The organism is Gemmiger formicilis, from assembly GCF_024462815.1.
Lineage (GTDB): Bacteria > Bacillota > Clostridia > Oscillospirales > Ruminococcaceae > Gemmiger.
In genome coordinates this window covers 55745-110699 of the sequence record NZ_JANGCG010000008.1, presented here as the reverse complement: position 1 = coordinate 110699, position 54955 = coordinate 55745, and the positions used below count along the sequence as shown (strand labels likewise).

The window sequence follows — 54955 nt, the reverse complement described above, 5'->3', positions numbered from 1 at the left end:
TGTGAGCAGCTGATTCTGGCGGTCGGCCACAGTGCGCGGGATACCTTCGGGATGCTGCACACGCTGGGCCTGCCGCTGGAATGTAAGCCGTTCTCGGTCGGCTTCCGGGCTGAGCATCTGCAGACCGAGATTGACAAGAGCCTTTACCACGCCGCCGCAGGCCACCCGGCACTGCCGCGGGGCGAATATCAGCTCAGCCAGCACGTGGACGGCGGGCGGTGTGTTTACACCTTCTGTATGTGCCCGGGCGGCACGGTCTGCGCCGCCGCCAGTGAAGAAGGCGGCGTGGTCACCAACGGTATGAGCCTGCACGCCCGCAACGGCAAAAACGCCAATGCGGCGGTGGTTGTCAGCGTGGATGGCCGCGACTTTGACAATGACCCGGCCCGGGCGGTGGCCTTCCAGCGGCAGCTGGAGCAGGCGGCCTACCGCGCAGGCGGCGGGGGATACCTTGCCCCGGCCGAGACGGTCGGCAGCTTTCTGGCAGGGCGCGGCGCACTGGAGCTGGGCACCGTACAGCCCAGCTACCCGCGCGGGGTGACGCCCTGTGACTTGGGCAGCCTGCTGCCCGCGGAGCTGGGCGGTGCACTGCGGCAGGGCTTGACGGCCTTTGGCCGCAAGCTGGCTGCCTACCGCGCCCCGGATGCCGTGCTTACCGGTCTGGAAACCCGCACCAGCAGCCCGGTGCGCCTACTGCGTGATAAGGAAAGCCTGCAGTGCACCGGACTTTCCGGCTTGTACCCCTGCGGTGAGGGGGCGGGCTATGCGGGCGGCATTATGACCGCCGCCGTGGACGGTGTGCGTTGCGCCGCCGAGCTGATGAAAGCCTGGGCGCCCGCCGAATAATCTGCAAAACGATTGGAACTACAATGTCTGACAATAAGAATCCAAAGCACAAGCATGATTACCAATACAGCTATAACTATCAATACAAATATAACTACAACCTTGGCGATATGATTGACAACGCGGTCGAGGCGGGCAGCAAATTCGGCTCCTCGGTGCTGGGCAGTATTGCCGAGGCGCTGGAGCAGGCCGGGGATGCCCTGGGCGCAAAGCAGCCCGATACCTTCCAGTCCTGGAAGCGCCGCCTGGAACGCAAATGGAAAAACGAGGGACAGTCGGCAGGCGTGGTGCTGACAGCGGTGGGCTGGACGTTCACCGGCTGCTTTGGCATTACGGCGCTGGTGATGGGCATTTTGACAGCTGTCGGGGCCGAGACGCTGGGTATGCCGCCCAATGATTTCATTGCACTGCCGATTCTGACCGCCGTGTTCACCCCGGCGACGCTGGGCTTTCTGGCTATGGCGATTGTGGGCATGAGAAAGCTCAGCTATTTCTCCCGCCTGCGTAAGCTGTTACGCGCAGCTAATGGCTGGGTCTGCGATTTGCCCGGTCTTGCCCGCAGGGCACAAATCAAGCAGGAGCAGGCCTATGAAACCGCCGCTAAGGCTGTGGCCAACGGCGATTTGCCCAATGCCGCCATCAGTGACGATTTCAGCACGCTGTATCTGGACGATTCGCTCATGCCGACTGCCGCAAAGCCTGCCGAAAAGCCACAGGCACCGGACGCCGCGCCCCTGGCCGAGGAACAGCAGCTCCGCCGCGAGGGCGTGGACTTCCTGAATTACCTGAAGGTCTGCCGCGGCAAGCTGGGTCCACAGGCGGATGAGGAGCTGGCCCGGATGCAAAAGACCTGTGCCTCCATCATGGGCTTTGTGCACAACCACCCGGAGCAGCAGAACCGCGTGCGGCGCTTCCGTGAATACTACCTGCCCACCACCCGCAAGTTGCTGGACACGGCGCAGGGGCTGGGCGATACGGACGCGGCCAGCGCTGCCGCTATCCGCCGCGATATTACCGGCATCCTGCACACGCTGAACGAAGCCTATGAGACGCTGTACAACACCCTTCTGCAGGATGTCAGCATGGACGTTTCCACCGAGATTGACACGCTGGAAGCGATGCTGCGGCAGGATGGCCTGACCCATAATTTTGAATCGGATTTTAACACAAGGAGCTAAACTGTATGAATTATCCTGCGTGGCAACTGAAAAAGGGCGACCCCGCTGCGGAAACCGCACTGGCTGGGGCCGGGTGCGGCGTACTGCTGCGCCGGGTTCTGGCCGCACGCGGCTGCACCGACCCCGCCGCCGCACAGGAGCTGCTGGGCCAGGGCGAGCCGCTGAGTGACCCGTTCCTGCTCAAGGATATGGACAAGGCCGTGGCCCGCATTGAGCAGGCCATCGAGAACGAGGAACTGACCGTCATCTACGGTGATTATGACGTGGACGGCATTTCGGCCACCGCCATTTTGTACGAATGTCTCACCAGTCAGGGCGCGCACGTGCGCTGCAAGCTGCCTACCCGCGGCTCCGGCTACGGTCTGACCCGGTCGGCGCTGGAATCGTTGGCAAGCAAGGGCTTCAAGCTCGTGATTACCGTGGACAACGGCATCTCGGCCGTGGAGGAGGCCCGCTGCGCCAAGGAACTGGGCCTTGACCTTATTATTACCGACCACCATCTGCCGGGCGACACTCTGCCGGAGGCCATCGCCGTTGTGGACCCCAAGCGTGCGGACGATGAAAGCCCTTTCAAGGATTTGTGCGGCGCGGGGGTTGCCTTCAAGCTCTGCGCGGCGCTGGAGGGCTGTGACCCCGCCGAGCTGCTGGAAATGTACGGCGAACTGGCGGCGCTGGGCACGGTTGCGGACGTGATGCCGCTGGTGGGGGAGAACCGCACCATTGTGCGGGAGGGATTGGCCCTGCTACAGGACACCATGCGCCCCGGTCTGCACGCTCTTTTGGAGAGCGCAGGCTGCAGCGGCAAGCCGGTGACCGCCGATACCGTCAGCTACAGTCTGGCCCCGCGCTTGAACGCGGCGGGCCGGATGGACAACGCCGCCGTGGCCTTGAAGCTGCTGCTTTGCGGGGACGAGGACCAGGCTACCGGCATTGCCGAGCGTCTGGCCGAAATCAACACCGAGCGCCAGCAGACGGAACAGCAGGTGTTTGCTGCGGCGCTGCAGACGCTGGAGGCAGACCCCGCCCGCATCCGTGACCGGGTGCTGGTTGTCTGCGGCGAGGACTGGCACCCCGGCGTCATCGGCATTGTGGCTGCGCGGCTGATGGAGCGCTTCAGCCGCCCTGCCATCGTTATCTCGATGCACGAGGGCGAAGGACGCGGCAGCGGCCGTGCCCCGGATTCGTTTGATTTACACAGCGCGCTGGCCGGCTGCGCACAGTACCTGACGCGGTTCGGCGGGCACGCCGCCGCCGCGGGTGTGGAGATTGAGGAAGAAAACCTGGCCGCGTTCCGACAGGCCATCAACGCATGGGCGGCAGAGCACGCCGCCCGGCCGGAAGCCGTCAGCCTGCAGCTGGATGCCGCCGTCACACTGGCCGAGCTGAATCTGGACAACGTGCAGGAGCTGGCCCGGCTGGCACCCTTCGGACGTGAAAACCCGATGCCGGTGCTGCTGGTACGCCACGCCTTTGTGGACGGTCTGTGGCCGATGGGCGCAGAGGGACGCCACACCCGCGTGCGGCTGCGGCAGGGCAATGACACGGTGTTTGCATCGGTTTTTGGCGTGGCACCGCAGGCGTTTGCCTATCCGGTCGGCAGCGAGGTCGAGGCCGCGCTGGAGGTATCCATCTTCAACGGCCGCAGCGGGCCGATGGTCTCCGCCCATCTGCACGCCATCCGCCCGGCTGAGCTGGGCAACACGCCCAGTGAACAGGCTGCGTGGTTTGAGGCGTTCCGCACCGGCGCGGCCCTGCCCGCCGACCGCGCCGCCGCATTGCTGCCGGAGCGCGCCGACACGGTGGCGCTCTACCGCCGCATCCGCACAGGGCAGGTGGCCTCGGCGGATTTGCAGCCGGTCTTTGCCGCAGGCGGTGCGCAGAACACCGGCAAGATACTTGCCAGCCTGACGGCGCTGCAGGAGCTTGGTCTGGTGGAGGACCGCGACGGCCACTGGCTGCCGGTTGCCGTGACGGATAAGCGGGACCTGGCCAGCGCCCCGGTGCTGCAGCGGCTGGCGGAGCTGACCCGGCAGAGCTGAGCGCCGGGCGGTGGAAACCGCCCGTGAGGGATAGAATACGGAGGGGAAACGGACTATGGAAAACACGAACGTGCAGGAAGCAACGCAGGAAGTAAAAATGCCCATCACTTATGATGACCTGAAGCAGAGCCTCATCGACAGCGGCCGTCCCTATGATTTTGATATGATAGACCGCGCCTACGCGCTGGCGGAAAAGGCCCACGGCACACAGCGCCGCCGCAGCGGCGAGCCGTACATCTGCCATCCGCTTTCCGTAGCGCAGATTCTGGTGGAGCTGGGCATGGACAGCGAGAGCATCGCCGCCGCTCTTATGCACGATGTGGCCGAGGATACGCCGGTCACGGTGGCGGAAATCAAGCAGAAATTCGGTCCCGAGGTTGCCCTGCTGGTGGACGGCGTCACCAAGCTGACCCAGATTAAATTTTCCAACGTGGAGGATCGTCAGGCCGAGAACCTGCGCAAAATGCTGCTGGCCATGAGCCAGGATGTCCGCGTTATGATTATCAAATTGTGCGACCGGCTGCACAATATGCGCACCGGGGACGCATGGCCCGAGCAGAAGCGCCGCGACAAGGCGTTGGAAACGATGGAGGTCTACGCGCCCATCGCGCACCGTCTGGGTATCTCCAACATCAAGGAGGAGCTGGAGGACCGCAGCCTGCACTATCTGGACCCGGTTGGCTATGAGACCATTCGCGACCTGCTCAATAAGCATGGGGACGAGTTCCTGCATCAGGTCTGCCACACTATCGCCAAGCATCTGGCCGAGAACGGCATCCAGAAGGCCACCATCCGCCACCGCGTCAAGAGCATCTACGGTATCTACCGCAAGATGTATATACAGAATAAGGATTTTGAGGAAATCTACGACATCTACGCTGTGCGCATCATTCTGGACAATGTGGCCGAGTGCTACACGGCGCTGGGCCTGATTCACGATATGTACCATCCGCTGCCCAACCGCTTCAAGGACTACATCTCCACCCCCAAGCCCAACGGCTACCAGTCCCTGCACACCACGGTCATCGGGCGCGAGGCCATTCCGTTTGAGGTGCAGATTCGCACCTGGGATATGGACCGTATGGCGGAGTACGGCATTGCCGCGCACTGGAAGTACAAGGCCGGCATCACCGGCAGCAGTGATAAGCTGGACGAGCGTCTGGCGTGGGTGCGCCAGCTGCTGGAAAGCCAGCGCTCCAGCGCTGATGCCACTGACCTGCTCAGCGACATCAAGAGCGATTTGCTGCCGGAGGAGGTCTTTGCTTTCACGCCCCGCGGCGATGTGATTAATCTGCCCGCCGGGGCCACGGCCATCGACTTTGCCTATGCCATCCATTCGGCGGTCGGCAACCGTATGATTGGTGCCAAGGTCAACAACCGCATTGTGCCCATCGACCATAAGGTGCAGACCGGCGAGATTATCGAAATTATCACCGGCCCCGAGAACCGCGGCCCCAGCCGCGACTGGCTCAACATTGTCAAGACCAGCGAGGCCAAGAATAAAATCCGCAACTGGTTCAAAAAAGAACGCAGAGAAGAGAATATTCAGGAGGGCCGCGACGCGCTGGAGCGTGAGCTGCGCCGCAACCTCATGACCCTGACCGAGGAGCAGCATGACCTCTTTATGGAGGCGCTGGCCCGCCGCAACCGCTGCAACAGCGTGGAGGAAATGTACGCGGCCATCGGCTACGGCGGGTTGCAGATTTCCCGGATGCTGCCCAAGCTGAAGCAAGCTGAAGGAAGAGTACACCAAGCTGCAGGCCGTGGAGTCGAAGCCGGTCACGGTGCAGCTGAAGCGGATGCACTCGTCGGACGGCGTTGTGGTGGAGGGGATTGACAACTGCCCCATCAAGTTTGCCAAATGCTGCTCGCCGCTTCCCGGTGATGAGATTGTCGGCTTTGTCACCCGCGGCTTTGGCGTGTCCATCCACAAGCGGGACTGCGCCAACGCCCGCGAGAGTATGCGCCACCCCGAAAACGCCGACCGCTGGGTACGCGCCTACTGGGACGATGAAGCCCGCGAAAACTACAAGGCTACGCTGGATATTGTCTGTATGGACCGCCCGAACCTCGTCTCTGATGTGGCACTGGCGCTGGGCGATATGCGCGTGCCCATCTACTCGCTGACGGCCCGCGCCGCAGAGCAGGGCCGCGCCCGCATGAGTGTGACCGTGGGCATTACCAACACCGAGCATCTGAACAGCGTTGTGGCAAGATTGAAAAAAGTCAAAGACGTTGTCAGCGTGACCAGAAACTAAAAATAAGGAGCGATTCCCATGCGTGCCATCATCCAGCGCGTAACCCGCGCAAGCGTTACTGTCAATGGGGGTGAGCCCCGCGCCATCGGGCCCGGCCTTGTCATTCTGCTGGGCGTGCGGGACACGGACGATATTGCCATTGTGCCCAAGCTGGCCGAAAAATGCGCTCATCTGCGCATTTTTGAGGATGAAAACGGCAAGCTGAACCGCAGCGCGGTCGAGCTGGGCTATTCCGCGCTGGTTGTGTCCAACTTTACCCTGTATGGTGATACGGCCAAGGGCAAACGCCCCAGCTTTATCCACGCCGCCAAGGGCGAGTTGGCTGTGCCGTGCTATGACAAATTTCTTGAGGAAATGAGCCATCAGGGCCTTAAAGCGTTGCAGCACGGCGAGTTTGGCGCCGATATGCAGATTGACCTTGTCAATGACGGCCCTGTGACCATTGTGATTGACACCGACGAATGGAAAAAATAAGGAGGCAGCGATGAATTTACAGCATATCCACGGTGTACCGCCGCTGTATACCAACACGTTCCTTATCATTACAAATGAAAAGCACGGCATCCTCATTGATGCCGCCGCCGAGCCGGGCATCTATCTGAAGGCGCTGGAGGAAGCAGGGGCGGAGCTGACCCATATCCTGCTCACCCACGGCCACTATGACCATGTGGGCGCGGTGGCAGCGCTGAAAAAGGCGACCGGCTGCAAGGTGTATATGGACCCCGCCGATGCGCAGGGCAGCCAGCTTCTGCCGCTGACGCCTGATGTGCTGACCGACAGCTGGCCCGCTAACAACGAGCTGAAAATTGACGAGCTGACGTTTACCATTTACCATACGCCGGGCCACACCAAGGGCGGCGTCTGCCTGTCCTGCTATGGGCTGCTTTTCAGTGGCGACACGCTGTTTGCGGGCTCCTGCGGACGCACGGATTTCCCCGGCGGCAGTGCGCGGGAAATGCAGCAGAGCCTGTCCCTGCTGGCAGAGCTGCCGCTGCCCGATGCAACAAAAGTCCTGCCCGGGCACGAGGGCTTCTCCACACTGGGGCAGGAGCGCAGCACCAATCCTTATATGAATGGGGCATGGTATTAAATGCAGATTATTTTACGCGGCCCGGCAGCGGGCTATGAGGCCGAGCACACGGCGCGGCTGTTCTTTCCGGGGGCGGAGAAAGCAGAAATTCTGCCGCTGGAGGGGGATTTTGTGCTGGCGCAGAGCCACCTTTGCACCGACTCTATCCTCCTGCGCCTGAATGGAAAATTACAGTGGCGCACCAAGCTGCGCCCGGCGGGCACCGATGCAGAGTATGCGCTGTGCTGCCTGCTGTACGGCTTTCTGTGCCAGGCCACCGGCATCACACCGCCGTGGGGCATGATGACCGGCGTGCGCCCGGTGCGCATCATTCACGACATGAGAGCTGCCGGGGCAACGGAGGCGGAAATCCGGGAGCGCTTCCTTGGCCATTTTGCCTGCACGCCGGAAAAATTTGCGCTGGCGCTGGGCATTGCCGACTTGCAGAAGCCGGTGCTGGACGCCGCTGACCCGATGGACTGCAGCGTCTATGCGGGCATCCCGTTCTGCCCGACGCGGTGCAGCTATTGCAGCTTTGTGTCCCGCACGGTGGGGGACAAGGCGACCCGCGCACTGGTGCAGCCCTATGTGGATAAGCTCTGCGAGGAGCTGACCGCCATCCGCAAAACGGCCGACCGCTGTGGGCTGCGTATCCGCACCTTTTATATCGGCGGCGGCACGCCCACAAGCCTGAGCGCACCGCAGCTGGAGCAGCTGATGGCCCATATCGCAAAGACGTTTGATTTAGCGAAATTGGACGAGTACACGGTGGAGGCCGGCCGCCCGGACTGCACGGACGCGGAGAAGCTGCAAATTCTAAAAAGGTACGGCGCTACGCGCATTTCTATCAATCCGCAGACCTTCTCGGACACGGTGCTGCAAAACATCGGCCGCCGCCACACGGCGCAGGACATCATTGACTGCTTTGCCGCCGCCCGCGCCGCCGGGCATACCAACATCAATATGGACCTGATTGCGGGTCTGCCGGGGGACACGGTCGAGGGCTTTGAGGCCAGTCTGCGTCAGGCAATCGCCCTTGCCCCGGAGAATATCACGGTGCACACGCTGACGCTGAAGCGTGCATCCAACATTGTGGTGGAGCACCGCGCCGCCGACTACGCCGATGTGGCCGCCATGCTGGACAAGTGCGGCCTTCTGGCCGAGGCCGGGTACCGGCCGTATTATATGTACCGCCAGAAGGGCACACTGCAGAATCTGGAAAATATCGGCTGGGCCAAGCCCGGTTTTGAATGCCTGTATAATATCTATATTATGGAGGAGGTTCACACTATCCTGTCGGCCGGTGCGGGCGGCTCTACCAAGCTCGTCATTCCGGGGCAGCGCCGCGGCAAGATTGAGCGCGTCTTTAACTTCAAATATCCTACGGAATATATCGACCGCTTTGCGGAAATCCTGGACCGCAAAGCCGCCGTGGAGGATTTCTATGCACGTTACACATCGCAAACGCTTCGTCAGCCGTGACCTTGTCGCGCTGGCGGCCCGCCACCCGCAGGAGCTTGCGGCACTGAGCGAGGCGCACTATCATGACCAGATTGAGAGCATTGCCGATGAGGTTCTGGCTGCCGGGCACCGCATTGTCATGCTGACAGGCCCCTCGGCGGCGGGCAAGACCACCTCGGCGCACAAGATTGCCAGGGTGGTTGCCGCACGCGGCCACAACAGCCGGGTGCTGAGCCTTGATGATTTCTATATCGGCGAGGGAAAATACCCCAAAAACCCGGATGGCAGTGACGATTATGAGAGCCTGGAGGCGCTGAACCTTGCAGAGCTGCACAGCTGCCTGAAGGACCTGTACACCACCGGCGTGTGTGACGCCCCTGTGTTTGATTTTACCAAGCAGCGGCCCAGCGGCACCCAGCATATTGACGCCCGGGACGGTGTGGTAATTATCGAGGGCCTGCACGCCCTGAACCCGGCCTTGACCGAGGAACTGCCCGACGATGCCGCGCTCTGCCTGTATGCGGGCCTGCGGGAAGAGTACGCCGATGCCCACGATAGCCGCTGCCTGGCCACGCGGGATATCCGCCTTGCGCGGCGCATTGTGCGGGACTACCTGTTCCGCGGGCACGGCGCGGCGTTCACGCTGGGGCTATGGGGCCATGTCTGCGCGGGCGAAGACCGCTTCATCAAGCCCTACAAACCGCGTGCCAACCTGCTGCTGGACACCACCCACACCTATGAGGTCTGCCTGTGGCGCACGGTGCTGGATGCCATGCCCGCCGACCCGGCGCTGACCGCCACGCAGGCCCGCCAGCTGGAAGTGCTGCGCCGCAGGTTTGCGGAATTTCCGGCGCTGGGTACCGAGCTTGTGCCCGAAAACAGCCTTTTGCGGGAATTTATCGGCAAATAATGCCGGATATTGCCGTACAATTCACGGAAAATATACATTTGCGCGTTGCAAACCGCGCCGCAATGGGCTATAATAGACCTAAATCACCCGGCGGAGCAGCCGGGGCATAGACTAGAGAAAGAGGTGTACCCTTATGTTTGAACTGGATATTGAGATGCTGAAAGAGCAGGGCCTGCAGCTGATGGACTCTGCCAAAAAGACTGCACAGGACCTGGCCGATAAGGGCAAGAACAAGCTGGATCTGCTGAACCAGCAGGCGCGCCTGTCCAAGGCACAGCGCCAGCTGGGCGCGCTGGTCTACAGCCTGCATAAGGCCGGCGAGGAGAATCCTGCTCTGGTTGAGAAGTATATCGACGCTGTTGCCGAGGTCGAGAAGGCCATTGAGGACATCAAGGCCAATATGACCGAAGATGAGCGCGCCGAGGTCGAGGCACAGGAGGCCGCTGAGGCTGCTGCCGAGGAGCCCGCTGTGGACAAGACCGCCGACGAGGAAATCGAGGAAGAGCCCATCCAGCTGCGCGGTGAGACCAAGATCTGCCCGGTCTGCAAGTCTGAGGTGGACGGCGACGCACTGTTCTGCAACCACTGCGGCGCACAGCTGTAAGCTGCCAACACTTGACAAATCCCGCAATTTGTGTAAAATTAACCGTATTGCTTTTGCGGGCGAAAGAGGCCTATGAACGCATACCCCGAAAAGAACCAGTACACGGCAGAGGATTTGGCTGCCATTATCGCCATCCTGCGTGACCCGGAAAACGGCTGCCCCTGGGACAAGGTGCAGACCCACACATCCATACGGATGAATTTTCTGGAGGAAGCCTATGAGGCCGTGGATGCCATCGACCTGAATGACCCCGAGCTGCTCTGTGAGGAGCTCGGCGATGTGATGATGCAGGTGGCCTTTCACGCGCAGATAGAACAGGAGGCCGGGCACTTTACCTTTGACGAGGTCTGTGACGGCGTATGCCGCAAGCTGATTGCGCGCCATCCGCATATTTTTGGCGGGGATGACAGCATAAAAGACTGGGATTCGCTCAAGAATAAGGAAAAGGGCCGCCTGACCCTTGCAGATGATTTGGAGAGCGTGCCCAAGGCACTGCCTGCGCTGATGCGTGCGGCCAAGCTGCAAAAGCGCGCTGCCCGCTATGGCGTTGCCGTGCGGGATACAGCCGCAGAAATCACCGCCGCCGCTGCTGTGGTGGAGGCTGCACCGGATAAGCCCGCCGCTGAGCAGGCGATGGGGCAGCTGCTGTTTGCCGCGGCCGCGCTGGCCAGAAGCGTCGGCATAGACCCTGAGCAGGCCCTGCAGCAATACAATGCTGCGTTCACCGCAAATCACAAGAATAGCTAAGAAGTGCGCCAGGCGGACGGAAATTTCCGCAGCCGCTTTTTGCTGATATAACATTGGAGGTACAATACCATGACGAAAGTTGAACTGATTGCCGCTGTTGCAAACGAAGCAAACCTGACCAAGAAGGATGCAGAGGCCGCTGTCAACGGTGCTCTGAACGCCATCACCAACGCCCTGAAGGAGGGCGACAAGGTCACGCTGGTCGGCTTTGGCACCTTCGAGGTTCGTGAGCGCCCTGCACGCAAGGGCCGCAACCCCCAGACCGGTGAGGAAATCACCATTGAGGCTTCCAAGCTGCCTGCTTTCAAGGCCGGCAAGGCTCTGAAGGACTCTGTCCAGTAATCTGAACGAACTGGCCCGCCCCACCGCGTCCTTTGCGGCGGGGCGGTTTTGTGTCATCAAGAAAGGAACTACCTACCATGCGTCTGGATAAATACCTGAAAGTCAGCCGTGTCATCAAGCGCCGCACTCTGGCCAACGAGGTTGCGGACGCGGGCCGCGTGCTGGTCAACGGCAAGCCCGCCAAGGCAAGCTATACCGTCAAGGTCGGTGACATCATCGAGGTCACCTTCGGCAACCGCCCGGTGAAAATCCGTGTTCTGTCTGATGTGGAGCAGAAGGGCAAGGACGTTGCCCGGGAAATGTTTGAAATTATAGAAGATTGAGCGTGTGTTCTAAAACCGCCTTGCCCCGCATACAGTATCACTGTAACCAATCGTGGGGAGGAAACCGCCAATGCCGGAAACAAAAATGGAACCGCGCACGCCCCGCACCGCTGACCCTGTGCCAATCAAGGGCCACGGTCTGGCGCTGAAGGATCGGCGCAATCTGGCCGTTACCGGCGTGAGCCGGGTTATCAGCTGTGACGAAAACGCGGCTGTGCTGGAAACGCCGCTGGGCAATCTGACCGTCGGCGGGCAGGAGCTGCAGATTGGCGAGCTCTCCACCCAAAGCGGGCAGGTGCAGATATCCGGCAAAATTGAGTATCTGCAATATGCAGAAAACAGGGAATCCGGCGGCGGCCTGCTGGCACGCCTGTTTCGCTGATGGCCCCGGCCCCCGCGGCATGGGCCGTGCTGAGCGATGCACTGTGGTGCCTGGGGCTTGGCTGCCTGCTGGCGGCGGGGCGGGACACCGTGCGCCTTGCACTGGGGGAAGGCCCGGTGCGGTGCTTTTTCTGTGACGTGGCGGCCTTTGCCGCCGCGGCGGTGCTGGTCTGCGGCTTTGCGGCCGGGGCCAGCGCCGGGGGACTGGCCCGCTGGTATATGAGCGCCGCAATGCTGCTGGGGGCACTTTGCTGGCGCAGGGCCGTGCAGCCCACCGTGCACAGGGCGGCCTTCCGGCTGACGCAGCTGCTACTGGCACCGCTGCGCTTTGTGCATAAAAAGGCGGTGCAGCCGGTCAGAACCCGCCTGACAGCCGCCCGAAACTGCCGCCGTGCCCGGCATATAGCAAAAAAGTCCCGAAAAAGCAAAAAATCCGCTGAAAAACGGTTGCAAAAGCCGTCGAAAGTATTATATAATTAGCTACAAGTAGTAATCTGTGTTTTGGAGAAAGAGGGCACGCGCATGAAACGCAATAAGGGAATGGCCCGCCGTGGGCTTCTGCCGTGGTGGATTACCGTGCCGGTGTTCCTGATTATTTGCGGGTCGCTGTTTATAAACCTTGTGCAGTATCAGGTTTCCATTGCCTCCAAGCAGCAGGAGCTGCAGTCGGTGCAGAACCAGCTCAGCGCACAGCTTACCGAAAACGCCGAGCTGTCCGGCACGCTGGAGCAGGGCGAAAGCGCCATCATTGAGCGCTACGCCCGCGAGCAGGGCTATGCCAAGCCCAACGAGCGCGTGTTTGTGGACATCAGCGGCAAATAACTTCGTTTTCAGCGGGGACGCTTTGCGGCAGCCCCCTGTAATAAAAAATCAAAATTAAAGGGGTATCTTAGTTTGGCATTACAAGTTGGGGATATTGTCGAGGGCAAGGTCACTGGTATCAAGCCGTTCGGCGCATTCGTTTCTCTGCCGGAGGGCAAGACCGGTCTTGTCCACATCTCCGAGGTTTCTTACGAGTTTGTACAGGACCTTACCACGGTGCTCAGCGATGGGCAGACGGTCTCTGTCAAGGTGATTTCCATTGCACCGGACGGCAAGATTGCACTGTCCATCAAGCGCACCCAGCCCGCGCCGGAGCGTCCTGCACGCCCGCAGCATGGGGAGCGCAGCGCCAACGGTGACCGCCGCCCGGCCCAGCGCCCCAAGCGTGAGGAAAAGCCCCGCGTTTGGCAGCCCAAGCCCGCCGCACCGCAGGGCGAGATGAGCTTTGAGGATATGATGGCCCGCTACAAGACCCGCAGCGAGGAAAAGATTGCGGATTTGAAGCGCGTGACGGAGAACCACCGTGGTGGCTACTCCCGCCGCCGCGGCTAAAGTTCCAGAACGAACGGCCCTATCCTGACGGCTGTCAGCCGCCGGGCTGGGGTCTTTTTGCAATTTTCAAGGCAACACTGCTCAAGCTGTCAGGCGGGAATTGTGCAGTGTTGCCTCCAAAGAAAGGACACCTATGTCTACACTGTATACGATGGTCGCGCCCTGCTTTTTCGGCACGGAATCGACGCTAAACTTCGAGGTCAAGCGTCTGGGCGCACAAAACATTCAGGTCACGGATGGCCGCGTGGCGTTTCAGGGCGGGGCGGATATTATCGCTGCCGCCAACCTGAACCTGCGCACGGCCGAGCGCGTGCTGCTGCTGCTGGCCACCTATAAGGCAACGACCTTTGACGAGCTGTTTGACGGCTGCTACAACATTGCGTGGGAGGAACTGCTCCCCGCCAATGCGGCCTTCCCGGTCAAGGGCTCCAGCCTGTCCAGCCAGCTTTCCAGCGTGCCCGCCTGCCAGAGCATCATCAAGAAGGCCATCGTCAAACGCCTGATGAACGGCCACAAGGTCAGCACCCTGCCCGAGGACGGTGCCCTGTACAAGGTGCGGTTTGCCCTGCGCAAGGACGTGGTGGAGATTTATCTGGATACCTCCGGCGATGGCCTGCACAAGCGCGGCTACCGCAAAAACGCCACCCTTGCGCCCATCAAGGAGACGCTGGCCGCTGCCATTGCCGATTTGGGCCGTGTGCGCCGGGATTCTCTGGTGCAGGACCCGTTCTGCGGCTCCGGCACGCTGGTCATTGAGGCTGCACAGAAGGCGCTGAACCTGGCTCCCGGCCTGCGCCGCCGCTTTGCCGCGGAGCACTTTGACTTTGTGCCCGCTGGCATCTGGGCCGAGCAGCGCCAGAAGGCACTGGAGGAGGTCCGCAAGGACGCCGCCTTTGAGGGCATCGGCTATGACATTGACCCCGCCGCCGTGGCGCTGGCCAACGCCAACGCCAAGCTGGCGGGCGTGGGGGACCGCTGCCGCTTTGAGGTGGCGGACGTCAAGGACTTCCGTGCACTGGACAATGCCACTGTCCTGACGAACCCGCCCTACGGAGAGCGTCTCGGCGATGCGTCCGAGGCAGCCAGCCTTGCAAAAACGCTGGGTCAGGTCTGGCAGGCGCACCCGGCGCAGGGGTTGTACGCCATCACGGCGGATGCGGATTTTGAACAGCACTTCGGCAAAAAGGCCGCCCGCCGCCGCAAAATCTACAACGGTATGATTCCGTGCCAGCTCTATATGTACTTTGAGCAGCCCAAGCGGGAGAGGAAGTAAGCGATGGAAGACCTGAAGCTGGCGATTCTGATTGATGCAGATAATATTTCGCCCAAGTACGTCAAGGTCATTCTGGACGAGGCCGCGAGCTTCGGCGTTGCCGCCTGCAAGCGCATCTACGGCGACTGGTCCGATGTGCGGCTGAAGAGCTGGAAGGATGCGCTGCTGAACAACTCGATTATCCCCATCCAGCAGTACAGCTACACCACCGGGAAAAACGCCACGGATTCCGCCATGATTATCGACGCAATGGATTTGCTGTACGGCGGCAATCTGGACGGCTTCTGCATCGTTTCCTCGGACAGTGACTTTACGCGGCTGGCCGCCCGCCTGCGCGAGGCCGGCAAGCTGGTGATCGGCATGGGCGAGAGCAAGGCTCTCGGCCCCTTTGTCAAGGCGTGTGACCAGTTCAAATACCTTGACCTGATTCTCGACCACGGCGAGCCGGAGGAGCCATCCATTGCGGCCCCGGTGGCGGAGACGAACGCCCGCGCCACGGCGGGGGATGACGCCGCCATCAACCGCGATTCCATCGGCCGAATCATTCACGGTCTGATTGACGAGATGGATGACGGCACCGGCTGGGTGCGCACCTCCCGCGTGGGGGACCAGCTCATCAAGCGCTACCCGGACTTTGACGTGCGCAACTTTGGCTCCAAGAGCCTGAACAAATTTCTGGATTCCCTGCCGGAGCTTGAGGTGGAGGAGCAGATTCTCGCCAACGGCAACCCGATTCAGTTCGTCCACGTCAAGCCCACCCCGAAACCTGCCCAAAAACCGCCCCAGCGCCGCACCGTAAAGCGCACAACGCGGAAGAAAAAACAGTAAAAGAAGCAGCCCCCTGAACGCATCACGCTCAGGGGGCATTTTTCTATTCCGCAGGCAGCAAATACGACGTGTTCACCCAGCCGAAATGGGGCATCCCATACAGCGGATCATACCGCACCAGTGCCCAGCCGGGGGTGGCGCTGGTGTACCCATACACCCGCAGCGTGCTGGAAGATATCCGGTCGATGATATCATATTCCGTTCCTGGCCCGGTGCGCAGATTCAAACGGTTGCTGCTATCGGCGTCCGCCCGAAAATACACGGTATCCGTCCGAGTGGGCCGCGTATCCGGGGCGACGATATCCCCGGACAGCGTATCCAGCGGGTCGGGCTTTGCCACACCGGGAATTGTGTACTCGTGCCAGACGTCGTTCTGCTTGACCCAGGCTGTGCCGCCGTCCCACACAAGACCGTCATAGGTGCAGGGGACAAACTCAGCCCCGCTGCCATCCAACAGGCCAAACTGACCATCCCGGCACACGACCGCATAGCCGTTCAGCAGCGGTGCGGCGCGGGCGGCGGTCAGCGGTGTGTTGGAGTAAATATCAAAACCGTACACGGCATCATAGCATAAACCTGTCGCCTCGCGGCCCGTTGTGTCGAGATATACCCAGCGGCCATCCCGTTGGGCAGGGGCCAGCGATGCATCAAAGAAGAAATCAGCCGCGCTGTATGTGCAGCCATTAGCCGCTGTGCCGTTCCTGTCCCGATACACATAGACCCCGTCGCTGACGAAATTGTACCAATCGTCGCTCTCGTGGGTGGTCGTGCCGCTGACCGTGGGTACGATGCCGTCGGCACGGCCGCTGTACAGGCACATGGCCTCGTCGGTGGGGGCGGCAAACTCGCCGGGGCCGATGCTGCCCGCGTAGACGTACACATTGGCATCCTGCAAATAGACAAACATTCGATAGCCGCCGCCGTCGTGGGCGTCGCAGAGCACACCGTCGCCGCTTTCTTTCAACTGGGCGTTCAGCAGCTCTTGCAGCGGCTCGATTTCCTCCCATGTCATGCCGTCTGTGTAACCGTGCCAGCGGTGGGCGTTCCAGCCGCATTCAAACAGCGGGTACGGTGCGCGGCAGGAAAGAACCTCGGTGCCATCGCTGCGCATCAGGCCCCATTTGCCGTCCCTGCACATGGTATAGTAGTCGGTATCAGGATAGGTCTGGAACTCCCGCACATAGGCAATGAGCCGGATGTCGTCGTAGTCCATCACGGGCGCATCGGTCGGGATAAGACCCTGGGGCGGGGCTGCGGTGGGTGCGGATGTGGCGGCACTTTCGGCTGTCTCGGCGGTGGAGGCGGTCTGAGGCACGGAGGTGGGCGGCACATCCACGCCGGAGGGGAAGGCTGCACCGGCACAGCCCACCAGCAGCAGGGCGGGCAGAATACAGAGCCAATATTTCATACGGCACACCACCTTTTTCTTTATCGCCTTTATCTTTATTATAATTATAGCACAAGCGCCCGCACCGGGGAATACGGTGCAGGGCGCTTGTGGAAAATTTACAATTTATTCGTAGGTGCGACGCCCGGCAAACACGCACAGGGGGCGCTTGGCCTTGCCCATGCCCATCAGCTGCACGGCGGCGGCCAGTGTGGCCCCGGCGCTGGTGCAGGCGGGCACGCCGTCAAAAAAGAGCACCTCGCGTGCGGCGCGCTCAGCGTCGGCGGTGGAGACGGTCAGCACCGTGTCCACCACATAGGGGTTGTAGTTCTCCGGCACAAAGCCGGGCCCGATGCCCGCAATGCCGTGCTGGCCGATGAACCCGCCCGAGATGGCGGCGCACTCGGCGGGCTCCACGGCCACGATGCGCACCATGCTGTTCCATGCCTTGATGTACTCGGCCACGCCGGTGATGGTGCCGCCGCTGCCTACGCCGATGACCACCGCGTCAATCGCGTCCCCGGCGTGCTTCAGTATCTGCGGCCCGGTCACACGGCGGTGGTACTCGGGGTTATCGTCATTGGAAAAATAGTGGGTGTAGTACCCGCCGTACCGCTTGGCAGTGTCCGCGGCAATGCGGTCCATCGCACGGCGGCCGCCGCTGCTGCAGGCGATGATGTGCGCCCCCAAATCCTGCAGGTGCTTGCGGCGTGCAATGGGCAGATTGCTGGGCACAACCAGAATACAGGGGTGGCCGGTGGTGGCACAGCTGACGGCCAGCGCCGCGCCAAAGCTGCCGGAGCTGGCTTCCACCACCGGCATATTGGGCTGCAGCTCGCCGCGCTCGGTGGCAAAGGCCAGCATTGTCTCGGCAAGGCCGTCCTTGGAGGTGCCGGTTGCGCCGCCGAAATCCAGATAGGCAAGGATGCCCGCCTCCAGCCCGTGACGGCCGGAATAGCCGTCCAGCCGCACAACCGGGGAACGGTAGACCTCCTGATAATAGCTGTGCAGAATCGCCACGCCGGGACACCTCGCTTTCGATAACAGTAGTCTTTTATTATAGCATATTCCGACAGGATTTGCACAGAAAAATTGAAATTCGGGGCAGAACATTTTTTCGCAGAAAATCGCAGGAAATACGGCGGAAGCCCTTGACTTTTGCCCCTTTGGCTGGTATAATGCAAAGGCTGATGTAAAGAAAATTACTTTACACGGCTTTCACAAGCAGTAAAGGGGGCGCGGGCATGGCCGGTAAGCCGCAGAAAAACCTGGCCTACTCCGTTCTGCTGGACTTTTATGGCCCGGTTCTGACGGAAAAGCAGCGCGTCATCCTGACGGAATACTATGATGAGGACTTGTCCCTTGCTGAGATCGCCGAGAACCTTGGCATAACACGGCAGGGGGTGCGGGACGCCATCAAGCATGGCGAGGCCGCGCTGGATGAGCTGGAGGCAAAGCTGGGCAACGCCCGCCGCCACACCCGGATGCAGGCAGAGCTTGACCGCCTGCAGACCCTTGCCACAGAGATTCGCTGCTGCAACTCCGGCTCGTACACGCCGGACCCGCGTATCCACAGGGATACCGCGGAAATGCTCACGATTTTACAATGCTTGGACACGCAGGAGGATGCCGATGGCCTTTGAGTCTTTAACAGAGCGCTTGAATGGCGTTTTCAAAAAGCTGCGCGGCAAGGGCAAGCTGAACGAGGCTGATATCAAGGCCGCCATGCGCGAGGTGCGCATGGCCCTGCTGGAGGCCGATGTCAACTACAAGGTTGCCAAGGACTTCTGCGCACAGGTTTCGGAGCGCGCCATGGGGCAGGAGGTCATGGAAAGCCTGACCCCCGCCCAGCAGGTTGTCAAAATCGTCAATGAAGAGCTGACCAACCTCATGGGCGGCAATGAGCCAAAAATCCTGCGCCTGAAAAACAAGGGCCAGACCGTGCTGATGATGTGCGGCCTGCAGGGCAACGGTAAAACCACCCACGCCGCAAAGCTTGGCAAGTATTACCGCAGTCAGGGCCGCCGCCCGCTGTTGGTTGCCTGCGATATCTACCGCCCCGCCGCCATTGAGCAGTTGAAGGTGGTGGGTGAGCAGGCCGGTGTCCCGGTCTTTACGCTGGGCACCGAGAAGCCCGAGATTATCGCCCAGAAGGCGATGGCCTACGCAAAGGATCACGGCAATGACATTGTGATTCTGGATACCGCAGGCCGCCTGCAGATTGATGACCAGCTTATGGATGAGCTGGTGCGCATCAAGCAGGCGGTGGAGGTCGATGAGACGCTGCTGGTTGTCGATGCAATGGCCGGTCAGGAAGCCGTCAACGTGGCCAAGACCTTCAATGAAAAGGTTGGCATCAGCGGCGTTATCCTGACCAAGACGGATGGTGACACCCGCGGCGGCGCGGCACTCTCGGTGCTGGCCGTCACCGGTATGCCCATCTACTTCCAGGGCACCGGCGAAAAGCTCGAGGACCTGGAGCCGTTCTATCCGGCCCGCATGGCAAACCGTATCCTTGGTATGGGCGATGTGCTTTCCCTGATTGAGAAGGCGCAGACGCTGCAGAATGACAAGGAAGCCGAGGCCGCTGCCAAGCGCCTGATGGAGAACAAGTTCGATATGAACGACCTGCTGACCCAATTCCAGCAGGTGAAAAAGATGGGCGGCGCTTCCGCACTGCTGGCCATGATGCCTGGTGGCAGCCAGATTGACGCGGACGCTGTCGATGAAAAGGCACTGCCCCGCATTGAGGCCATCATCTACTCGATGACCCCGGCAGAGCGTGCCAAGCCCGATATCATCAATCCCAAGCGCAAGCGCCGCATTGCAGCGGGCTCCGGCACCTCGGTTGAGGACGTGAACAAGCTGCTGCGTCAGTTTGAAATGATGCAGAAGATGATGAAAAAGGTCAAGCGCAACCCCAAGGGTTTTATGCGCAGCTTGGGCAATATGGGCGGTGGCTTCAAAGGCTTTGGCCGCTGAAAATCAATCCGGTATGACCCGCACGGCTTTACGGCCCCGGGATGTACAATATAGAAGATGCCCCGCAAGGGCCGTAAACAATTTTTGGAGGAATAGTATTATGGTTAAGATTCGTCTGCGCCGCATGGGCGCCAAGAAGGCTCCTTTCTACCGCGTTGTTGTTGCTGACAGCCGCTTTGCTCGTGATGGCCGTTTCATTGAGGAGATCGGCTACTACGATCCGACCAAGGAGCCCTCTGTTGTCAAGATTGACGCCGAGAAGGCAAAGCAGTGGCTGGACAACGGCGCTCAGCCCACCGACACCGTCCGCGAGATTCTCAAGAAGGCCGCTGTTCTGTAATCTGTTCGCTTTTCAGGGAGGGAACGCCACATGCAGGAACTCTTATTAGCCGTTGCCCGCGGCCTTGTCGAAGACAAGGAGGCCGTGCAGGTGACTGTTGATCCCATGCGTGAGGACGGCACTGTTGTGTACCACCTCAAGGTGGCCGAGGCCGATATGGGCCGCGTCATCGGCAAGCAGGGCCGTATCGCTAAGGCGATTCGCGTTGTTATGCGTGCCGCTGCCGTCCGTCAGGGCGAAAAAGTCATCGTTGAGATTGACTAAGACCCGCAACAAAGCACTTTGCCGCACGGTAAAGTGCTTTTTCTGTATCAGGAGGAACCCTATGCAAAACTATCTTCCCGCCTGCAAAATCGTCTCTACCCACGGCGTGCGCGGCGAAATGAAGGCCCTGCCGCTGTGTGACGGCGCGGCCTTTCTGGCAAAATTCAAGCGGCTGTTCACAAGTGCGGACGGCGCAGGGGAGACCCGCGTGCTGGGCGTGCGTGCGCAGGGCAACGTGATTTTGCTGCGGCTGGACGGCGTTGGCGATATGGACGCCGCCCGCGCACAGGTGGGCCGGGTGTACTATCTGGCCAAGGCAGACGCCCGCCTGCCCAAGGGCCGCTATTTCATTGATGATTTGCTGGGCTGTGACGTGGTGGATGCTGAAACCGGCCGCGTCTATGGCCAGCTGACGAACGTAGACCGCCCCGCTGCGCAGGACATCTATACCGTGACCGACGCCGCGGGCGGCGAGCATATGCTGCCTGCCGTGCCGGAGTTTGTGAAGCAGATTGATATAGAGGCCCGCAGAATTGCAGTCACGCCCATCGAGGGTATGTTCACCGAGGCCGTGAACGGCGACGAGGACTGAGCCGATGCGCATTGACATTGTAACGCTTTTCCCCGAGCTGTGCGACAGCTTCCTCTCGGCCAGTATTCTGGGCCGCGCCCGGGCCAAGAACCTGTTTGAGGCGCACTGCCACCAGATTCGCGACTACACAAAAAACAAGCAGAAGCAGACCGATGACTACCCCTACGGCGGCGGCTGCGGTATGGTGCTGTACGCGCAGCCCATCGCTGACTGCCTGCGCGCCGTGCAGAGCCAGTGCGCCGCGCAGGGCCGCGCAAAGCCGCACGTGGTCTTTCTGACCGCGGCGGGCCGCCCCTACAATGAGGAGAAGGCCCGCGAGCTGGCCGCCTATGACGCGGTGACGCTGGTCTGCGGCCACTATGAGGGCATTGACCAGCGCGTCATTGACGCGTTCGGGGATGAGGAAATCTCCATCGGTGACTATGTGCTGACCGGCGGTGAGCTGGCCAGTCTGGTGGTGGCCGACAGCGTCCTGCGCCTGCAGCCAGGTGTTCTGGCCGAGGAAAAGGGCTATCAGGATGAGAGCTACTGGGATGGTCTGCTGGAATACCCCCAGTTTACCCGCCCGGAGGTCTGGGAAGGCCGCGCTGTGCCGCCTGTGCTGCTGACCGGCGACCACAAGAAAATTGACGAATGGCGCGGGGCACAGAGCCGGGAGCGCACCCGGGAGCGCCGCCCGGATCTGTATGACAGCTGGTGCGAGAGCCACCCGCTGACCGAGCTGCCGAAGTGGAAGCGGGGCGAGAACGTCCGCCTTGTGAAAAATGGCGAACAGCTGGCGCTGTGCGCCGCGCTGATGGCGGAGGGGCGCCGCACGGTCTGTGCGCCGGTCTGCGACGCTGCCTATCTTGAAAAAATGACGCCGGAGTTCTGGCTGCCGGATTTGGAACAGGACAAAAAGAACGGCTGGGCGTTCTATCTGCACTATACCAAAGACACAGCCGACGGTATGGTGGGTGTATGCCACCGCACCGGGGAAATCAGCCATCTGTTTGTGACCGAGGCTGCACGCGGCAAGGGCTTTGGCGCAAAGCTGCTGGATTTTGCCCGCAAAAAGCTGCCCGAGCACGCCTGCCCGACGCTCGGTGTGCTCAGCACCAACACCCGCGCTATGGCGCTGTACAAGCGGATGGGCTGGCGGCTGACCGGCACTGTGCTGCACCGCTATGACCCCGCCGAAAAGGACTGCTTTGCGGCGGTTCCGTGCGAGGAATGGCAGATGCGGTACGAGGGATGACCGTTGTTTTTGTTGCCTATCTACAACGTTGTTGAAAATAAACTGGTTAAAATGCACAAACAGGGGCGCGCGGATTTGGAGGAATTACAGAATCCTGCCAAATTTGCAAATTTCTACTGTACAAAATCGACTAAATAGGATAAAATAGAAACAATCAAGGCGGCGTATTAACACGCAATAGACCGCCTGGAAGTCGCCCACGGTAGATACGCAAGGGCATATTATTTTCAAAAGTAGGAGAGAATAACTATGTACGTTAAAGAAGTTACCGTTGAGAATCAGGTTGGTCTGCACGCACGTCCGGCTACCTTCTTCATCCAGAAGGCCAACGAGTATAAGTCCTCCATCTGGGTCGAGAAGGAGGAGCGCCGTGTCAACGCGAAGTCTCTGCTCGGCGTCCTGAGCCTGGGCATCGTTGGCGGCACCACCATCCGCATCATTGCAGACGGCGCTGATGAGCAGGCTGCTGTTGATGGTCTGGTCAAGCTGGTCAGCTCCGGCTTTGCCGAGTGATTTCTCCAAAAACAATCAGCGGTGGGGCAACCCGCCGCTTTTTTTGTACACGAAAGGCCACCCCCAATGACAAAAGCTGAACTCTACAAAAAAGCCTGTATGCTGCCGCTGCTGCCCGGCGTCTATATCATCCGGGACAAGTCGGACACGATTATTTATATCGGCAAGGCCAAGCGGCTGAAAACCCGTGTGTCGCAGTATTTCCGCGAGGGCGTGCCCCACGATGCCAAGGTCAGCCAGATGATTGCCCACGCCTTCACCTTCGACGTCATTGTCTGCCAGAGCGAGTTTGAGGCACTGGTGCTGGAGGCCAGCCAGATTAAGGCACACACCCCCAAATACAACATTCTGCTCAAGGATGACAAGGGCTACAGCTATGTCAAGGTCACCCGCGGGGTGTGGCCGCGTATCTCGGCAGCACTGCAGAAGGACGATGATGGCGCAGACTATATCGGGCCGTTTACCTCGTCCTTCGCCGTGCGGGAAATGGTGGAGACCGCGCAGGACTGCTTTCTGCTGCCGCGGTGCAATAAAAATTTCCCGCAGGATTTCGGCAAGGGCCGCCCCTGCCTGAATGCCCACATCGGCAAGTGTATGGCGGTGTGCAGTGGCAAAATCACCCGTGAGGCCTACAATGACGCCGTGCAGGGAGCGCTGCGGATGATTCGCTACGGCAAAAAGGACATTGTCAAGCAGCTGCGCGAAAAGATGGAGGCCGCCTCCGAACGGCTGGACTTTGAGACCGCCGCCCTGCTGCGCGACCAGATTATGGCCATTGACCGCGTGGCGGCAGGGCAGAAGGTGGTTATGGACGGCGACACCGAGATGGACGTCATTGCGCTGGCGGGCACAACGCACGCAGTCTGCGCCGCGGTGTTGCGCTACCGTGACGGCCGCCTGACCGACAAGCGGGAGTTTCTCTTCCGGGACACCACTGATATTGACGCCGTGCGGGAAGAATTTCTGCCGCAGTATTATCTGGACGGCGAGACCATCCCCAAAACCATTGCGGTGGATGCACTGCCGCCTGATGCCGAGGCGCTGAACGAGGCACTGAATCAGGCCCGCGGCACCAAGGTGGAGCTCTATGTGCCGCAGCGCGGCGATGTGGCCAAGCTCGTCACAATGGCCTACACCAACGCCGTGGAGCGTCTGGGCCGCGAAAGCGGGCGCTACACTCGGGAGGAAAAGCTGCTGGAGGAGGCCGCGCAGGTGCTGGGGCTGAAAAAGCCGCCCCGTGTCATTGAAAGCTACGATATCTCCAACTGGGGCGACGGCTCCAGCGTCTGCGGTATGGTGGTGTTTCAGGACGGCAAGCCCCACCGTGCGGGCTATCGCCGCTTTAAGATGAAAACCGTTGCGGGTACCGATGACTATGCCTCGCTGGCGGAAACACTGTCCCGCCGCGCCGCTGAGTATGAGATGGCCCGCCGCGGCGAAAAGCCGGACGGCCCGCAGAACCAGTTTGCCACTCTGCCGGATTTGCTGTTGATTGACGGCGGCCGGGGGCAGGTGGGGGCGGTCAAGCAGGCCCTGCGCGGCACAGCGCTCGAGCACGTGCCCACCTTCGGTATGGTCAAGGATGACCACCACCGCACCCGTGCCATTGTGGACGATGCGGGCGGGGAAATCGCCATCAACCGCCACCGCAATATCTTCACGTTTGTGACGAACATCCAGGACGAAACTCACCGCTACGCCAATGACTACCGCAAGCGCGCCATGAAGAAAAAGTCCTACGCCGCCACCCTCACGGCCATTCCGGGTGTGGGCGAAAAGACCAGCGCCGCCCTGCTGGCGCATTTCAAGACGGTTGCCGCCGTCAAGGCCGCCAGCATCTCCGATTTGGAGGAGGTCAAGGGCATCAGCCACGCCAAAGCGGAAATGCTCTACAACGCCCTGCGCAACGGCGTATAAAAATCCTCTGCAACACACCTCTACAACACAAAAGGAAGGAACTATGGCTGACAAAAATATCTACACCGTCATTGTGGCGGACGATGAGGACGAGCTGCGGGAAGCGGTCTGCACAATGATTCCGTGGGAGGCGCTGGGCTTCCACCTTGTGGGCAGTGCCAGCAACGGCCTGGACGCACTCGAGCTGGTCGAACGTCTGGAACCGGATTTGCTGCTGACCGACATCCGTATGCCCTTTATCTCCGGCATTGAGCTGGCGCGGCAGGTGCGCGAGATACGCCCCGCCATGCACATTGCCTTTTTAAGCGGCTATGATGATTTTGAGTACGCCAAGCAGGCCATTCAGTATAACATCATCAGCTATATGCTCAAGCCGCTTACGATGGACGGTCTGGCGGCAGAGCTGAAGTCCATCCATGAGAAGATTGACGCCCGCTATGCCGGGTGGCGCCGCGCCGATGCCGCCAATGCGGACCGCGCCGCCTTCCTAATCCCGCTGGTGCTGGCGCGATATGACAACGCCCCCGAGGATTTGGAGAACCGCCTGCGCGTGACCGCCGGTGAATGTGGCCTGCTGCGCGGGCTGGATGACCGCAGCAGCCTTGTGGTGCTGGCTGCGGCCTTGAACGGCCCGGCGGATTACGCGGCGGGCTTTACCCAGCTGGTGGCCCAGATTGCCAACAAATATCTGCGCCACTTCGTGTTTTATTGCTGCGGCCGTGCGGTGGCGGTGCTGCTGGGCAACTCCTCTGACTTTGAGGAATATCTGCACATTCTGGCCGATGAAATCTGCCAGTTGGCAGAGCGCGCGCTGGGCCGCAGGGCCAGCGTGGGCGTCAGCCGCGAACTTGCGCGGTTCAGTGACCTGAATGATGCCTACCGCCAGGCGGTGGAGGCCATGCACACGGCGGAGGAGGACGAGAGCGGCGTCAGTTTTACGGCGGACGCCCGCAAGACCGGCAGCCTCTGTGAGCGTGCACTTGAAATCATTGAGCAGAACTACATGGACGAGAACCTCTCGCTGGCGTCCCTCTCCGCCATGCTGGATGTCAGCCCCAACCATCTGAGCGCCTGCATCAAGAAGTCGGAGGGGGAGACCTTCATCAACATTCTGGTGCGCCGCCGTATGGAGAACGCCCAGAAGCTGTTGCTGACCACGGATTTGCAGATACAAGAGATTTCCCGCCGGTGCGGCTACACCGACCAGCACTATTTCAGTTACTGCTTTAAAAAATACAGCGGCACCTCGCCGGTGGCGCTGCGCCGTGCCCGCGCCGCCGGGGAGGCCCGCCCGTGAGGCGCCCGCCCCGCACAGCCCAGCTTGTGGCGGCGCTGATTTCCGCTGTGGCGGTGGCAGTGCTGACCCTGTGCACCGTGCTATTCCTGCGCAGCTACCGCGCCGCCATTGTGGAGAGCGCCCGCACCAACAGTGCGCAGGCGGTCAGTCAGGTTGTGGGCTCGGTGGGCAACTATGTCCATACGCTGGACAGCGCCGTGGCCATTGTGCAGGAGCAACTGCAGGAGGACGCCGCACCCCGGGATGCGTTTCTTGGCGCGTTTCTGACCGCCCGGCCCGAAGTTGCGGCCATCACGGTCTACGATGCAGACGGAAGCCTGCTGAACTGCTGGGCACAGGACGGCCGCACACCCAAGGCGGACATTCTGCGCAACCTCTCGTTTGATTTGACAACCGCCCAGCGCCTCAGCGGCGGCTATATCAGCACGCCCCACGTCGAGTCGATTTTTACCGGCTACTATCCGTGGGTGGTCTCCATCGTCCGCCCGGTACCGGACAATGCCGCGGCGCGCTGGCTCTCGGTGGACCTCAGCTTTACCGAGCTGGCCGCCACCATCAGCAACGTCGGCATCGGCCAGCACGGCTACTGCTACCTGATGGATGAGCGCGGCAACATGGTCTACCACCCGCAGCAGCAGCTTCTCTACGCAGGCTTGAAAAAGGAGGAAGCAGGGCGTCTGGCCTGCCTTGGTGACGGCACCTATGTGGCGGATACCGTCATCTACAGTGTCCAGCGTGTGCCGAACAGCCCCTGGCGCGTTGTCGGCGTCAGCTACATTGATGAGACCGTCAACGAAAGCTTCTGGCAGATGGTGCGCATCGCTGTGGCAACGGCAGCGCTGATCTTTGTGGCGGCGCTGGCGGTGGGCTGGGTGCTGTCCCGCCTGCTGTCCCGCCCGCTCCAGCAGCTGGAGAACGCAATGGAGGCGTTTGAGCAGGATGCCGATCACTTTGTCTTTTGCGCGGTGCGAGGCACGCGGGAGGTGCAGAACCTGTCGGACTCTTTCGGCCATATGGTGGGGCGCATCCAGCGCCTGATGACCACCGTGCGCGAGGAGGAGATTGACCTGCGCAAGACCGAGCTCAAGGCCCTGCAGGCGCAGATTAACCCACATTTTCTCTACAATACGCTGGATTCCATTGCGTGGATGTGTGAGCGCGGCAAAAACGCGGACGCCGTCCAGATGGTGCACGCGCTGGCGCGGCTCTTCCGCATCAGCATCAGCCGCGGCCATGAGCTGATACCCATTGAAAAGGAACTGCAGCACGCCGAGGCCTATCTGCAGATTCAGAAATACCGCTACAAGAATCAGTTTACCTACCACTTTACGGTGGACGAGGGCTGCCTGCACTGCCTGTGCAACAAAATCACGCTGCAGCCCATCATTGAAAATGCCATTGTGCATGGGCTGGATCTGATGGTGGACGCCGGGCATATCGAGATAACCGTCAGGCCGGACGGCGGGGATATTCTGCTCATCGTGGCCGATGACGGCATCGGTATGGAGCCGGAGCAGGTGGCGGCGCTTTTGCAGAATGAGCCCAGCGACCGTACCGGCATCGGCGTCAAAAACGTCAATGACCGGCTGCGCATCTACTTCGGCCCGGGGTACGGGCTGTCCATCACCAGCGCCCCCTACGAGGGCACAACCGTTACGATACGCACCCCGCGTGTGCCGGAGGACAGGGAGGGCGAGTATGACAAGAATCATTAAGAGCCTTCTGCCCGCTGCCCTTGCGGTGCTGCTGGCGGGCTGTTCTATGCAGGTTACCGACCGCAACACGGCCCGCTACCGGGTGGCGCTGGTGGCAAAATCCGAGGATGCCGAGTTCTGGAAGGCGGTCATTGTCGGGGCAGAGGCCGCGGCAACCGAATACAATATGCAGCTGACCGTATCCGCCCCCGACAATGAGGAAAACTATGACGAGCAGAACCGCCTGATTGAGAAGGCGGTCGAGGACGGCGCGCAGGCGATTGTTTTCTCGGCGATTGACTACGAGGCCAACGCGGCGGCGATTGACGCGGCTGCTGCTGCCGGGGTGACCATCATCGGGATTGACTCGGCGGTGCATTCTGACCATGTGGCGGCCTACATCGGGGCCGACAACTACGGTGCGGGGCAGATGGCTGCCCAGAGCGCGCTGGACGGCACGGAAGGCACGCTCTGCGTGGGGCTGATCAACTATGAGGTCAACGGTGCAAACGGCCGTGACCGGGAACAGGGGGCGCGCGACACGCTGGCCGAAAGCGGCCGTGCGGAGATCATCGACGCGGTTTCCACCCACCCGGATTCCCAGAGCGCCTACCGGGACGCACTGACCATGCTGCGCGCCCACCCCGAAATCAACGTGCTGATTGCCCTCAACGAGACCACCGCCGTGGGTGCGGCGCAGGCAGTCGAGCAGCTGCACCGCACCGATGACCTCTGGCTTGCGGCGTTTGACTCCAACATCCAGACGCTGGACGCCCTGCAGAGCGGCGCGGCGGACGCGCTGGTCATCCAGAACACCTACGGTATGGGCTATTTTGGCGTGGAAAGCGCCTTCAAGCTGCTGGCCGGGCAGGGAAGCAGTGTGGAGAAATCCAGCATCACCACCACGCGCATCATCACCCGGGACAATATGTTTGCAATGGATAAACAGAAGGCTTTGTTCCCATTCGGGTAAGCATTTCCGGCCTCCCTCACCGAGGGAGGTCTATTTTTATCAAAAAGTTCTTACAAAATCAAGGCAACCAACACCGTTTTGTTACTTTTTATGAGCAATATGCACAAAAACAGCGAACACAGAATAGCGAAACCGACCTAAACGGTGAAAAAATCCCCTTTTCATCGGTGAAATTTCACCTTGTTTTTTTGCCCCGCGCCGGGTATGATAATAACTGTCAACAGGGCCCGCACCTCTACCGCGGCCCGAAAAAAATCCACTGCAAAAAGAAGGAGAAACTTATTATGAAAAAGTTTGCTGCTCTGGCCGTTGCTGGCTGCATGGCCGTATCCCTCGCCGCTTGCGGCGGCTCCGCCTCCGCCCCCGCTTCCAGCGAGGCTGCCTCTACTGAGTCCGCCGCTACCTCCGCTGCCGAGAGCGCAGCTGAGAGCGTTACCGAGGCCACTCAGGGCGGTAAGGTCGGCGTCTGCATCTACAAGTTCGACGATGCCTTCATGACCACCTACCGTAATGCTCTGCAGGAGATCCTCGAGGGCAAGGGCTACGAAGTTACCATCGTCGACGGCAACAACGACCAGGCCAAGCAGAACGAGCAGATCAACACCTTCATCACCCAGGGCGTTGACGCACTGATCATCAACCCCGTTATGACCTCCGCTGCCGACCAGATCATCTCCACCGTCAAGGGTGCCGATGTTCCCACCGTCCTGATCAACCGTGAGCCCACCGCCGATCAGATGTCCGCTTATGACAAGCTGGTCTACGTCGGCTGCGACGCTGCTCAGTCCGGCACCTTCCAGGGCGAGCTGATCCTCGACACCGAGAACAAGGGCGACATCAACGGCGACGGCAAGGTTTCCTACATCATGATTCAGGGCGACCCCGAGAATATCGATGCTCAGCTGCGTACCGAGTACTCCGTCAAGGCTCTGACCGATGCCGGCGTTGAGGTTGAGCAGCTTGACCTGCAGCGCGGTGACTGGGACCGTAACAAGGGCCAGGAAATCTGCCAGAACGACCTCGCCAAGTACGGCGATCAGATCGAAGTTGTTTTCTGCAACAACGATGATATGGCTATCGGCGCTCTGCAGGCCATTCAGGCTGCAGGCCGTACCGTCAACAAGGACATCTACCTCGTTGGTGTTGACGCTTTGGACGCTGCCCTGAACGAAGTTGCCAACGGCAACATGACCGGTACCGTTCTGAACGACGCTAAGGGCCAGGCTACGCAGGCTGTTGCTTCCATGGAGGAGCTGCTGGGCGGCAAGACCTTCGAGGCCGACCACCAGAGCGTCTACGTTGACTATGTCAAGGTCACTCCCGACAACGTCAAGGACTTCCAGTAATTTGACAAAAGCCACAGCTTAAACCAGAACAACCAGGGTGCGTGTGCGCAGGCGCACGCACCTTTTTTTCGTGAAAAGGTTACAAAAGATTAAAGGGGGCCAGCGAATTGTCAGAGTACCGCTTGGAGATGTGTGATGTCGTCAAGACGTTCCCCGGCGTCAAGGCACTGAATCACGCACAGCTGAAATTGAAACCCGGCACCGTCCATGCGCTGATGGGAGAGAACGGCGCGGGCAAGTCCACCTTGATGAAGTGTATGTTCGGTATCTACCACATGGACGAAGGCAAGGTTATTTATGAGGGGCAGGAGGTTCAGATCAAAGGACCTCTGGATGCACTGAATCGCGGCATTGCGATGGTGCACCAGGAATTACAGCCCATCCCGGAGCGTTCCATCGGCGAGAATATCTACGTTGGGCGCTATCCCACCAAGAAATACGGACCCGTCACCGTCATCGACCACGACAAGATGTACGAGGATGCGGCCAAGGTCCTAAAGGAAGTCCATCTGAATTATGATCCGCACGCAAAGCTCGGAACCTTGAGCGTTTCCCAGATGCAGCTGGTTGAGATCGCCAAGGCGGTCTCGGCAGACTGCAAGGTGCTGATCCTCGACGAGCCCACCTCCTCGCTGACGGCGGCCGAGGTCGAGGCACTGTTCACCATCGTGAACGAGCTGCGCGCCAAGGGCGTCTCCATCGTCTACATCAGCCACAAGATGGACGAAATTCTTCGCATCAGCGACGAAGTCACGATCATGCGCGACGGCCAGTACATCGGCACCTGGGAGGCCAATGAACTGACCACCGATATGATCATCACCAAGATGGTCGGACGTGAGCTCTCCAACCTCTACCCGCCGCGCTCGAATACGCCCGGTGAGGTCGTGTTTGAGGTCAAGGACTTCACCTCCATCAACCCCAAGAGCTTCCGCCACGTCAACTTCAACGTCCGCAAGGGCGAGATCCTCGGCGTGGCCGGTCTGGTCGGTGCCCAGCGCACCGAGCTGATGGAGGGTCTGTTCGGTCTGCGCTGCCACACGTCGGGCACCATCACCTATAAGGGCAAGGAACTGACCATCAACCAGCCGCAGGACGCCATCAAAAACGGCATCGCCATGCTGACCGAGGACCGCCGCGCCACCGGTATTCTGGGTGTGCTTTCCATTGCGGATAACGTCTCCATTGCATCGCTGAACAAGTATCTGATCGGCGGCATTATGCTGGACGACAACAAAATCGAAAAGCTCGTGCAGGATAATGTCGCCAAGCTGTCCATTAAGACGCCGTCCTCCAAAACGCAGATTCAATCGCTGTCCGGCGGTAACCAGCAGAAGGTGCTGATTGCCCGCTGGCTGGCCAACGACCCCGATGTTTTCATCATGGACGAGCCGACCCGCGGCATCGACGTCGGTGCAAAGTATGAAATTTACTGCATCATCGCCGAGATGGCCAAACAGGGCAAGAGCATCATCATGATCTCCTCCGAAATGAGCGAGCTGATCGGCATGTCTGACCGCATCATGGTCATGTGCGATGGCCGCTGCACCGGCTTTATCGACGGTGATAAGGCGAACCAGGAGAACATCATGACGCTGGCTACCCAGTTTGAATAAGGAGGAATCCGAAAATGGAGAAAAAATTCGACTTTAAAAAATTCCTGTCCAATAACGCGATCATTATTCTGATCATTTTGCTGGCCCTCTTCGTCGGCTGCACGACCCAGAACTTCTTTACCGAGAAAAACGCCAAAAACCTGCTGCTGAACGTCGCCCCGCGTTTCATCATCGCCTGCGGCGTTTCGGGATGCCTGATCACCAAGGGCACTGACCTGTCCGCCGGCCGCCAGGTCGGCCTGGCCGCCTGCTTCTCCGCCATGCTGCTGCAGAGTGTTGACTACTCTGCCCGCATGCTGCCCTGGCTGCCCGATATTCCGTGGCCCGTGGCCCTGCTCATCGTCATGGCGGTCATGGCCTGCTTCGGTGCCATCAACGGCTGCATTATCGCATTCCTGAAGGTTCCTCCTTTCATCGCTACGCTGGGTATGCAGACCATCGTTTACGGCCTGTGCTCCGTCATCACCAACAACCAGCCCATGGGCGGTTACAAGCAGAGCTACCTGACCGTTGCCAGCGGCACGCTGGGCCCCATCCCGTTCCTGGCCATCTTTGCGCTGATCGTCGGCACCTTCTTCTGGTTCCTGTACAATAAGACCCGTCATGGCAAGTACATGTACGCCATCGGCGGCAACGAGAACGCCGCTCAGGTTGCCGGTGTCAACGTCACTGCATCCCTGATCCGCATCTACATCCTGGCCTCCTGCATGTATGCTCTCGGTGGCTTCCTCGTCGGCGCAAAGGCCGGCGGCGCTTCCACCAACACCGGCAACGGCTATGAGCTGGAAGCTATCGCAGCCTGCACCATCGGCGGCGTTTCCACCAACGGCGGCGTCGGCAAGGTCTCCGGCGTTCTGGTCGGTGTTCTGGTCTTTGAAGTCCTGAAGATCTGCCTGCAGTTCCTCGGCGTCGACCCCGCGTACACCTACATTGCACAGGGCCTTGTCATCGTCATCGCCGTTGCCCTTGACCTGCGCAAGTATCTGGCCAAGAAGTAAGCTATGGACGAAGAAAAACGCACCCCCGAAACAAACGCCGCCGACACCCGGCCTGACCGCAGCCAGCTGAATGCCTTTGAAAATTTCTACGAGAAATTCCGTAAGGTTCCGCTGAAATACATAGACATCTTCATCGGCGTCTGCGTGGCCGCGCTGGTCATTGTGGTATTGGTCGGCATCTTGAAAAGTAAGGGAATCCTGTAAAAAAGCGCTCACGGTTCGAGACAAGAACCGTGAGCGCTTTACGTTTATCTGACTGTTTTTTTAATAGGTGCCTTTTTTCGTTTCCGCACGCTGTAGCCAAAGCTGCCCAGCTTGCGGCCCAGGGCAAGATAATCGCCGTGGCTGTAGACAATCAGCTTGGCCTTGTTCAGGCAGAGTTTGCCGTTCTCGTCCAGCAGGCGCTCATCCACATCCACGGCCACACACTCGGCCAGAAACAAATCGTGGCTGCCCAGCGGGATAATCTGCGTGACCTTGCACTCCAGATTGACGGGGCTTTCCTCCACCAGCACGGTGCCGACCTTGGCGGCGGGGGCGGGGGTCAGCTGCATGGCGGCAAACTTGTCCACATCGCGGCCGCTTTTGACGCCGCACCAGTCAATGGCGCGGACAAGGCTCTCGGTGGGCAGATTCACCACAAACTCGCCGCTTTCCCTGATTAAATGGTGGCTGTAGCGCTCGGGCCGAACGCTGATGGACAGCATCGGCGGCTGGGTGCAGATGGTGCCTGTCCAGCCCACAGTGATAAGGTTCGGCTTGTCGGCGCTGCCGCAGCTGACCAGCACCGGCGGCTCCGGGTTGAGCAGGGTGGAGCCCTTCCATACCTGTCGGCTCATTGTGTGTCCTCCTTTACATCGCCAAAATTCGGCGTGGTATCGCTGATGATGTACCGTGGGCGGTGCTTGGTTTCCAAATAAATTTTGCCGATGTACTCCCCGATGACGCCCAGACAAATCAGTTGCACGCCCGAGACAAAGCAGATGATACTGGTCATGGACGCCCAGCCGGACACGGTCCGCCCCAGCGCGGCCTCAATGACCGCCCACAGCACGCCGATGAAGCTGACCAGCGCCACAAAGACGCCGAAGCCGGTGATGAACCGGATGGGCTTGATGGACAGGCTTGTGATGCCGTCAAAGGCCAGCGCCAGCATTTTGGAGAGGGGGTAGTGGCTTTCACCCGCCATGCGCTCATGGCGCTCGTAGGTCACGCAGGTGGATTTGAAACCAACCAGCGGCACCATGCCGCGCAGGAAGAGGTTGACCTCCTTGAATTTGGCAAATTCCTCCAGCACGCGGGCGCTCATCAGGCGGTAATCTGCATGGTTAAAGACAACCTCGGCGCCCATCGCGTTCAGCAGCTTGTAGAAGCTCTCCGCCGTAAAGCGCTTGAAAAAGGTGTCAGTCTCGCGCTTACTGCGCACGCCGTACACAACATCACAGCCGTCGCGGTAGGCGTCCACCATGCCGTCCATTGCGTTGATATCGTCCTGCCCATCGCAGTCGATGGAAATGGTGATGTCGCAACGGCTCTTGGCCTCCATCAGGCCCGCCAGTACGGCGTTTTGGTGGCCGCGGTTGCGGCTCTGGCAGATGCCGACATAGTGTGCATCGCTGGCCGCCAGTTCGTTGATAATTTCCCACGTGCGGTCCTTGGAGCCATCGTTCACAAATAGAACCCGGCTGTCGGGGCTGATTTTGCCCGCCGCGGCAAGGTCGTTGATTTTCTGCAGGAACATCGGCGCGGTGATGGGCAGCACCTCCTGTTCATTGTAGCAGGGGATGACGATATACAAAATCGGTTCGGTTCGGTTGTTCATATAAATAACCTCAATATGTTGAATTTACGGGCAGGCGGCGCGCAGCTGGTCAGGGTCTGGCAGCTTGAAGCTGCCGCGGAACAGCTCAATGAGCCCCTCCTCCTGCATACGGCTCAGCTCGCGGGAGAGCGCGCTGCGGTCACAGTTCAGGTAGGCGGCCAGCTCGGTGCGGTTCATCGGCGTGGAGAAGGTGTCCGCGCCGCACGCCTCGCGCTGCTCCAGCAGCCACATACAGATACGCCCGCGCAGGCTCTTGCAGCAGATGAGCTCCAAACGGCGATCCAGCGCAAAATATTTGCCGCTGATGGTTTCCAGCCAGTTCTGCAGCAGCTTCTGGTGGGCGGCGTGCAGCTCGGCGCAAGGACGCAGCAGCGCCGCACAGGGCAGATAGAGAATCAGGCAGTCCTCGGCGGCAGTCACGTTGACCGGGCTGCGGCTGCGCCCACCGGCCAGCACATCGGCAAAGACGCCGCCCGGCCCCATGTGGGCCATAACCACCGTGCTGCCGTCGGCCAGCGGCTTTCCGGCTGTGATAGCGCCCTCCAGCACAAGGCCGACCTCGTGGGTTTCGTACCCGGCCATCAGCAGCAGCTCGCCCTTGGCGTAGCGGCGTGCCCGCGGGGCCATGCAGGCCATCAGGGTGTCCAGCTCGTCATCGGCCATACCGCGCAGAAGGCTGGTGCGGCGCATAATTTCGTAGTAGCGTGTGTAGTCCATACAGCTCCTTGCGATTGTTACAAAAGGGTTATCTGTTGCCGCTGCAACAGACAATTCACATTTATTATAGTATAGTAGGGCCGCAAAAGCAACAAGGAGGATAAGAAAATTATGAAACTGAAACGTGTTTTCGCCGCTGTGACGGCGTTTGCGCTCTGTGCCTCTCTGGCTGGCTGCGGTGCTGCCGCTTCTGTCAGCGAGTCTGCCGCAGAATCCGCTGCAGAATCCACCGCGGAGTCCGCTGTGGAGGCAGAGCCTGCCGCCACCGAGGCTCCCGCCGAGAGCGAGGCCACCGAGGCCACGCTGCGCATTGCGGGCCTGAAGGGCCCCACCACGATGGGTCTTGTCAACCTGATGGCGGACGAGGTTGCGTCCAGCTATGACTTCACGATGTACGGCGCAGCCGATGAAATCGTTCCGCTGCTGGTCAAGGGTGACCTGGATGCCGCCGCTGTGCCCGCCAACCTGGCCGCCACGCTCTACAACAAGACGAACGGCGCTGTTGAGGTTGCCTGCATCAACACGCTGGGCGTGCTCTACATCGTGGAAAACGGCGAGACGGTCAACTCCGTGGCAGACCTGAAGGGTCAGACTATCGTGACCACCGGCAAGGGAACCACGCCGGAGTACGTTCTGCGCTATGTCCTGAGCGAGAACGGTGTTGACCCCGATAGCGATGTCACCATCGAGTATTGCAGCGAGGCCACCGAGGCCCTGAGCAAGGTGCAGGCGGGTGAGGCCACCATCGCCATGTTGCCGCAACCTTTTGTCACCAGTGCGCTGTCTCAGGTCGAGGGCCTGCGCGTTGCGCTGGATATGAACGAGGAATGGCAGAAGGTTGCTGGCTCCAAGCTGGTCACCGGCGTGCTGGTTGTCCGCAAGGATGCCGTGGAGAATGACCCCGAGGCCTTTGCGTCCTTTATGGAGGGCTATGCCGCCAGTGTGGAGGCTGCCAACTCCGACCTGGAAGGCACCGCCGCCCTGTGCGAGCAGTACGGCGTTGTGGCCAAGGCTGCACTGGCCCAGAAGGCCCTGCCGCAGTGTAACATTGTCTTTGAGACCGGCGACGAGATGAAGGCAGATCTGGAAACCTATTTCAATGTCCTGTACGCCGCTGACCCCACCAGTGTGGGCGGCACCCTGCCTGCGGACGACTTCTACTATGCAGGCTAAAATGCCGGCTCCGCTGTGGCAGAGAGCTGCAGCGCTGGCCGCGTGGCTTGTGGTCTGGCAGCTGGCGGCTATGGGGCTGGGGCACGGCGGCCTGTTTCTGGCCACGCCCCTGCAGACGCTGGGGGCGCTGGCACAGCTGGTACCCACAGCAGCGTTCTGGCAGCGCATTGTGTTCAGCGCACTGCGCATATTGGCGGGCTTCCTGCTGGCGATAGCAGGGGGCCTGCTGCTGGGTGCAGCGGGGGCGCGCTGGCGCTGGGTGCGGATTTTTATTGACCCGGTTATGCAGCTCATCCGCGCCATGCCTGTGGCGAGCTTTGTCATTCTGGCGCTGCTCTGGGTGCGCAGTGCAAACCTGTCGGTTGTTGTCAGCTTTACCCATGTGCTGCCGGTTGTCTATGCGGGGGTGCTGGGCGGCATTGCCGACACAGACCCTAAACTGCTGGAAATGGCGCGTGTCTACCGCCTGCCGCTGACTGCGCGGCTGCGCTATATCTGGCTGCCGGGCGTGTATCCGTCCTTCTGTGAAAGCTGCATCGCCGCAATGGGTATGTGCTGGAAAAGCGGCGTTTCGGCGGAGGTCATCGGTCTGCCGGACCACTCGGTGGGGGATGCGCTCTACCGCGCCAAAATCACGCTGTCCACGCCGGACGTCTTTGCATGGACGCTGGTGATTGTGCTGCTGTCGGCGGCACTGTCCGCCCTGGCAGCCCGGCTGCTGCGCGCCGCCAAGGCACGCCTTTGCGGGGAGGTGCAGGCATGAGCATAGTGATACAGGATGTCTGCAAGAGCTTTGGCAATACGCCGGTGCTGCAGCATTTTAGCTGGACTGTGGACGGCCCGGCGGTGCTGATGGGGCGCTCTGGTTGCGGAAAAACAACTCTGCTGCGTATCTTGCTGGGGCTGGAAGCGGCGGACTCCGGCGCGGTTTCCGGCGTGAAAACGCCTGCGGCTGTTTTTCAGGAGGATCGCCTGTGCCCCCAGCTGACGGCCACAGCCAATCTGGTGCTGACCGGCCACGGCCTGACCGTGGGGGAGGCGGCGCATGAGCTGCGCGCCCTTGGCTTTACCGATGCAGAGCTGGCACTGCCCGCTGCACGGCTTTCCGGCGGGCAGAAGCGCCGCGCCGCACTGCTGCGCGCGCTGCTCTGCCGTGACGCCAGAACGCTGCTGCTGGACGAGCCCTTCACCGGCATGGATGCCGAGCTTGTGGAGGACGCCGTCAAAGCAACAAAACGCCTGACCGGTACCCGCCCAACGATATTGGTCACCCATGACCGCGCCGCCGCCGACCTTCTCGGCTGGCCGGTGAGGGAAATTTAAGACGCGGTTGCCTGCAAAGTGACCATAAACGTTGTACTGTATATAGCCAAAAACGCACGCACCATCAAAAAATGGTGCGTGCGTTTTTTTACAAAAGCTCTGTTAAAATTGCGTTCTGCACCACCATCCCAGCGGGGGTGAGCCGGAAGGTGTGCTCATCAAATGTGGCGTAGCCGTGCTGCACGCACTGGCGCATAAAGGCCAGTTGTGCGGCCGTAAACTGCCCGCCGCGGCGGTTGTACTCGGCAAGGGAGAGCCCGCTGGTCAGCCGCAGCTGCATCAGGAGAAAATCCTCCGCCGTGCAGTCGCCCTCCGGCTGTTCGGCGGTGGTGCCCGCCGTGAAGCCCTGTACATCATCCGGCCAGAAGCGGCGCACACTACCCATACAGCTGTGGGCCGCAGGGCCGACGCCCCAATAATCGCGGCAGTTCCAATACAGCAGATTGTGCCGCCCCTCGTGGCCGGGCTTGGAAAAGTTGCTGATTTCATACTGGCGATAGCCCGCGGCCTCCAGCTGCTGCACGGCATACAGGTAAAAATCGGCGGCGGCATCGTTGTCCGGCAGACCGGCGGGCAGGTTGCGGTAAAACGCTGTACCCGGTTCTACTTTTAATAAGTAGGCTGAAATGTGCGTGCAGCCGCCCTCCTGCAGCAACGCCAGTGTGCGGTCAAATTCGGCGTTTGAATACTCCGGCAGCGCCAGCATAATGTCCCCGCAGATTTCCGGGAACCCGGCCTCCCGCGCCCAGCCCAGCGCCTGCGTGGCCCCGGCGGCGGTGTGGGTGCGGCCCAACCGCCGCAGCTGTGCATCGTCCGCGCTTTGCACGCCAAAGCTGATGCGCGTCACGCCTGCCGCCCGGAAGCCCTGCAGCGTCTCTGGCGTTACCACGTCGGGGTTTGCCTCCAGCGTGATTTCTGCGCCGGGCAGGGGATTGGCTTCCTTTATTAAAAGCGCGGCCTGCTCCGGCGTCATCAGTGCCGGTGTGCCGCCGCCGAAATACAGCGTGTCGGGGCGACGACTGTTTTTGGCAAGCTCCCGCAGCAGGGCGTCCACATAGGGCTGCGGCACGCCCTGCGCCCCGGGCGCAGAGTAAAAATCACAGTAGCGGCATTTGGATTTGCAATAGGGAATATGAATATAGATGCCGAAGAAGTCGCTTTTGCACATAATACACCTTTTGTCTTATGAATTTCACAATTCTGTGATGATTTCCTGTGAAAATACCTGTATAATACATCATAAAGAAAGGGGATTGCAACTATGAATCGCAATTATTCAAATATTTCCTACGCGGAAAGCCCGTTTGGCACACTTTCTGAGTTTATGTCCAAGACCTTCGGCTGGATGTTTGCGGGCCTGCTGGTTACCTTTGCGGTCGGCATCGGTGCGGTGGTCTCGGGACTGATTTACCCGCTGATTAGCTCCGGCCTGTTCATCCTGACCTCCATCGCGGAGTTGGTGCTGGTCTTTGTGCTTACCGCCCGGGTGCAGAGCCTGCAGCCCTCCACGGCCACCGGCATTTTCTTCGGCTATGCGGTGCTCAACGGCTTGAACCTCAGCTCTATCTTTCTGGTGTATGACTACGGCAGCTTGATTCTGGCGTTCCTTGTCGGCGCAGTCTACTTCGGCGTTATGGCAGTGTACGGCAATGTGACCAACCGCGACCTGACCGGCTGGGGCCCCAAGCTGATGGGCGGCCTTGTGGCCATCATCGTCTGTGCGCTGGTGGGCGGTCTGCTCAGTCTGTTTGGCCTGCACTTCGGTATTATGGACTTGCTGCTCTGCGCGGTGGGCCTGCTGATTTTTATGGGCCTGACCGCTTATGACACCCAGATGCTGAAATACCACTATGCCTACTTCGGCGGGGATGCGGCTATGCTGCACAAGGCGTCCATCATCGGCGCGCTGAACCTCTATCTGGACTTTATCAACATCTTCCTGTATATCCTGCGTATGCTGGGCCGCCGCAACAATGATTAAAAAAAGCAAAAAAATCTGAAAATAATTTCAGGAAAACGCTTGACATTTGAAAATCATCTTGCTATAATAAATGACGTCGTCAGGTGCGGTGCGCATCACGGCGACGCCAGCATGGGGGATTAGCTCAGCTGGGAGAGCGCTTGCATGGCATGCAAGAGGTCACCGGTTCGATCCCGGTATTCTCCACCACAAAGACCTGACAGAAATTTGTCAGGTCTTTTTTGTTGCTCTTGTCAAAAACTGTGCACTATACCAAAAATACGCTTGCAGCGAGAATTTTTCAAAAACCTCTTGCAATTTGCGTCAGGGTATGGTACTATACTAAAGCAATACACACGCATTGCGCTGTTTTTTTGTGCCTTTTTTGCGGTAACACGCACAAAAGGTTAGAAAACAGAAACCCCGCAGTGCGGAGGGTAAAAACTAAATTTTTTGGAGGAAACAAACAATGGCAGTCGTATCTATGAAGCAGCTTCTCGAGGCCGGTGTCCACTTCGGCCACCAGACCCGCCGCTGGAACCCCAAGATGGCTAAGTACATCTTCACCGAGCGCAACGGCATCTACATCATCGATCTGCAGAAGACCGTGAAGAAGCTGGATGAGGCTTACAATTTCGTGCGTGACACCGCTGCTCAGGGCGGCGAGATTCTCTTCGTCGGCACCAAGAAGCAGGCTCAGGAGTCCATCCGTGACGAGGCTACCCGCTGCGGTATGCACTATGTCAACGCTCGTTGGCTGGGCGGCATGATGACCAACTTCCGCACCATTCGCAAGCGCATCGACCGTATGGAGCAGCTCAAGACCATGCAGGAGGACGGCACGTTCGACCTGCTGCCCAAGAAGGAAGTTGTCAAGCTCGAGCTCGAGATGGCCAAGTTGGACAAGTATCTGGGCGGCGTCAAGAACATGAAGACCCTGCCGAAGGCTATGTTCATCGTCGATCCTCACAAGGAGCGCATCGCTGTCTCTGAGGCCCGCAAGCTGAACATCCCCATTGTCGCTATCGTTGACACCAACTGCGATCCCGATGAGATCGACTACGTCATCCCCGGCAACGACGACGCTATCCGCGCTGTCAAGCTGATCTCCGGTGCTATGGCCAGCGCTGTGCTGGAGGGCAAGCAGGGCGTTCAGGACGCTCCCGCCGCTGAGACCAAAGAGGATTGATTTTATCCCAATCATTCAGAAAGGACATTGAGAACTATGGCTATTTCTGCAAAAGACGTTATGGAGCTGCGCAAGCAGACTGACTGCGGCATGATGGAGTGCAAGAAGGCACTGACTCAGGCTGACGGCGACTTCGAGAAGGCTATCGAGATTCTGCGTGAGCAGGGTCTGGCTGCTGCCAACAAGAAGGCTGGCCGTATCGCTGCTGAGGGCATGGTTTACGCCGTTTCCTTCGACAACTGCGCTGTTGTCGTTGAGGTCAACGCCGAGACCGACTTCGTTGCCAAGAACGATAAGTTCGTTGATTTCACCAAGAACCTGGCTCAGGTTGTTGCTGAGCAGAACCCCGCCGATGTTGAGGCTCTGATGGGCTGCAAGATGGGCGACGGCACTGTTGACGATGCCCTGAAGGCTCTGATTCTCGTCATCAAGGAGAACATCAAGGTTCGCCGCTTTGCCCGCTATGAGGGTCATTGCGCTGCCTATGTCCACGGCGGCGGCACCCACGGTGTCATCGTCAAGTTCGAGACCAGCGACGAGGTTGCTGCAAAGCCCGAGTTTGCTGCTTTTGGCAAGGACATTGCTATGCAGGTTGCTGCTGCTAACCCCAGCTACCTGAACGAGTCCGATGTGCCCGAGGACGTTCTGGCCAAGGAGAAGGAGATCGTTCTGGCTCAGATGGCCAACGATCCCAAGACCGCCAACAAGCCTGACGCTATCAAAGAGAAGATGGCCATCGGCAAGCTGGGCAAGTTCTACAAGGAGAGCTGCCTGATTGATCAGGCCTTCATCAAGGACGGCGGCATGGACGTCAAGAAGTACGTTGCTGACACCGCCAAGGCTCTGGGCGGCGACATCAAGATCGCTTCCTTCACCCACTTCACCAAGGGTGAGGGCCTGGAGAAGCGCAACGAGGACTTCGCTGCTGAAGTCGCCGCTGCCATCAAGGGCTAATTTATCAGCATAAGCATTGAACGCCGCCTGCGGGAAACCGCAGGCGGCGTTTTGGTGTGGGTGACATATTTATGTAGGGGCGGGCATTGCCTGCCCGCAAAATGCCGTTTGCGGGAAAATCGCGGGTAGGGGCGGTTGCCCACAAAACCATTCGGAACCCGAGCATTACAACAAAACAAAAGGCGTTGGACAAGTCTGCCCAACGCCTTTTGTTTTATAAATCGTGCAAATTCCGCTTACTGTTCGCGGAAGGTCAGCTGGTCATCGCTCATCGAATCGACGATGGCGAGGCTGGCCAGCTTGTAGCCGGCGGCACGCAGCTCGGCACCGCCCGGCTGGAAGCCCTTCTCGATGCAGATACCGATGCCGGCCACGGTGGCACCCGCCTGATTGCAGACGTCCAGCAGGCCCTTGATGGCCTTGCCGTTGGCAAGGAAATCATCCAGAATCAGAACCTTATCGGAAGGGGAAAGAAACTTTTTGGAAAGCGTGATGTCATAGTCGCGGCCGTAGGTGTAGGAATGTACGGTGGAGGTGAAAACATCGCCGTCAATGTTCTTGCTCTTTGCCTTTTTGGCAAAGACAACCGGCACATCAAAATGCCGTGCGGTCATGCAGGCAATGGCAATGCCGGAAGCCTCGATGGTCAGAATCTTGTTAATGCCCTCATCCTTGAAGATGCGGTAGAACTCCTCGCCAATCTTATCCAGCAGATTTACATCCAGCTGGTGGTTCAGAAAGCAGTCCACCTTCAGGACGTTGCCGGGACGAACCTGCCCCTGCTCGATAATGCGCTCCTCCAGAAGTTTCATCTGTGATGATGCCCCTTTCCAATTTAAATCGAATTTCTTACTATTATGACAAACTTCGGCGGGTTTTGCAAGCCTTTTACAAGAAAAACAGGCGATAAATTGTCAAGATGGCAACTTGATAATGATTTGTAATATATTTTTGTGAAAATTCCCCATAAAGAATGGAAAATCACCGCAGAACACTGTTGATTTGTATCATTGCTTTTTTGTGAACAAAAGGTTATAATTTACTCAACAAAACGGCACAGGGTTGTGCGACCCGCAGATGTGCCGCTTGTGTTTTTAGGAGGGAATTTACAATGAAAAAACTCGTTAGCTCTGTGCTGGCGGCTTCTATGGTCATGAGCCTTGCCGCCTGTGGCTCTACCGCTTCCACCGATACGGCTGCTTCTTCTGAGGCATCCTCTGCCGCTTCCACCGCCGCTACCACTGAGGCAGCAGGCGAGGGCTCCGGCGCTTACACCGGCACCCCCATCAAGATTGGCGGCATCGGCCCCATCACCGGCGGCGCTGCTATCTACGGTCAGGCTGTCAAGAATGCTGAGGAGCTGGCTGTCAAGGAAATCAACGCCGCCAACGGCAGCGATGTCTTTGAGTGGAAGTTTGAGGATGACGAGCATGACGCTGAGAAGAGTGTCAACGCTTACAACACCCTGAAGGACTGGGGCCTGCAGGTTTTGGCCGGCCCTGTCACCACTACCCCGTCCATTGCCGTTGCCGCCGAGACCGCCAATGACAACCTGTTTATGATGACGCCTTCCGCTTCTGCGCCCGCTGTCATCGAGAGCGGCGACAATGTGTTCCAGATCTGCTTTACCGACCCCAACCAGGGCGTTGCCTCCGCAGATTATATCGCAGACAACAAGCTGGGCACCAAGGTTGGCATCATCTATGACTCCTCCGACGCATACTCCTCTGGTATCTACGAGAAGTTCAAGGCAGAGGCTGACGTCAAGGGTCTGGAGATTGTGACCGCCGAGGCATTCACCGCTGATAACAAGTCTGACCTGTCCACGCAGGTTGCCAAATGTCAGGAGGCCGGTGCTGATTTGGTGTTCCTGCCCATCTACTATCAGGAGGCTTCCCAGATTCTGATTGCCGCCAACAAGAGTGGCTACACCCCGACCTTCTTCGGCTGCGATGGTATGGACGGCATCCTGACCATCGAGGGCTTTGACACTTCTCTGGCAGAGGGTCTGATGCTCCTGACCCCGTTCGCTGCAGACGCACAGGATGAAAAGACGCAGGCCTTTGTCTCCGCTTACAAGGAGGCCTACGGTGACACCCCGAACCAGTTCGCTGCCGATGCTTACGATGTTGTCTACGCCATCTATCAGGCTGCGGTTGCCGGCGGCATCAACGGCGACATGGATGCCTCTGACATCTGCGAGGCTCTCAAGGCTCAGTTCACCAGCACGACCTTTGACGGTCTGACCGGCGAGGGCATGACCTGGGATGCCTCCGGTGCGGTTTCCAAGGCTCCTAAGGCTGTTGTGATCAAGAACGGCGCTTACGCTGCCATGTGATCCCGGCACAGCGCGCGCCAACTGATTTTTCCGTTGCCAATGGGGGCTGCCGGACATAGGGTTCGGCAGCCCTTTTTGTTATGGAACAGGCAATGGCCGACAAAAACATTTGTTTTTTGCTGAAATACAGACAAAAGCATTGTTTTGACCGCGGCTTTGTGTTACTATGGATTTATATTTTCCTGCCAGTCTGCGGCTGAAACCTTCGGCGGGGGAAAAGATAGAGTGAGGTGTATTACGCAATGCAGTTTTTATCCTACCTGATCAATGGTATCAGTCTGGGCAGTGTTTACGCATTGATTGCGCTGGGCTATACGATGGTCTACGGCATTGCCAAGATGTTGAACTTCGCCCACGGCGATGTCATCATGATCGGCAGCTATGTTGTCTTTTTTGCGTTTGGCTCTGCGGGTATGAACCCCGTGCTGGCCATCGTGCTCTCGATGGTGGTCTGCACCATTCTGGGCGTCACGGTCGAGCGCGTGGCTTACCGCCCCCTGCGTGAAGCGCCGTCGCTGGCGGTGCTGATTACGGCCATCGGTGTCAGCTATCTGTTGCAGCAGGTGGCCCAGCTGGCCTGGACCTCCAACCCCAAGAGCTTTACCTCTGTAGTCACGGGTCTGCAGCCCATCAGCCTGTTTGGCGGTCAGCTGACGATTTCCGCAGAAACCGTTGTGACCATCATCGCCTGCATCGTGATTATGGCGGCGCTGATCTGGTTTGTCAACTGCACCCCTGCGGGCCATGCCATGCTGGCCGTGTCGGAGGACCGCGGCGCCGCCCAGCTGATGGGCGTCAACGTCAACGCGACCATCTCACTGACTTTTGCCATCGGCTCGGGTCTGGCGGCTGTGGCCGGTGCGCTGCTCTGCTCGTCCTATCCCACGCTGCAGCCCACCACCGGCGCCATGCCCGGCATCAAGGCCTTTGTGGCGGCGGTCTTTGGCGGTATTGGCTCCATCCCCGGCGCATTCCTGGGCGGCATCCTGCTCGGCGTCATTGAGAACCTGAGCAAGGCCTACATTTCCACCCAGCTGTCCGATGCAATCGTTTTCCTGGTGCTGGTTGTGGTGCTTATCGTCAAGCCCACCGGCCTGCTGGGCAAGAAAGTCAATGTGAAGGTTTGAGGTGGCTGCTATGTTGAAAAATATGAAAAAGTCCACCAAGAGCAACTGCATCACGCTGGGCATTGTCATTGGCTTCTTTGTGCTTATTCAGATCCTGAGCGCGGCCGGGCTGCTGACGAACTCCTTCTCCGGTCAGCTTGTGCCCATCTGTGCCTATGTGATTCTGGCCGTCTCGCTGAACCTGACGGTTGGTATGCTGGGTGAATTGAGTCTGGGCCACGCCGGTTTTATGAGCGTCGGCGCTTTCTCCGGCACGCTGGTTTATGTGGTGCTGTCTGACAGCGCACCCAAGCCGCTGGTTATGCTGCTGGCCTTTGTGGTCGGCGGCGTTGTGGCGGGCCTGTTCGGCTTTCTGGTCGGCATCCCGGTTCTGCGCCTGTCCGGCGACTATCTGGCCATTGTTACGCTGGCCTTCGGTGAAATCGTCAAGAACGTGATGAACGCCTGCTATCTGGGTGTTGACTCCCACGGCCTGCATTTTTCTCTGAAGGATTCCGCCTCTTTGAATATGGAAGTGGACGGCAAGGTGCTGATTAACGGTGCTATGGGTATTACCGGCATCAAGAAGGCCTCCACCTTCACGATTGGCATTGTGCTGGTCATCATCACGCTGCTGGTTATCCTGAACCTGGTCAATTCCCGTGCAGGCCGCGCCATCAAGGCCATCCGCGACAACGAGATTGCGGCGCGCTCGGTGGGTATCCCCATCACGAAATACAAGCTCATGGCATTTGTCACCTCTGCCGTCTTTGCGGGCGTTGCGGGCGTGCTCTACGCGCTGAACTATTCCTCGCTGGTGGCCAAGAAGTTTGACTACAACACCTCCATCCTGATTCTGGTGTTTGTGGTTCTGGGCGGCATCGGCAACCTGCGCGGCTCGGTCATTGCGGCTGCAGTGCTTACAGTTCTGCCGGAGCTGCTGCGCAGCATGAACGACTATCGTATGCTGATTTACGCAATCGTGCTGATTGTGGTTATGATTTTCAACCAGAGCCCCGAAATGATTGCCCTGCGCAAGCGGCTGACAGCGCGCTTCCACAAGGAGGGCGAAGGGGACAAGGCCAAAGAGAAAAAGGGGGTGGCGTAAATGGCACTGCTGGAAGTCAGTAACTTAGGTATTGCGTTCGGCGGCCTGCAGGCCGTTGCGCAGCTCGATCTTTCGATTGAAAAGGGCCATCTGTACGGCCTGATTGGCCCCAACGGCGCGGGCAAGACCACGGTTTTCAATATGCTGACCGGCGTCTACAAGCCCACCGAGGGCAACATCATTCTGGACGGCAAGGACATTACCGGCCAGAACCCGGAGCTCATCAACAAGGCGGGCGTGGCTCGTACCTTCCAGAACATCCGTCTGTTCAATGATATGACGGTGCTGGACAATGTCAAGGTCGGCCTGCACAATCAGATTCCGTACGGTATGTGGACCGGCATCCTGCGCCTGCCTTCCTTTAAAGAGAAGGAGCACGAGATGAACCGCGAGGCCATGAAGCTGCTGAAAATCTTCGACCTCGACAAGGAGGCCGACTACAAGGCCAGCCAGCTGCCTTACGGCAAACAGCGCAAGCTGGAAATTGCCCGCGCACTGGCCACCAACCCGAAGCTGCTGCTGCTGGACGAGCCCGCCGCCGGTATGAACCCCAACGAGACCGAAGAGCTGATGCGCACCATCCACAGCGTGCGCGACCAGTTCGGCGTTGCCATCCTGCTCATCGAGCACGATATGAACTTTGTTATGGGTATCTGTGAGGAAATCACCGTGTTGGACTACGGCCGTGTGATTGCCCGCGGTGACGGCAAAGCCATCCGCAACAACCCGAAGGTCATTGCGGCATATCTGGGAGGTGACTGACTATGGGCGAGATGCTTTCTGTCAAAAATATCAATGTATATTATGGCTCTATCCACGCCATCAAGGACGTTTCGTTCCATGTCAATGAGGGCGAAATCGTCACGTTGATTGGTGCAAACGGTGCGGGCAAGACCACCACCATGCACGCCATTTCCGGCCTGCTGAAGCTGCAAAGCGGCGAGATCGACTATTGCGGCCAGACCATCAGCAAGATGGAGGCGCACAAGATCATCCGCTTGGGTCTTGCGCAGGTGCCGGAGGGCCGCCGCGTGTTCAGTGGCCTGACCGTGCAGCAGAACCTGCAGATGGGTGCCTACACCCGCCGCGACGGCAAGGAGGCCATCCAGAACGATTTCGATATGGTGTTTGACCTGCTGCCGCGCTTGAAGGAGCGCCGCAACCAGCCCGCTGGTACGCTTTCCGGCGGTGAGCAGCAGATGTTGGCCATGGGCCGTGCCCTGATGTGCAAGCCCAAGATGCTGCTGCTGGACGAGCCCTCGATGGGTCTGTCTCCGCTGCTGGTCAAGGAAATCTTCAAGATTATCCGTCAGGTAAACCGCAACGGCGTGACCGTGCTGCTGGTTGAGCAGAACGCCAAGATGGCGCTGGAAATCGCCAACCGCGCCTATGTTCTGGAAACCGGCACCATCAAGATGGAGGGCGAAGCCAACGAGCTTGCCAACAACATCGAGGTCCGCAAGGCGTATCTGGGCTGCGAATAAGGCGGCAAACCATATCGCACTGTTTCCAAAAATGCTGTTGAGGGCAGGCTTTGCGGGCGGGCAATGCCAGCCCCTACGGAGCTCTTTCCGGGAACGCTGTAGGGAGGGGTCTTGACCTCTCCGCGCTTGCGGATAAATGCCGCTACCCACTTGTTGCTTTGTAGGGGCCGGGCACGCCCGGCCCGGTCGGTTCCCGCAAGCAGAATTTATCGAGTAACCACCGCGCACGACAATCAAAAAGAAAAGCATATACATCACTTTTATCGAGCTATCTCGATATTCTTGTGATGTATATGCTTTTTTGCTTTAATATTCCTTTTTCTCGTAAATCCTTACGCAGACCCGGTAGCTGATGCCGTACACAAGCAGCATCACGGCAAACAGGGCGGCCAGCATAAGCAGGGCGGACGCTTCATCGGTGTTGTTCAGCAGGGTGATAAAACCACCGCGCAGCTCTGCAGGCAGTATGGCAATGAGCAGACCACCCAGCCCGGCAAAACCGGCAATCAACAGGAAAAGCCAGCTTCTGGCATTTACGCTGTTGAATTTGTAGGAAAGCGGCAGAAGCAGAGCGGCGAACAACAGCACCATACCCCCGCAGACCAGCAGCGTAGCGGCGACATCGGCCGGGAAGCTGATTGCGCCGGGTTCAGATACCCATACCGTACAAACCAGATTGATGATCGCGATAATACCGGTGGCCGCCAGCATACCCAGCACCAGCCCGCCCAAGGTGCACAGATACTTGCACCCAATGATTTGCGTGGGCGTTACCGGCATGGTGCGGACGTAGGTGTCCCAGTGGGAATTTTCGTCAAAGGAAATCGTGGATAAGCAGATAAGGGTAAAGAAAAACGCCAGCGCATAGGCCATATAGGGCTGGCGCGAGGCCACGCTGATGAAGCCATAGAAAAGCGCGACAAACAGAACGTTGCGCTTGAGGGAGGTTGTCAGAATCGCAAGCTCTTTTGCAAAAAGTCCCTTCATTGTGTGTCCCTCCCGCTGTAAAAACGCATAATATCGTCAAGGCTGGCGGCATCACAGACGACGCCCGGCAAGAACTCCTGCACAGCGGTGCGGCTTTTGACAAGGCTCTCGCAGCCGAACGCGCCGCGCTTTGTGAATACGAGGCAATCCGCGGGCAGGGTGGCCAGCGCGTCCTCGCCGCAGCGCAGGACGCCGTACTCCTGCAAAAGCTCGTCCTTGTTCTCGTGGAAAAGCAGTTGCCCGCGATGCAGATAGGCGATGGAATCCGCGACCTGCTCCAAATCGGCGGTGATGTGGCTGCTCATCAGTATGCTGTGCCGCTCATCCTGAATGAACTCCAGAAACAGGTCCAGCAGCTCGCCGCGCACCACGGGGTCCAGCCCCGCGGTGGCTTCGTCCAGCACAAGCAGCTCCGGGCTGTGGGCCAGTGCCGCGGCCAGATTCAGCTTCAGCCGCATACCGCGGCTGTACGCCCGGAGCTTTTGGTCGGCATCCAGCCCAAAACGGCGCAGATAGCCGTGGAACGCCTCCCAATTCCAACGCGCCCCAAAGAGGCCCGCCATACTGCGCCCGACCTGTGCGGCGTTCAGACTTTCATAGAAAAAAGCGTCCTCAAATACTACGCCGAGCTTGGCGCGGGTGGCGGCGTCGGCAGGGAAGCCGCCCAACAGCTCCGCCGTGCCACCGTCGGCCCGGTTGACGCCGCAGAGCAGCTTTAACAGCGTGGTTTTGCCCGCACCGTTCTCGCCAATCAGCCCGACAATGCTGCCGGCAGGCACGGTCAAATCAACCGGCCCGAGCGTAAAATTTTTGTAGTGCTTGGTAATGCCGCGCAGTGCGGCGGCGTTTGCTGCCATAGGTCAGCCCTCCCACAAAAGGCGCAGTGTCTCTGCAACCTCGTCATAGCCGATACCGCCCAGACGTGCAGCATCCACCGCACCCTGCAGGCAGTCCTCGACCTTTTTTAAATGTTCTTCCCGCAGCAGGGCGGGGTTCTGGTCGGCAACAAAGCTGCCCCGGCCCTGCTGGGTCAGGATAAAGCCGTCGCGCTCCAGATCCTCATAGGCGCGCTTGGTGGTGATGACGCTGATGCGCAGCTCCTTGGCCAAAAGCCGGATGCTGGGCAGTGCGTCCCCCGGGCGCAGTGCACCGGACAGAATCTGCTGCTTGATTTGCCGCGTAATCTGCGCGTAAATCGGCTCCTGCCCGGAATTGGATAGGTAAATCTGCATGATAAGAAGCTCCTTGTGGTCGAACTGTACATATTCGATATTTACAGTATATACACACTATACACAGTTGTCAATAGGGAAATGTAAATATTAGAGCCTCCGGCTGGACTTACCAGAAGGGGTTTGCTATACTGTAGATAGACAAATCGGAATTTATGGAGGTGTTTAGAATGAAACAGAAAGTACCTATGATATGCAACATTGTGAGTCTCATTCTGTTGATTGTATTTGTTATTAAGAGCATCGTTGATTATACTCAATACTCAACATCGCTAAACTCTGCGCCTTTTTATTTGTGGGTGTTAGTAAATGCTTTGTTTTTGGTAATTCCTGCAATTATTTTGTTCGTTATTGGTTTCGTTGTAAAGAAGAAACAGTAAACAATTTCCAGTTTGTAACGGAGGTATTTGCTGTGAAAGAAATTAAGATTGAGTTATTGGGGATTGCAACAATACTTTTAGGAATTGCTGTGACAACAAATAATTTCTTTGGATATGTCCTAGGTTTTCTTGGATTTGGCATCGCTGTAGCTGGCTGTTTTCTAAAAGATAAGCACTAATAACTTCCAGTTTGCCGCAATCTCCCGGCGGGGTGGGGTCACCCCGCCCTACGAACAAATTGGGAGTATCGTTGTAGGAGCGGTCAGTTTATCCGGCATGGCCAGCTCCATGCGGAACACATCGCTGCTCATATCGCCGATCGTGCAGACAACGCTGTACTTGCCGTCCTTCTCCTGCACGGTGGTGCGGTGGACGCGGCGCGGTGGTTCCAGCTGCGTATCTGCATCACGGCGTGCCCGGCCTCTATAGGCGTTTTGTCCGTTCAATGGTGCTTGCAGGAAATCTGCTGTAGGTAAAATTTCAAAATTCAGAAAGAAGGAGAAATCATGAAAAACAGAAAAGCATATGCCATCATCTGTTGGATAGTAGCAGCTATAGCTTTTTTGGCGGCACTTTTGATAAGTGAAGGAAAAATAGAAAATGTAACGAAGCAAGCAGTCCTTTTACTGGTAATGGGGCTGGTCTGGCTAATTTTAGGAATCGTACATTGGGTCAAAAGCCACAAAAAGTAAATACAGCACTTTGACGGTCCCCCATTTACCCAACATACAAAATGCCCCTTCGTATGGCATAACCATGCGAAGGGGTGTTCTGCTGTTACTGTAATGCGGCCGGCGGGCGGTCATCCTCGCTGCCAGGCTGGGTCAGGGTGTCCATCAGCTTGGGGTAGATGGTGCTGCCGTGGGCAATGAAGTTGTTCTTAATCATCTCGGCGGTCAGCTTATCCGGCATGGCCAGCTCCATGCGGAACACATCGCTGCCCATATCGCCGATTGTGCAGACAACGCTGTACTTGCCGTCCTTCTCCTGCACGGTGGCGCGGTTGGACGCGGCGCGGTGGCTCCAGCTGCGTATCTGCATCACGGCGTGAATGGCGCTTTCCCGCACGGTGCGGGGCAGGTCATAGGCCAGCGTGTCCGCCACGGTGGAGCCCTTCTGTGTGATGGTGTAGCGCCCCTCAGCGTCAATGGTGACGAGCTTCTGTTTTTCCACCTCAACCAGCGCATCGGCAAACTCAAAATAATTGACAAGCTGCTCCTGCAAAAGCGCACCCTGCATGGTGTCGCGCTTTACGGGGCCTGTCACTTTGATAAGGTAGCAGAGCAGCATACGAATCTGCGTATCGTCGGTCAGGCCGCCGGGGCGCACACCGGCGGTAAATGCTTCTGCCATCATAACCACTTCCTCGACAAATTTTCCGGTACTTACTATTATACACGCCGCGGCGGGCCGTGGCAAGATGGCAAAATTTAAAAGTGCCAAAAAACGGACACCAAAAATCAGAACACCGTCTCAATCTGCTTGCGGCTCTGGGGCGTGGAATAAATCCAGCGCTTCAGCCGCCCGCGGGTCACAAAGTAGTGCGGCTCAAACCGCAGCGGCTGGCCAAGACTTTTGTTCACAACAACGAGCTTTATTTTCATCTTGTCCGGCAGAATGTTCTTGATGTACACACTCACGGCCTGCCCGGGGCGCAGGGTGGAATCTGCCTCGGCCAGCCCGGCCAGATTGGGTGCGATCTCAATGAACACGCCGTAATCCTCCACGCTGCGCACAATGCCCACCACGGTCTCCCCGGCAGCAAAGCAGGCGGCGTTCTCGCTCCAGGTGCCCAGCAGCTCCCGCAGCGTCAGCACAATACGGCCCTGCACATCCCGGTTCTTGATGGCGCACAGCAGCTGCTGGCCCACCTGAACCCGGTCAGCGGGGGAGGCAATGCGGCTGACCGACAGGCAGTCGATGGGCAGCAGCGCTGCAATGCCGCAGCCGATGTCACAGAACGCGCCAAAGTTCTCAATGTGGGTCACGGTGCAGGGAATAACGCTGCCCGCCTCCAGATTGTCCAGATACTGCGTGCGGCAGCGACGCTGTGCCTCGGCGCGGGAAAGGATGTAGTATTCCTCGCCGTTATCGTCAAATTCAGTGCCCATAATGACAAAGCAGGTCGGGCGCCCCACGCGGGTCAGCACGGCAATATCCTTCACAGCTTCGCCGGGGGCGGCGTCCACGCAGTCGGCAAAGGCCATAATGCCGCGCACGCCGCCCAGCTCAAAGCGCAGGCGGCGCTCAGTATCGTAGGCCAGTGCGGTGCTCTGCAGTACTTCGCCGGTGGCCATACAGCGGCTCAGCTCCTCGCGGTTCAGATGGTTCGCATTGCGGCAAAGACCTTCAGCTCTGAATTCCAACATTTTCGTTTCCTCATTTCTTGTAAAAATTGTGGTGGCTTTGTGGTGACTTGATAAACTTTTATGCGTTAGATTTGCAAAACAATACCGGCTGTACTATAATAGACATGATATTCTATATTCTACTAAGGAAAGGCGGTGTGCCGTATGGACGTACAGGTCGGGGACGTTATCCAGACCAAGAAGCCGCACCCCTGCGGTGCGAACCGTTTCGATGTACTGCGCGTTGGCATGGATTTTAAAATCAAGTGCCAGGGCTGCGGGCATGAAATTATGCTGCCGCGTGCCAAGATTGAGCGCAACATCAAAAAAGTTCTGCGCATGGGGGAGCAGTAGCGTCCTGCACAAGAAATCTGATTTTGTGCAAAGGAGAAGCTATGCAGCCATTTTCTGAATTGTATGAGGTCGAGCGCCGCTATGAGGAGCTGGCCTATAAAATGTCCACACCCGATGCGGCGGCCAACGCCGACGAGTACGCACGGATGATGCGTGATTACAAAGAGCTTACCCCCCTGATTGACGAATACCGCCGCTATACCGATTTGCAGCACCAGAAGCAGGATGCCGAGGAAATGCTGGCCGCGGAATCGGACCCGGCGTTTGCTGCTATGGTACAGCAGGAACTGTGCGAAATTGGCCGGAATCTGGCGCAGAGCGAGGAGAATCTGCGCCTGCTGCTCATCCCGAAGGATGCCGATGACGAAAAAAGCGTAATTCTGGAGATTCGCGCCGGTGCAGGCGGGGAGGAAGCCGCTCTGTTTGCCCACAGCCTGTGGCGTATGTACACGATGTACGCCGCCAAGCACGGCTGGCAGTGCAGCACCATCAGCGTCAACGAGACAGAACTCGGCGGTGTGAAGGAAATCGTCTTTTCGGTGGAGGGACCGGATGTCTACAGCCGCCTGAAATTTGAAAGCGGCGTCCACCGTGTCCAGCGCGTGCCGGAAACCGAGACGCAGGGCCGCATCCATACCTCCACCGTCACGGTTGCCGTTATGCCGGAGGCCGAGGAGGTCGAGCTGGAAATCAACCCCAAGGATTTGCGGATTGACACCTTCCGTTCCTCCGGCGCGGGCGGCCAGCACATCAACAAGACCTCATCGGCCATCCGCGTGACCCACCTGCCTACCGGTATGGTGGTCGAGTGTCAGGACCAGCGCAGCCAGCGCGAGAACAAGGAACAGGCTCTCAAGGTACTGCGCAGCCGCCTGCTGCAGCAAAAGCAGGACGCCTATGACGCTGAGTATAACGCCAAGCGTGCAAGCCAGGTGGGCAGCGGCGACCGCAGTGAGAAAATCCGCACCTACAATTTCCCGCAGGACCGCGTAACCGACCACCGCATCGGCCTGACGCTGCGCAACCTGCAAAGTGTGCTGGACGGCGATCTTGACCGCGTGGTGGAGCCGCTGATTCTGGCCGACCGGGAGGAAAAGCTCAAACAAAGCAGTGAAGAAGGAAACTAAGCTATGAAAACACAGGTTTTGCCCGTCACGCCGGAGAGCGTAGCGCTGGCCGCAAAGCTCTTGCAGCAGGGCGAGCTGGTGGCGTTGCCCACCGAGACGGTTTACGGCATTGCCGCCGATGCCCGCAACGGTGAGGCGGTCAAGAAAATTTTTGAGGCGAAGGGCCGTCCGCAGGACAACCCCCTGATTGTCCACATTTATGGAATGGATATGCTCAAGGGCATTGTGTCCGAAGTGCCGGAGCGCGCCAAAAAGCTGGCGGCGGCCTTCTGGCCCGGCCCGCTGACGATGGTTATGCCCCGCGGCGAGGAGGTCAGCGAGGTCACCTGCGCAGGGTTGGACACGGTGGGCGTGCGTATGCCCTCCCACCCGGTGGTGCAGCAGGTTATCAAAGAAAGCGGCGTTGCCTTTGCGGCACCGTCCGCCAACCTGTCCGGCAAGCCCAGCCCCACCAACGCCCCCGATACGCTGGCCGATATGGACGGCCGCCTGCCGCTGATTCTGGACGGCGGCGAGTCCAACGTGGGCGTGGAATCCACTGTTGTGGCCGTGACCGGTGAGCAC

At 59.1% G+C, this 54955-nt stretch carries 63 protein-coding genes and 1 tRNA gene (2 of these 64 cut by a window edge); 51 read left to right on the top strand and 13 right to left on the bottom strand.

Annotation, left to right across the window (positions count from 1 at the left end; translation table 11 throughout):
* The 19 genes from NE623_RS08700 to NE623_RS08615 form a co-directional block, all read left to right on the top strand.
* On the top strand, positions 1-846 hold the 3' portion of the coding sequence (locus tag NE623_RS08700; RefSeq protein ID WP_256272031.1) for an NAD(P)/FAD-dependent oxidoreductase. Its footprint begins 753 nt before the window's first position; only the last 846 of its 1599 coding nucleotides appear in the window; its start codon lies off the left edge, out of view; the stop codon is at positions 844-846.
* A gap of 23 nt (positions 847-869) precedes the next feature.
* Positions 870-2024, top strand: a complete 1155-nt coding sequence (locus NE623_RS08695; protein ID WP_256272032.1) for a 5-bromo-4-chloroindolyl phosphate hydrolysis family protein — start codon at positions 870-872, stop codon at positions 2022-2024.
* Between the two features lie 5 nt (positions 2025-2029).
* Positions 2030-4063: a single-stranded-DNA-specific exonuclease RecJ gene (recJ, locus tag NE623_RS08690; RefSeq protein WP_256272033.1), complete on the top strand. Its 2034-nt coding sequence runs from the start codon at positions 2030-2032 to the stop codon at positions 4061-4063.
* 55 nt (positions 4064-4118) lie between these two features.
* The gene (locus tag NE623_RS08685) at positions 4119-5900 is read left to right on the top strand and encodes a RelA/SpoT family protein (protein WP_370866723.1); all 1782 of its coding nucleotides are present in this window, start codon (positions 4119-4121) and stop codon (positions 5898-5900) included.
* A complete protein-coding gene (locus NE623_RS14895) occupies positions 5827-6321 on the top strand; it encodes an ACT domain-containing protein (RefSeq protein WP_370866722.1) in 495 nt (164 codons plus the stop codon). The genes NE623_RS08685 and NE623_RS14895 overlap by 74 nt, the downstream gene beginning before the upstream one ends.
* Positions 6322-6339: 18 nt before the next feature.
* A complete protein-coding gene (gene dtd, locus NE623_RS08680) occupies positions 6340-6795 on the top strand; it encodes a D-aminoacyl-tRNA deacylase (protein ID WP_256272035.1) in 456 nt (151 codons plus the stop codon).
* Positions 6796-6805: 10 nt separating this feature from the next.
* On the top strand, positions 6806-7411 hold the full coding sequence (locus NE623_RS08675) for an MBL fold metallo-hydrolase (RefSeq protein WP_256272036.1): 606 nt from the start codon (positions 6806-6808) through the stop codon (positions 7409-7411).
* A complete protein-coding gene (hemZ, locus tag NE623_RS08670; protein WP_256272037.1) occupies positions 7412-8872 on the top strand; it encodes a coproporphyrinogen dehydrogenase HemZ in 1461 nt (486 codons plus the stop codon).
* A complete protein-coding gene (locus tag NE623_RS08665) occupies positions 8835-9761 on the top strand; it encodes a nucleoside kinase (protein WP_256272038.1) in 927 nt (308 codons plus the stop codon). The genes hemZ and NE623_RS08665 overlap by 38 nt, the downstream gene beginning before the upstream one ends.
* Positions 9762-9894: 133 nt before the next feature.
* Positions 9895-10365 carry a zinc ribbon domain-containing protein gene (locus tag NE623_RS08660; protein WP_256272039.1) on the top strand — a complete coding sequence of 157 codons (471 nt, stop codon included), beginning with the start codon at positions 9895-9897 and terminating at the stop codon, positions 10363-10365.
* A gap of 72 nt (positions 10366-10437) precedes the next feature.
* The gene (gene mazG / locus NE623_RS08655) at positions 10438-11112 is read left to right on the top strand and encodes a nucleoside triphosphate pyrophosphohydrolase (protein WP_256272040.1); all 675 of its coding nucleotides are present in this window, start codon (positions 10438-10440) and stop codon (positions 11110-11112) included.
* 69 nt (positions 11113-11181) lie between these two features.
* Positions 11182-11454: an HU family DNA-binding protein gene (locus tag NE623_RS08650; protein WP_256272041.1), complete on the top strand. Its 273-nt coding sequence runs from the start codon at positions 11182-11184 to the stop codon at positions 11452-11454.
* 77 nt (positions 11455-11531) lie between these two features.
* Complete coding sequence (locus NE623_RS08645) at positions 11532-11777, top strand: RNA-binding S4 domain-containing protein (protein WP_256272043.1); 246 nt, start codon at positions 11532-11534, stop codon at positions 11775-11777.
* A gap of 70 nt (positions 11778-11847) precedes the next feature.
* Complete coding sequence (locus tag NE623_RS08640; protein WP_256272044.1) at positions 11848-12159, top strand: YabP/YqfC family sporulation protein; 312 nt, start codon at positions 11848-11850, stop codon at positions 12157-12159.
* Positions 12159-12638, top strand: a complete 480-nt coding sequence (locus NE623_RS08635) for a hypothetical protein (protein WP_256272045.1) — start codon at positions 12159-12161, stop codon at positions 12636-12638. The genes NE623_RS08640 and NE623_RS08635 overlap by 1 nt, the downstream gene beginning before the upstream one ends.
* A 42-nt stretch (positions 12639-12680) precedes the next feature.
* Positions 12681-12980, top strand: a complete 300-nt coding sequence (locus NE623_RS08630) for an FtsB family cell division protein (RefSeq protein WP_256272046.1) — start codon at positions 12681-12683, stop codon at positions 12978-12980.
* A 72-nt stretch (positions 12981-13052) separates the two neighbouring features.
* Positions 13053-13532 carry a S1 RNA-binding domain-containing protein gene (locus tag NE623_RS08625; protein ID WP_256272047.1) on the top strand — a complete coding sequence of 160 codons (480 nt, stop codon included), beginning with the start codon at positions 13053-13055 and terminating at the stop codon, positions 13530-13532.
* A gap of 133 nt (positions 13533-13665) precedes the next feature.
* Positions 13666-14805: a THUMP domain-containing class I SAM-dependent RNA methyltransferase gene (locus NE623_RS08620; protein ID WP_256272048.1), complete on the top strand. Its 1140-nt coding sequence runs from the start codon at positions 13666-13668 to the stop codon at positions 14803-14805.
* Positions 14806-14808: 3 nt separating this feature from the next.
* Complete coding sequence (locus NE623_RS08615) at positions 14809-15633, top strand: NYN domain-containing protein (RefSeq protein ID WP_256272049.1); 825 nt, start codon at positions 14809-14811, stop codon at positions 15631-15633.
* Between the two features lie 43 nt (positions 15634-15676).
* Here NE623_RS08615 and NE623_RS08610 read toward each other — a convergent pair whose 3' ends face one another.
* Positions 15677-17041 (bottom strand): WG repeat-containing protein, encoded by a 1365-nt coding sequence (locus NE623_RS08610; RefSeq protein WP_256272050.1) that lies wholly within the window; start codon positions 17039-17041, stop codon positions 15677-15679.
* Between the two features lie 105 nt (positions 17042-17146).
* Positions 17147-18040, bottom strand: coding sequence for a PLP-dependent cysteine synthase family protein (locus NE623_RS08605; protein WP_256272051.1), 894 nt, complete (start codon positions 18038-18040; stop codon positions 17147-17149).
* A gap of 224 nt (positions 18041-18264) precedes the next feature.
* On the opposite strand from NE623_RS08605, the gene NE623_RS08600 reads away from it, so the two are divergent.
* From NE623_RS08600 to NE623_RS08530, 15 genes are all read left to right on the top strand, one after another.
* The gene (locus NE623_RS08600) at positions 18265-18663 is read left to right on the top strand and encodes a sigma factor-like helix-turn-helix DNA-binding protein (RefSeq protein ID WP_256272052.1); all 399 of its coding nucleotides are present in this window, start codon (positions 18265-18267) and stop codon (positions 18661-18663) included.
* Complete coding sequence (gene ffh / locus NE623_RS08595) at positions 18653-20002, top strand: signal recognition particle protein (protein ID WP_256272053.1); 1350 nt, start codon at positions 18653-18655, stop codon at positions 20000-20002. The genes NE623_RS08600 and ffh overlap by 11 nt, the downstream gene beginning before the upstream one ends.
* 97 nt (positions 20003-20099) lie before the next feature.
* The gene (gene rpsP / locus NE623_RS08590; protein ID WP_256272149.1) at positions 20100-20342 is read left to right on the top strand and encodes a 30S ribosomal protein S16; all 243 of its coding nucleotides are present in this window, start codon (positions 20100-20102) and stop codon (positions 20340-20342) included.
* 30 nt (positions 20343-20372) lie between these two features.
* Complete coding sequence (locus NE623_RS08585) at positions 20373-20606, top strand: KH domain-containing protein (RefSeq protein WP_147610860.1); 234 nt, start codon at positions 20373-20375, stop codon at positions 20604-20606.
* Between the two features lie 61 nt (positions 20607-20667).
* Entirely contained in the window at positions 20668-21198 is a 531-nt protein-coding gene (gene rimM / locus NE623_RS08580; RefSeq protein ID WP_256272054.1) for a ribosome maturation factor RimM, read from the top strand.
* A gap of 4 nt (positions 21199-21202) precedes the next feature.
* Positions 21203-22435 (top strand): tRNA (guanosine(37)-N1)-methyltransferase TrmD, encoded by a 1233-nt coding sequence (gene trmD / locus NE623_RS08575; RefSeq protein ID WP_256272055.1) that lies wholly within the window; start codon positions 21203-21205, stop codon positions 22433-22435.
* Between the two features lie 249 nt (positions 22436-22684).
* A complete protein-coding gene (locus NE623_RS08570; RefSeq protein ID WP_007046747.1) occupies positions 22685-22948 on the top strand; it encodes an HPr family phosphocarrier protein in 264 nt (87 codons plus the stop codon).
* A gap of 66 nt (positions 22949-23014) precedes the next feature.
* Positions 23015-24865, top strand: a complete 1851-nt coding sequence (gene uvrC, locus NE623_RS08565) for an excinuclease ABC subunit UvrC (protein ID WP_256272056.1) — start codon at positions 23015-23017, stop codon at positions 24863-24865.
* Between the two features lie 43 nt (positions 24866-24908).
* A complete protein-coding gene (locus NE623_RS08560) occupies positions 24909-26162 on the top strand; it encodes a response regulator (protein WP_256272057.1) in 1254 nt (417 codons plus the stop codon).
* Positions 26159-27877 (top strand): cache domain-containing sensor histidine kinase, encoded by a 1719-nt coding sequence (locus NE623_RS08555; RefSeq protein ID WP_256272058.1) that lies wholly within the window; start codon positions 26159-26161, stop codon positions 27875-27877. Before NE623_RS08560 ends, NE623_RS08555 begins: the two co-directional genes overlap by 4 nt.
* Entirely contained in the window at positions 27861-28829 is a 969-nt protein-coding gene (locus tag NE623_RS08550) for a substrate-binding domain-containing protein (protein WP_256272059.1), read from the top strand. Before NE623_RS08555 ends, NE623_RS08550 begins: the two co-directional genes overlap by 17 nt.
* 284 nt (positions 28830-29113) lie before the next feature.
* Complete coding sequence (locus NE623_RS08545; RefSeq protein WP_256272060.1) at positions 29114-30175, top strand: galactose ABC transporter substrate-binding protein; 1062 nt, start codon at positions 29114-29116, stop codon at positions 30173-30175.
* Between the two features lie 107 nt (positions 30176-30282).
* Positions 30283-31791, top strand: coding sequence for a sugar ABC transporter ATP-binding protein (locus tag NE623_RS08540; RefSeq protein WP_256272061.1), 1509 nt, complete (start codon positions 30283-30285; stop codon positions 31789-31791).
* 14 nt (positions 31792-31805) lie between these two features.
* On the top strand, positions 31806-32789 hold the full coding sequence (locus tag NE623_RS08535) for an ABC transporter permease subunit (RefSeq protein WP_256272062.1): 984 nt from the start codon (positions 31806-31808) through the stop codon (positions 32787-32789).
* 3 nt (positions 32790-32792) lie between these two features.
* Positions 32793-32993 (top strand): hypothetical protein, encoded by a 201-nt coding sequence (locus NE623_RS08530; RefSeq protein ID WP_256272063.1) that lies wholly within the window; start codon positions 32793-32795, stop codon positions 32991-32993.
* A gap of 44 nt (positions 32994-33037) precedes the next feature.
* On the opposite strand, the gene NE623_RS08525 is transcribed toward NE623_RS08530, so the two are convergent.
* Genes NE623_RS08525 through NE623_RS08515 form a run of 3 tightly spaced genes read right to left on the bottom strand, consistent with a single transcriptional unit; the run spans position 33038 to position 35328 of the window.
* Positions 33038-33628: a flavin reductase family protein gene (locus NE623_RS08525; RefSeq protein WP_256272064.1), complete on the bottom strand. Its 591-nt coding sequence runs from the start codon at positions 33626-33628 to the stop codon at positions 33038-33040.
* Positions 33625-34611: a glycosyltransferase family 2 protein gene (locus tag NE623_RS08520; protein WP_256272065.1), complete on the bottom strand. Its 987-nt coding sequence runs from the start codon at positions 34609-34611 to the stop codon at positions 33625-33627. Before NE623_RS08520 ends, NE623_RS08525 begins: the two co-directional genes overlap by 4 nt.
* A 24-nt stretch (positions 34612-34635) precedes the next feature.
* Positions 34636-35328, bottom strand: a complete 693-nt coding sequence (locus NE623_RS08515; RefSeq protein ID WP_256272066.1) for a Crp/Fnr family transcriptional regulator — start codon at positions 35326-35328, stop codon at positions 34636-34638.
* Between the two features lie 111 nt (positions 35329-35439).
* On the opposite strand from NE623_RS08515, the gene NE623_RS08510 reads away from it, so the two are divergent.
* Genes NE623_RS08510 through NE623_RS08500 form a run of 3 tightly spaced genes read left to right on the top strand, consistent with a single transcriptional unit; the run spans position 35440 to position 37824 of the window.
* Positions 35440-36501: an ABC transporter substrate-binding protein gene (locus NE623_RS08510; protein WP_256272067.1), complete on the top strand. Its 1062-nt coding sequence runs from the start codon at positions 35440-35442 to the stop codon at positions 36499-36501.
* Positions 36491-37264 carry an ABC transporter permease gene (locus NE623_RS08505; RefSeq protein WP_256272068.1) on the top strand — a complete coding sequence of 258 codons (774 nt, stop codon included), beginning with the start codon at positions 36491-36493 and terminating at the stop codon, positions 37262-37264. The genes NE623_RS08510 and NE623_RS08505 overlap by 11 nt, the downstream gene beginning before the upstream one ends.
* Entirely contained in the window at positions 37261-37824 is a 564-nt protein-coding gene (locus NE623_RS08500) for an ATP-binding cassette domain-containing protein (protein ID WP_256272069.1), read from the top strand. The genes NE623_RS08505 and NE623_RS08500 overlap by 4 nt, the downstream gene beginning before the upstream one ends.
* 88 nt (positions 37825-37912) lie before the next feature.
* Here NE623_RS08500 and hemW read toward each other — a convergent pair whose 3' ends face one another.
* A complete protein-coding gene (hemW, locus tag NE623_RS08495; protein WP_256272070.1) occupies positions 37913-38992 on the bottom strand; it encodes a radical SAM family heme chaperone HemW in 1080 nt (359 codons plus the stop codon).
* A gap of 93 nt (positions 38993-39085) precedes the next feature.
* Here hemW and NE623_RS08490 point away from each other — a divergent pair, with 93 nt between their 5' ends.
* The 4 genes from NE623_RS08490 (at position 39086) to tsf (ending at position 41927) form a co-directional block, all read left to right on the top strand.
* On the top strand, positions 39086-39805 hold the full coding sequence (locus NE623_RS08490; RefSeq protein ID WP_256272071.1) for a Bax inhibitor-1/YccA family protein: 720 nt from the start codon (positions 39086-39088) through the stop codon (positions 39803-39805).
* A 113-nt stretch (positions 39806-39918) separates the two neighbouring features.
* Positions 39919-39994, top strand: a tRNA-Ala gene (locus tag NE623_RS08485).
* Between the two features lie 259 nt (positions 39995-40253).
* Positions 40254-40973 carry a 30S ribosomal protein S2 gene (gene rpsB / locus NE623_RS08480; protein ID WP_256272072.1) on the top strand — a complete coding sequence of 240 codons (720 nt, stop codon included), beginning with the start codon at positions 40254-40256 and terminating at the stop codon, positions 40971-40973.
* A 36-nt stretch (positions 40974-41009) separates the two neighbouring features.
* Complete coding sequence (tsf, locus tag NE623_RS08475) at positions 41010-41927, top strand: translation elongation factor Ts (protein ID WP_256272074.1); 918 nt, start codon at positions 41010-41012, stop codon at positions 41925-41927.
* 236 nt (positions 41928-42163) lie between these two features.
* Here the strand turns inward: tsf and NE623_RS08470 are convergent, their stop codons facing one another.
* On the bottom strand, positions 42164-42739 hold the full coding sequence (locus NE623_RS08470) for a xanthine phosphoribosyltransferase (protein ID WP_256272075.1): 576 nt from the start codon (positions 42737-42739) through the stop codon (positions 42164-42166).
* Positions 42740-43038: 299 nt separating this feature from the next.
* Between NE623_RS08470 and NE623_RS08465 the strand changes: the two genes are divergently transcribed.
* The 5 genes from NE623_RS08465 to NE623_RS08445 all read left to right on the top strand — a co-directional run bounded on the left by NE623_RS08465 (position 43039) and on the right by NE623_RS08445 (position 47963).
* Positions 43039-44265: an ABC transporter substrate-binding protein gene (locus NE623_RS08465; RefSeq protein ID WP_256272076.1), complete on the top strand. Its 1227-nt coding sequence runs from the start codon at positions 43039-43041 to the stop codon at positions 44263-44265.
* 242 nt (positions 44266-44507) lie between these two features.
* On the top strand, positions 44508-45392 hold the full coding sequence (locus tag NE623_RS08460; RefSeq protein ID WP_256272077.1) for a branched-chain amino acid ABC transporter permease: 885 nt from the start codon (positions 44508-44510) through the stop codon (positions 45390-45392).
* A gap of 10 nt (positions 45393-45402) precedes the next feature.
* Entirely contained in the window at positions 45403-46479 is a 1077-nt protein-coding gene (locus NE623_RS08455) for a branched-chain amino acid ABC transporter permease (protein WP_256272079.1), read from the top strand.
* Entirely contained in the window at positions 46480-47241 is a 762-nt protein-coding gene (locus tag NE623_RS08450) for an ABC transporter ATP-binding protein (RefSeq protein ID WP_256272080.1), read from the top strand.
* Positions 47242-47243: 2 nt separating this feature from the next.
* Positions 47244-47963, top strand: a complete 720-nt coding sequence (locus NE623_RS08445) for an ABC transporter ATP-binding protein (RefSeq protein ID WP_256272081.1) — start codon at positions 47244-47246, stop codon at positions 47961-47963.
* A gap of 306 nt (positions 47964-48269) precedes the next feature.
* On the opposite strand, the gene NE623_RS08440 is transcribed toward NE623_RS08445, so the two are convergent.
* Genes NE623_RS08440 through NE623_RS08430 form a run of 3 tightly spaced genes read right to left on the bottom strand, consistent with a single transcriptional unit; the run spans position 48270 to position 50182 of the window.
* A complete protein-coding gene (locus NE623_RS08440) occupies positions 48270-48950 on the bottom strand; it encodes an ABC-2 transporter permease (RefSeq protein ID WP_256272082.1) in 681 nt (226 codons plus the stop codon).
* Positions 48947-49807, bottom strand: a complete 861-nt coding sequence (locus NE623_RS08435; protein ID WP_256272083.1) for an ABC transporter ATP-binding protein — start codon at positions 49805-49807, stop codon at positions 48947-48949. The genes NE623_RS08440 and NE623_RS08435 overlap by 4 nt, the downstream gene beginning before the upstream one ends.
* Before the next feature lie 3 nt (positions 49808-49810).
* On the bottom strand, positions 49811-50182 hold the full coding sequence (locus tag NE623_RS08430; RefSeq protein WP_256272085.1) for a GntR family transcriptional regulator: 372 nt from the start codon (positions 50180-50182) through the stop codon (positions 49811-49813).
* A gap of 412 nt (positions 50183-50594) precedes the next feature.
* Between NE623_RS08430 and NE623_RS08425 the strand changes: the two genes are divergently transcribed.
* Positions 50595-50741, top strand: coding sequence for a hypothetical protein (locus NE623_RS08425; RefSeq protein ID WP_256272086.1), 147 nt, complete (start codon positions 50595-50597; stop codon positions 50739-50741).
* A 48-nt stretch (positions 50742-50789) separates the two neighbouring features.
* On the opposite strand, the gene NE623_RS08420 is transcribed toward NE623_RS08425, so the two are convergent.
* On the bottom strand, positions 50790-51008 hold the full coding sequence (locus NE623_RS08420; RefSeq protein ID WP_256272087.1) for a hypothetical protein: 219 nt from the start codon (positions 51006-51008) through the stop codon (positions 50790-50792).
* 60 nt (positions 51009-51068) lie between these two features.
* Between NE623_RS08420 and NE623_RS08415 the strand changes: the two genes are divergently transcribed.
* Positions 51069-51254: a hypothetical protein gene (locus tag NE623_RS08415; protein ID WP_256272088.1), complete on the top strand. Its 186-nt coding sequence runs from the start codon at positions 51069-51071 to the stop codon at positions 51252-51254.
* 85 nt (positions 51255-51339) lie between these two features.
* On the opposite strand, the gene NE623_RS08410 is transcribed toward NE623_RS08415, so the two are convergent.
* Both NE623_RS08410 and NE623_RS08405 read right to left on the bottom strand, forming a co-directional pair.
* The gene (locus NE623_RS08410; RefSeq protein WP_256272089.1) at positions 51340-51915 is read right to left on the bottom strand and encodes a DUF4364 family protein; all 576 of its coding nucleotides are present in this window, start codon (positions 51913-51915) and stop codon (positions 51340-51342) included.
* A 107-nt stretch (positions 51916-52022) separates the two neighbouring features.
* Entirely contained in the window at positions 52023-52931 is a 909-nt protein-coding gene (locus NE623_RS08405) for a S1 RNA-binding domain-containing protein (protein WP_256272090.1), read from the bottom strand.
* 144 nt (positions 52932-53075) lie between these two features.
* Here NE623_RS08405 and NE623_RS08400 point away from each other — a divergent pair, with 144 nt between their 5' ends.
* The 3 genes in view from NE623_RS08400 to NE623_RS08390 are tightly spaced (at most 41 nt apart) and all read left to right on the top strand, a layout consistent with a single transcriptional unit that may run on beyond the window.
* A complete protein-coding gene (locus NE623_RS08400) occupies positions 53076-53264 on the top strand; it encodes a DUF951 domain-containing protein (RefSeq protein ID WP_256272091.1) in 189 nt (62 codons plus the stop codon).
* Positions 53265-53305: 41 nt separating this feature from the next.
* Positions 53306-54391: a peptide chain release factor 1 gene (gene prfA, locus NE623_RS08395; protein WP_256272092.1), complete on the top strand. Its 1086-nt coding sequence runs from the start codon at positions 53306-53308 to the stop codon at positions 54389-54391.
* Between the two features lie 3 nt (positions 54392-54394).
* A protein-coding gene (locus tag NE623_RS08390) for an L-threonylcarbamoyladenylate synthase (RefSeq protein WP_256272093.1) crosses the window boundary here: on the top strand, positions 54395-54955 show its 5' portion. It continues 459 nt past the right edge of the window; the window shows 561 of its 1020 coding nt (coding positions 1-561); it begins with the start codon at positions 54395-54397; its stop codon lies off the right edge, out of view.

Excerpts from the sequence above, each read along its gene's own strand:
- NE623_RS08415 (WP_256272088.1), top strand. The coding sequence starts at position 51,069 with ATGAAAAACAGAAAAGCATATGCCATCATCTGTTGGATAGTAGCAGCT.
- NE623_RS08505 (WP_256272068.1), top strand. The coding sequence starts at position 36,491 with ATGCAGGCTAAAATGCCGGCTCCGCTGTGGCAGAGAGCTGCAGCGCTG.
- NE623_RS08445 (WP_256272081.1), top strand. The coding sequence starts at position 47,244 with ATGGGCGAGATGCTTTCTGTCAAAAATATCAATGTATATTATGGCTCT.
- NE623_RS08515 (WP_256272066.1), bottom strand. The coding sequence starts at position 35,328 with ATGGACTACACACGCTACTACGAAATTATGCGCCGCACCAGCCTTCTG.
- recJ (WP_256272033.1), top strand. The coding sequence starts at position 2,030 with ATGAATTATCCTGCGTGGCAACTGAAAAAGGGCGACCCCGCTGCGGAA.
- NE623_RS08430 (WP_256272085.1), bottom strand. The coding sequence starts at position 50,182 with ATGCAGATTTACCTATCCAATTCCGGGCAGGAGCCGATTTACGCGCAG.
- NE623_RS08610 (WP_256272050.1), bottom strand. The coding sequence starts at position 17,041 with ATGAAATATTGGCTCTGTATTCTGCCCGCCCTGCTGCTGGTGGGCTGT.
- rimM (WP_256272054.1), top strand. The coding sequence starts at position 20,668 with ATGCAAAACTATCTTCCCGCCTGCAAAATCGTCTCTACCCACGGCGTG.
- NE623_RS08535 (WP_256272062.1), top strand. The coding sequence starts at position 31,806 with ATGGAGAAAAAATTCGACTTTAAAAAATTCCTGTCCAATAACGCGATC.
- hemZ (WP_256272037.1), top strand. The coding sequence starts at position 7,412 with ATGCAGATTATTTTACGCGGCCCGGCAGCGGGCTATGAGGCCGAGCAC.
- NE623_RS08630 (WP_256272046.1), top strand. The coding sequence starts at position 12,681 with ATGAAACGCAATAAGGGAATGGCCCGCCGTGGGCTTCTGCCGTGGTGG.
- NE623_RS08500 (WP_256272069.1), top strand. The coding sequence starts at position 37,261 with ATGAGCATAGTGATACAGGATGTCTGCAAGAGCTTTGGCAATACGCCG.
- NE623_RS08600 (WP_256272052.1), top strand. The coding sequence starts at position 18,265 with ATGGCCGGTAAGCCGCAGAAAAACCTGGCCTACTCCGTTCTGCTGGAC.
- NE623_RS08490 (WP_256272071.1), top strand. The coding sequence starts at position 39,086 with ATGAATCGCAATTATTCAAATATTTCCTACGCGGAAAGCCCGTTTGGC.
- uvrC (WP_256272056.1), top strand. The coding sequence starts at position 23,015 with ATGACAAAAGCTGAACTCTACAAAAAAGCCTGTATGCTGCCGCTGCTG.
- NE623_RS08695 (WP_256272032.1), top strand. The coding sequence starts at position 870 with ATGTCTGACAATAAGAATCCAAAGCACAAGCATGATTACCAATACAGC.
- NE623_RS08455 (WP_256272079.1), top strand. The coding sequence starts at position 45,403 with ATGTTGAAAAATATGAAAAAGTCCACCAAGAGCAACTGCATCACGCTG.
- NE623_RS08520 (WP_256272065.1), bottom strand. The coding sequence starts at position 34,611 with ATGAACAACCGAACCGAACCGATTTTGTATATCGTCATCCCCTGCTAC.
- NE623_RS08585 (WP_147610860.1), top strand. The coding sequence starts at position 20,373 with ATGCAGGAACTCTTATTAGCCGTTGCCCGCGGCCTTGTCGAAGACAAG.
- NE623_RS08615 (WP_256272049.1), top strand. The coding sequence starts at position 14,809 with ATGGAAGACCTGAAGCTGGCGATTCTGATTGATGCAGATAATATTTCG.
- NE623_RS08685 (WP_370866723.1), top strand. The coding sequence starts at position 4,119 with ATGGAAAACACGAACGTGCAGGAAGCAACGCAGGAAGTAAAAATGCCC.
- trmD (WP_256272055.1), top strand. The coding sequence starts at position 21,203 with ATGCGCATTGACATTGTAACGCTTTTCCCCGAGCTGTGCGACAGCTTC.
- NE623_RS08400 (WP_256272091.1), top strand. The coding sequence starts at position 53,076 with ATGGACGTACAGGTCGGGGACGTTATCCAGACCAAGAAGCCGCACCCC.
- NE623_RS08570 (WP_007046747.1), top strand. The coding sequence starts at position 22,685 with ATGTACGTTAAAGAAGTTACCGTTGAGAATCAGGTTGGTCTGCACGCA.
- NE623_RS08405 (WP_256272090.1), bottom strand. The coding sequence starts at position 52,931 with ATGTTGGAATTCAGAGCTGAAGGTCTTTGCCGCAATGCGAACCATCTG.
- hemW (WP_256272070.1), bottom strand. The coding sequence starts at position 38,992 with ATGTGCAAAAGCGACTTCTTCGGCATCTATATTCATATTCCCTATTGC.
- NE623_RS08450 (WP_256272080.1), top strand. The coding sequence starts at position 46,480 with ATGGCACTGCTGGAAGTCAGTAACTTAGGTATTGCGTTCGGCGGCCTG.
- tsf (WP_256272074.1), top strand. The coding sequence starts at position 41,010 with ATGGCTATTTCTGCAAAAGACGTTATGGAGCTGCGCAAGCAGACTGAC.
- prfA (WP_256272092.1), top strand. The coding sequence starts at position 53,306 with ATGCAGCCATTTTCTGAATTGTATGAGGTCGAGCGCCGCTATGAGGAG.
- NE623_RS08440 (WP_256272082.1), bottom strand. The coding sequence starts at position 48,950 with ATGAAGGGACTTTTTGCAAAAGAGCTTGCGATTCTGACAACCTCCCTC.
- NE623_RS08635 (WP_256272045.1), top strand. The coding sequence starts at position 12,159 with ATGGCCCCGGCCCCCGCGGCATGGGCCGTGCTGAGCGATGCACTGTGG.
- NE623_RS08510 (WP_256272067.1), top strand. The coding sequence starts at position 35,440 with ATGAAACTGAAACGTGTTTTCGCCGCTGTGACGGCGTTTGCGCTCTGT.
- NE623_RS08645 (WP_256272043.1), top strand. The coding sequence starts at position 11,532 with ATGCGTCTGGATAAATACCTGAAAGTCAGCCGTGTCATCAAGCGCCGC.
- dtd (WP_256272035.1), top strand. The coding sequence starts at position 6,340 with ATGCGTGCCATCATCCAGCGCGTAACCCGCGCAAGCGTTACTGTCAAT.
- NE623_RS08465 (WP_256272076.1), top strand. The coding sequence starts at position 43,039 with ATGAAAAAACTCGTTAGCTCTGTGCTGGCGGCTTCTATGGTCATGAGC.
- ffh (WP_256272053.1), top strand. The coding sequence starts at position 18,653 with ATGGCCTTTGAGTCTTTAACAGAGCGCTTGAATGGCGTTTTCAAAAAG.
- NE623_RS08530 (WP_256272063.1), top strand. The coding sequence starts at position 32,793 with ATGGACGAAGAAAAACGCACCCCCGAAACAAACGCCGCCGACACCCGG.
- NE623_RS08470 (WP_256272075.1), bottom strand. The coding sequence starts at position 42,739 with ATGAAACTTCTGGAGGAGCGCATTATCGAGCAGGGGCAGGTTCGTCCC.
- NE623_RS08560 (WP_256272057.1), top strand. The coding sequence starts at position 24,909 with ATGGCTGACAAAAATATCTACACCGTCATTGTGGCGGACGATGAGGAC.
- NE623_RS08675 (WP_256272036.1), top strand. The coding sequence starts at position 6,806 with ATGAATTTACAGCATATCCACGGTGTACCGCCGCTGTATACCAACACG.
- NE623_RS08650 (WP_256272041.1), top strand. The coding sequence starts at position 11,182 with ATGACGAAAGTTGAACTGATTGCCGCTGTTGCAAACGAAGCAAACCTG.
- NE623_RS08665 (WP_256272038.1), top strand. The coding sequence starts at position 8,835 with ATGCACGTTACACATCGCAAACGCTTCGTCAGCCGTGACCTTGTCGCG.
- mazG (WP_256272040.1), top strand. The coding sequence starts at position 10,438 with ATGAACGCATACCCCGAAAAGAACCAGTACACGGCAGAGGATTTGGCT.
- NE623_RS08640 (WP_256272044.1), top strand. The coding sequence starts at position 11,848 with ATGCCGGAAACAAAAATGGAACCGCGCACGCCCCGCACCGCTGACCCT.
- NE623_RS08410 (WP_256272089.1), bottom strand. The coding sequence starts at position 51,915 with ATGGCAGAAGCATTTACCGCCGGTGTGCGCCCCGGCGGCCTGACCGAC.
- NE623_RS08620 (WP_256272048.1), top strand. The coding sequence starts at position 13,666 with ATGTCTACACTGTATACGATGGTCGCGCCCTGCTTTTTCGGCACGGAA.
- rpsB (WP_256272072.1), top strand. The coding sequence starts at position 40,254 with ATGGCAGTCGTATCTATGAAGCAGCTTCTCGAGGCCGGTGTCCACTTC.
- NE623_RS08545 (WP_256272060.1), top strand. The coding sequence starts at position 29,114 with ATGAAAAAGTTTGCTGCTCTGGCCGTTGCTGGCTGCATGGCCGTATCC.
- NE623_RS08550 (WP_256272059.1), top strand. The coding sequence starts at position 27,861 with ATGACAAGAATCATTAAGAGCCTTCTGCCCGCTGCCCTTGCGGTGCTG.
- NE623_RS08435 (WP_256272083.1), bottom strand. The coding sequence starts at position 49,807 with ATGGCAGCAAACGCCGCCGCACTGCGCGGCATTACCAAGCACTACAAA.
- NE623_RS08660 (WP_256272039.1), top strand. The coding sequence starts at position 9,895 with ATGTTTGAACTGGATATTGAGATGCTGAAAGAGCAGGGCCTGCAGCTG.
- NE623_RS08525 (WP_256272064.1), bottom strand. The coding sequence starts at position 33,628 with ATGAGCCGACAGGTATGGAAGGGCTCCACCCTGCTCAACCCGGAGCCG.
- NE623_RS08460 (WP_256272077.1), top strand. The coding sequence starts at position 44,508 with ATGCAGTTTTTATCCTACCTGATCAATGGTATCAGTCTGGGCAGTGTT.